Consider the following 57,517-nt stretch of genomic DNA (forward strand, 5'->3'; position numbering starts at 1 on the left):
GTAACGATAAAGCGGGTGAAAAGCCCGCTCGCCGGAAGACCAAGGGTTCCTGTCCAACGTTAATCGGGGCAGGGTGAGTCGACCCCTAAGGCGAGGCCGAAAGGCGTAGTCGATGGGAAACAGGTTAATATTCCTGTACTTGGTGTTACTGCGAAGGGGGGACGGAGAAGGCTATGTCAGCCGGGCGACGGTTGTCCCGGTTTAAGCATGTAGGCGGAGGTTCCAGGTAAATCCGGTACCTTATTAACGCTGAGGTGTGATGACGAGGCACTACGGTGCTGAAGTGATAAATGCCCTGCTTCCAGGAAAAGCCTCTAAGCATCAGGTAACACGAAATCGTACCCCAAACCGACACAGGTGGTCAGGTAGAGAATACCAAGGCGCTTGAGAGAACTCGGGTGAAGGAACTAGGCAAAATGGTGCCGTAACTTCGGGAGAAGGCACGCTGATGTGTAGGTGAAGTCCCTGCGGACGAAGCTGAAATCAGTCGAAGATACCAGCTGGCTGCAACTGTTTATTAAAAACACAGCACTGTGCAAACACGAAAGTGGACGTATACGGTGTGACGCCTGCCCGGTGCCGGAAGGTTAATTGATGGGGTTAGCGGCAACGCGAAGCTCTTGATCGAAGCCCCGGTAAACGGCGGCCGTAACTATAACGGTCCTAAGGTAGCGAAATTCCTTGTCGGGTAAGTTCCGACCTGCACGAATGGCGTAATGATGGCCAGGCTGTCTCCACCCGAGACTCAGTGAAATTGAACTCGCTGTGAAGATGCAGTGTACCCGCGGCAAGACGGAAAGACCCCGTGAACCTTTACTATAGCTTGACACTGAACACTGGTCCTTGATGTGTAGGATAGGTGGGAGGCTTTGAAGCGTGGACGCCAGTCTGCGTGGAGCCAACCTTGAAATACCACCCTTTAATGGCTGGTGTTCTAACGTAGACCCGTAATCCGGGTTGCGGACAGTGTCTGGTGGGTAGTTTGACTGGGGCGGTCTCCTCCCAAAGAGTAACGGAGGAGCACGAAGGTTGGCTAATCCTGGTCGGACATCAGGAGGTTAGTGCAATGGCATAAGCCAGCTTGACTGCGAGCGTGACGGCGCGAGCAGGTGCGAAAGCAGGTCATAGTGATCCGGTGGTTCTGAATGGAAGGGCCATCGCTCAACGGATAAAAGGTACTCCGGGGATAACAGGCTGATACCGCCCAAGAGTTCATATCGACGGCGGTGTTTGGCACCTCGATGTCGGCTCATCACATCCTGGGGCTGAAGTAGGTCCCAAGGGTATGGCTGTTCGCCATTTAAAGTGGTACGCGAGCTGGGTTTAGAACGTCGTGAGACAGTTCGGTCCCTATCTGCCGTGGGCGCTGGAGAATTGAGGGGGGCTGCTCCTAGTACGAGAGGACCGGAGTGGACGCATCACTGGTGTTCGGGTTGTCATGCCAATGGCACTGCCCGGTAGCTAAATGCGGAAGAGATAAGTGCTGAAAGCATCTAAGCACGAAACTTGCCCCGAGATGAGTTCTCCCTGAGACCTTGAGTCTCCTGAAGGAACGTTGAAGACGACGACGTTGATAGGTCGGGTGTGTAAGCGCAGCGATGCGTTGAGCTAACCGATACTAATGAACCGTGAGGCTTAACCTTACAACGCCGAAGCTGTTTTGGCGAAGAGACAGACACGATTTTCAGCCTGATACAGATTAACAGAATTTGCCTGGCGGCTTTAGCGCGGTGGTCCCACCTGACCCCATGCCGAACTCAGAAGTGAAACGCCGTAGCGCCGATGGTAGTGTGGGGTCTCCCCATGTGAGAGTAGGGAACTGCCAGGCATCAAACAAGTGAAGAGGCCATCCGCAAGGATGGCCTTTTTGCGTTTATACGTCGAAAAACGGTAGGCCGGGTAAGGCGAAGCCGTCACCCGGCAGATCTCAGACTGCACACCACGCCAAAATAAACTCTGCAATCCCCTCCACATTATTCAAATCCAGAACCGGTACTTCCAGCGTCAACGCAGCGTCACTGGCCACAGCAATCACATGTTCATCCAGCGTTAACTCACTTACATCATGCCCGGCACCGTTTCTGAACAGCAGGATCTTCGCAACAGCCTCGTGCTTAAACCCCTCAACCAGCACCAGATCCAGCGTGGAATGATCCATCCGGCTGACAAGATAAGCGAGATCCAGCGGTGCTTCATCCGGAGTTTCTGTCATTAACGCCCAGCGCTGGTTACTCGCCACCATCGTTTGTGCAGCGCCAGCCTTACGCAGCTCATAGCTATCTTTCCCCGGCTTATCGACATCCATGTTATGGTGCGTGTGCTTAATCAATCCGGGACGAATACCTTTAGCGCAAAGTGCAGGTATCAGCTTTTTTAGCAGCGTAGTCTTCCCGGTGCCGCTCCAGGCAGAGATCGCTAATACGGGTATCATTTCTTCTCCTGCATCATCTGCAAATCTTCCGTCGTGTTTACATTCACAAACGCCGATTTCATGTCGCTGAAATCAACGGAATGCCCTCCTGACTGGCGCATAAATACCATGACGCGTCGCTCTCCTGCGGCCAGGTAATCTTCCAGCGCAGATATTAACGAGCGATTAATCAATGCGATCGTCGGATGGTCGCGTTCGCCGTCGTGTACCCAGACGACGGGAGCACCCTCGCACCGCTGCACCAGACGTTCAACCAGACAGGACGGGATGAAGGGCGTATCACATGAACAAAAGAGAAACCACTCTCCGTGCGACTGCTGCATAACGGAAAGCATTCCCGCCAGCGGGCCGGGGTAGTCCACAAGCTTATCCTGATAAACCGGATACCCACTGCGCTGATAAATATCAACATGTCGGTTAGCGCTGATCGCCATCGACGACACCTGATTTGCCAGCGTATCAGCAACATGCTGCCATAAGGGGGTGTTGTTCAGGAGCTGAAGACCTTTATCTTTTCCGCCCATTCGCGTTGCCCTGCCTCCGGCAAGAACGACCCCGATGATTTCCTGGCATTGATTCACGAATATCGCCTCTTTTATTGTGGGATTGACCCTGCTAACGTGTCTCTCTAAATGAAAGGAGCACTACCATGAAATGTAAACGTCTTAATGAAGTCATCGAGCTTCTCCAGCCGGCCTGGCAAAAAGAGCCAGAGCTGAATCTGATGCAATTTTTACAGAAACTGGCGAAAGAGTCAGGTTTTGATGGCGAACTGGCAGACCTTTCTGACGACATCCTGATCTACCACCTCAAAATGCGTGACTCGGCTAAAGATGCTGTTATTCCTGGTATTCAGAAAGATTATGAAGAGGATTTTAAAACCGCATTACTGCGCGCCCGAGGCGTAATTAAAGAGTAAAAGCTTGTAAGCGGAGCCACCGAAATCGCCACAAGATGATATCCTGAATCATTCGTATAATTTCCGGATGATCGGATGAACGACCAGGCTTTTACTTTCCAGACACTACACCCGGATACCATTATGGATGCGCTGTTCGAGCAGGGTATTCGGGTGGATTCCGGGTTAACCCCTTTAAACAGCTACGAAAACCGTGTCTACCAATTTCAGGACGAAGAGCGCCAGCGCTTTGTCGTAAAGTTTTACCGGCCACAGCGCTGGTCCGCAGAACAAATTCAGGAAGAGCATCAGTTTGCCCACGATCTGCTGGATGACGATGTTCCCGTTGCGGCACCGCTCAAATTTAATAACCAAACGCTGCTGACCCATCAGGGTTTTTACTACGCGGTATTTCCGAGCCTGGGCGGAAGACAGTTTGAGGCAGATAATATCGATCAGATGGAATGGGTTGCCCGTTATCTGGGGCGCATTCATCAGACGGGACGTAAAAAATCGTTTGTTGCCCGACCGACGATTGGTGTTCAGGAATATCTTATTGAGCCGCGAGAGGTATTCGAAACATCGGCGCTGATCCCAAAGGCGCTTAAGGATAATTTCCTCACGGCGACCGATAAGCTTATTGATGCTGTAAAAGCCTGCTGGCGGGATGATATTACCGCTCTACGCCTGCACGGTGACTGCCACGCCGGGAATATTCTCTGGCGCGACGGCCCGCTATTTGTCGATCTTGATGACGCTCGTATGGGACCTGCGGTGCAGGATCTGTGGATGCTGCTCAACGGTGATAAAGCCGAGCAGCGCATGCAGCTTGAGACCATAATTGAAGCTTATGAAGAATTTAGCCCCTTTAATTCAGACGAAATTGCCCTGATAGAGCCTTTACGTGCGATGCGATTTGTTTATTATCTCGCGTGGTTAATCAGGCGTTGGGAAGACCCGGCTTTTCCCCGAAATTTCCCCTGGCTTACCGGGGAGGATTACTGGCGCAACCAGATATCCACATTTACCGAGCAGGTTAAGGTTCTACAGGAACCCCCTCTGCAATTAACGCCGATGTATTAATTGGACACACCCAGGAGAGAGTTAATCATGAAAAAAATTTGGCTGGCGCTGGCTGGTATGATTCTGGCATTTAGCGCAACTGCTGCGCAGTTTACCGACGGCAAGCAGTACATTACGCTGGACAAGCCTGTAGCTGGCGAGCCTCAGGTGCTGGAGTTCTTCTCCTTCTACTGCCCGCACTGCTACGAGTTTGAGCAGGTACTTCATGTTTCTGACAACGTGAAGAAAAAGCTGCCGGAAGGCACCAAAATGACGAAATACCACGTTGAGTTCCTTGGCCCATTGGGTAAAGATCTGACTCAGGCATGGGCGGTTGCGATTGCGCTGGGTGTGGAAGATAAGATCACCGCGCCTATGTTTGAAGCCGTACAGAAAACCCAGACCGTACAAACTACGGCAGATATCCGTAAAGTGTTTGTTGATGCCGGTGTGAAAGGTGAAGACTACGACGCTGCCTGGAACAGTTTTGTGGTGAAATCTCTCGTGGCACAGCAGGAAAAAGCTGCCGCTGACTTCCAGTTGCAGGGCGTGCCGGCGATGTATGTTAACGGTAAATACCAGGTAAATATGCGTGGTATGGACACCACCAGTATGGATATCTTCGTACAACAGTACGCTGATACCGTGAAACACCTGGTTGAGATGAAGTAACAAACATAAAGAAAACGCCGGTCATTGACCGGCGTTTTTGTATGAAGATTTTAACTCCGCTATCTGTTCGTCTTTCTCTTTCCAGAGTGTATTGAGCCAAAGCTGGAAACGACGTTTGAAGTTTTTATCGTTAACGTAATCACCGTGCAGTTCCGTATCGATGGGCAACAGATCAACGCGGACTACGATACGCGTCAGCTTGCCGCTGAGCATATCGTAGAACGGCGTCCTGTCGTTTTCCGGATAGCAGAGCGTTACGTTCAACAATTTATCAAACTGCTCACCCAGCACGTTGAGGGCCATTGCGATACCCGCTGCCTTTGGCGGCAACAGGTGCTGATACGGAGAGCGAGTCTGCTGGCGCTTCTCTTCGGTAAAGCGCGAACCTTCGACGAAATTAACTATGGTGGTGGGATGCGCGCGAAACTTCTCGCAAGAACGGCGCGTAGTTTCCACGTCCATACCGCGGCGTTCCGGATGACGAATCAGATAGCTGCGTGAATAGCGTTTCATAAACGGCATATCCAGCGCCCAGCAGGCCAGACCAATGAAAGGCACCCATGCCAGTTGCTGTTTCAGAAAGTATTTGTTCATCGGAATATGTTTGCGAAACAGCACGCACAATACAACGATGTCGGCCCAGCTGTGATGATTGCAGATCAGCAGATACCAGTTCTTTTTATTCAGCTTCTCAAGGCCCTGAACGTCCCACTTTAACCAGGGGTTCAGATACAACAGGATCGCCAGCCCTTCACACCAGCAGTACATCATAAAATTACAAAAAGCAGACACTGCACGCCATACCGGAGGGACGGGCAGCAGGAGCTTAATTATTCCGGCAACGATGATTGGCACAGAACAGGCGATGGTAACCAGAATAGTTAAAATGACGCTTAGCAATAAGGTTATCGCAGCGAGTATTTTCGACATAATGAATTTTTTCAGATAGTTAGCTGTAATTAAGCAGCCGGCTATCCGGTGCTGGGCGCCGATCTTATCAGATATTGGCCCAGACCAGGGCGCTTTCGCACGAAGAGGCTGCGGCTTTTCCTGCCATGCAGCGAAATTTTCTATATAGACAGGGTGCTTACGTCTTATATCCACATAGACTAAATAACCATCATCGGGGTGGGATCTTAAGTGATCTAATTTCAACTAATTGATTTTATTTGATAAATAAGTTTTCAGTATCAGTTTTATAGAACTGTTATTCACCTGTATTAAAAATATGCACAAACTTATCCACAGTTTGTTTTTGCGAGCGATCTTCACGATCGCAAAATCTTTTTCTGTATAAAGCGCTAAAACCTGATGTTTTCATCCTTCTGTGGCATCCTTTACCCATAAATTAATTAAAGGCACGGACATTATGGTTCAGATCCCAGAAAACCCACTTATACTCGTCGATGGCTCTTCTTACCTTTATCGGGCGTATCATGCGTTTCCTCCTCTGACCAACAGCGCAGGGGAACCTACCGGCGCAATGTACGGCGTGCTGAATATGCTGCGCAGCCTGATTCTGCACTACCACCCAACCCATGCGGCAGTGGTGTTTGATGCGAAGGGGAAAACCTTCCGCGATGAATTATTTGAGCATTACAAATCTCACCGTCCTCCCATGCCTGACGATCTGCGTGCGCAGATTGAACCGCTGCACGCTATGGTCAAAGCGATGGGGCTGCCTTTGCTGGCTGTCTCGGGCGTTGAGGCTGACGACGTTATTGGCACCCTGGCGCGCGAAGCTGAAAAGGCTGGCCGCCCGGTGCTGATCAGTACCGGTGATAAAGACATGGCGCAGCTGGTAACACCTGGGATCACGCTGATTAATACCATGACCAACACCATTCTTGGCCCGGAAGAAGTGGTTGCCAAATATGGCGTGCCGCCAGAACTCATTATTGATTTCCTCGCCCTGATGGGGGATTCCTCGGATAACATCCCTGGCGTGCCGGGCGTGGGCGAAAAAACAGCTCAGGCGCTGCTGCAAGGGTTAGGTGGGTTGGATACGCTGTACGCTGAGTCCGACAAAATTGCCGGACTTACCTTCCGTGGTGCAAAAACCATGGCCGGAAAGCTCGCCGATAACAAAGAGGTGGCTTACCTCTCTTATCAGTTAGCCACCATCAAAACCGACGTCGAGCTGGAGCTTACCTGCGACCAGCTTGAAGTGCAGGAACCCGCCGCAGAAGAACTGCTTGGCCTGTTCAGAAAATACGAATTTAAACGCTGGACCACGGATGTCGAAGCCGGGAAATGGCTTCAGGCGAAAGGGGCAAAAGCTGCGGCGAAGCCGAAAGAAACTATCGTTGTCGATGCCGAAGAGCAGGCAGAAGAAGAAGCGGCAGCGCTCTCATTCGATAACTATGAAACCATCCTTGAAGAGTCGCAGCTCGTCGCCTGGATTGAAAAGCTGAAAAAAGCACCGGTATTTGCGTTCGATACCGAAACGGACAGTCTCGATAACATATCTGCCAATATGGTAGGTCTGTCATTCGCGACGGAGCCGGGTATGGCAGCCTATGTTCCGGTAGCGCATGACTATCTGGATGCGCCGGAGCAGATCTCGCGCGAGCGCGCCTTAGAACTGCTGAAGCCGATTCTGGAAGACGAGAAAGCGCTGAAGGTCGGGCAAAACCTGAAGTACGACCGCGGTATTCTGCAAAACTACGGCATTGAACTGCGTGGTATCGCTTTTGACACCATGCTGGAATCTTACATTCTGGACAGCGTGGCGGGCCGCCATGATATGGATTCCTTATCCGATCGTTGGCTGAAACACAAAACCATCACCTTTGAAGAAATTGCCGGTAAGGGCAAAAATCAGCTGACCTTTAACCAGATCGCGCTGGAAGAAGCAGGCCGCTACGCCGCGGAAGACGCTGACGTCACGCTACAGCTGCATCTCAAAATGTGGCCGAAATTGCAGAAGCACGAAGGGCCGCTGAATGTTTTCCAGAACATTGAGATGCCGCTGGTGCCTGTGCTGTCCCGCATTGAGCGTAACGGCGTCAAAATCGACCAAACGGTGCTGCATAATCACTCTGGCGAGCTGGCGCAGCGCCTGACCGAGCTTGAACAGAAAGCGCATGAACTTGCTGGAGAGGCATTTAACCTGTCGTCACCGAAACAGCTGCAAACCATCCTGTTTGAAAAGCAGGGTATTAAACCGCTGAAGAAAACGCCGGGCGGCGCGCCTTCAACCTCTGAAGAGGTGCTGGAAGAGCTGGCGCTGGACTATCCGCTGCCAAAAGTTATCCTGCAGTACCGTGGTCTGGCCAAGCTGAAATCGACCTATACCGACAAACTGCCGTTGATGATCAACCCGAAAACGGGCCGCGTACACACCTCCTATCACCAGGCTGTAGCGGCGACCGGGCGGCTTTCGTCAACCGATCCTAACCTGCAAAACATTCCGGTGCGTAATGAAGAGGGCCGCCGTATACGCCAGGCTTTCATTGCGCCAGAGGATTATCTGATTGTCTCCGCAGACTACTCGCAAATCGAACTGCGTATTATGGCGCACCTGTCGCGTGACAAAGGCCTGCTGACGGCATTTGCCGAAGGGAAGGATATCCACCGGGCGACAGCTGCCGAAGTGTTTGGCCTGCCGCTGGACAGCGTGACAAACGAACAGCGTCGTAGCGCTAAAGCGATTAACTTTGGCCTTATTTACGGCATGAGCGCATTTGGCCTTTCACGCCAGCTCAACATTCCGCGTAAAGAGTCGCAGAAGTATATGGATCTCTACTTTGAGCGCTATCCGGGCGTGCTGGAATATATGGAGCGTACCCGCGCGCAGGCGAAAGAGAAAGGCTACGTTGAAACGCTGGATGGCCGTCGTCTTTACCTTCCGGACATCAAATCCAGCAACGCCGCGCGCCGTGCTGGCGCTGAACGTGCTGCTATCAATGCCCCGATGCAGGGCACTGCGGCAGACATCATCAAACGCGCGATGATCGCCGTTGATGCCTGGCTGGAAAAAGAGAAACCGCGCGTGAAAATGATCATGCAGGTACACGATGAACTGGTATTTGAAGTCCATAAAGACGACCTGGAAGAGGTCTCTCAGAAGATCCATGAACTGATGGAAAACAGCATGAAGCTGGACGTTCCGTTGCTGGTGGAAGTGGGTAGCGGCGAAAACTGGGATCAGGCTCACTAAGCGTTATCGGGATAACGCGCTTTTTATGTAAGTAAGCAACATAAGTACGCGCGTTTTGTGACGATCATTAGAATTCCCTATGTAAAGAATGAAAAAAAACTACAAAAAGTGCTTTTTCAAGAGACAAAAAAAGAGTAGAGTTAACGACGTAGGGTACAGAGGTAAGATGTTCTATCTTTCAGACCTTTTACTTCACGTAATCGGATTTGGCTGAATATTTTAGCCGCCCCAGTCAGTAATGACTGGGGCGTTTTTTATTGCGGGAAGGAAAGTTTCGGGCGAAAAAAACGCGGTCATCGCCGCGCCTGTTGTTACTCTGCTTCCGCTTCTGTCGCCGGTTCCAGATCGTTAAACCAGCTGTCTAGCTTCTGTCGCAGTTTGTCCACACCCTGCTTTTTCAGCGAGGAGAACGGTTCAACCTGTACATCACCGTTGAATGCCAGCACCGCTTCACGCACCTTGTTCACCTGCGCCTTGCGCGCGCCGCTCGCCAGCTTATCCGCTTTTGTCAGCAGCACCAGCACCGCAATATCGCTTGCCACCGCCCAGTCAATCATCTGCTGGTCGAGATCTTTTAGCGGGTGTCGAATATCCATCAGCACCACCAGACCTTTCAGACACATGCGTTTTTCCAGGTATTCACCCAGTGCACGCTGCCATTTGATCTTCATCTCTTCCGGTACCTGCGCGTAACCGTAGCCCGGTAAATCGACCAGGCGTTTGCCTTCAGCCACTTCAAACAGGTTAATCAGCTGAGTACGGCCAGGTGTTTTTGAGGTACGCGCCAGGTTTTTCTGATTGGTCAGCGTATTCAGGGCGCTGGATTTTCCCGCATTGGAGCGCCCAGCAAATGCCACTTCAATCCCTGTGTCTGAGGGCAGGTGGCGAATATCGGGCGCACTGGTGACAAAATGCGTCTGTTGGTAGTTCCAGGTAGTCACGTGGTCGTCTCCAAAAATCGTAATCTGCGGGGGATTATACCTGAATGCGGGCAAAAGGCTTTTCCCTTCGTCATTGACGTGTAAGTGAAAGCCCTACGGAATGTAAGAGATCTGCCCTTAAGCTTATGAGAAATTTAAGAGAAATCGCAGGCGCTAAAAAACTAAAAATATTAAAATTCAAAGAGTTATTAATGAGTAATTATCTGAAAATCCGGTTTAGTACCTTTTCGTTGCTTGTTAGTTTAAGAGAACAAGGTAAAGTGTGCGTCAAGGCGAGGATGCCAGCAGGAAAACGACTTAAGGATAAGGGTCAGGAGCGCCAGGAGGCGAAGACTCAGGATTGTCAGGACGACCGGCGCCTGGAGGCGTTTTTAACAGGAAACGGAACCGTATCACGGACGGTAGTAGCCAAGGGATAAACAGGGTTTGTTGAAGGCAAACAGGGAATGTCTGACCCGTTAAGGGTTGTGAGTCAGGAAAAAAGGCGACAGATTGCTCTGTCGCCTTTTTTCTTTGCTTGCTTTCTGCTAGATTTCGCCGCAATTCTATACTGAAGAAAACGACTTAAAGATAAAACATCATGAAAAAACCGACCTCCGCTGCGGGCGCGAAACGCCCTGCAAAAGCACGCCGCAAAACGCGCGAAGAACTGAATCAGGAAGCGCGCGATCGCAAACGCGATAAAAAGCATCGTGGCCATACTGCGGGTAGCCGTGCTAACGGTGGCGGTGCCGCAGGCGCTTCTGCAAAAGGCAAACAGCAGAAAGATCCTCGTATCGGCAGTAAAACTCCCATTCCACTGGGCGTGACAGACACGCCGGTCACTAAGCAGCACAAACCAAAGAGCGAGAAACCTATGCTTTCACCGCAGGCTGAGCTGGATATGCTGGAGAACGATGAGCGCCTGGATGCGCTGCTGGAACGTCTTGAAGAGGGTGAAACCCTGACCGCTGAAGAGCAGTCCTGGGTAGATGCCAAACTGGATCGCATTGATGAACTGATGCAGAAGCTGGGTCTGTCCTACGATGATGAAGAAGACGAAGAGGAAGACGAAAAGCAGGAAGATATGATGCGTCTGCTGAAAGGTGGAAACTAACATTTGCACCCGGCAGGTACACTCGTCCTGCTTATAACCCTTCCGGTTATATGTTATCTGGTGTGGTTATTCGTTAAACTACGGCGGTTGTCGCGGCGACAGAAGTGGCTGCGCACCCGAATGATGGCCCGCAACGGGACCAGAACGGGCCGCCGTATACGAACGCGACACCAACGGAAGGAGTGAGCATGTCTGTACCATCTATCGACTGGGATTTGGCCCTGATCCAGAAATATAACTATTCCGGGCCGCGTTATACCTCATACCCCACCGCGCTGGAGTTTTCTGACGCTTACGGCGAGGCGGATTTTCAGCATGCTGTGGCGCGCTATCCCGAGCGCCCGCTGTCGCTCTACGTCCATATTCCGTTCTGCCACAAGCTCTGCTACTTCTGCGGCTGCAATAAAATCGTTACCCGCCAGCAGCACAAAGCCGATCAATACCTCGATGCGCTTGAACAGGAAATTCTGCACCGCGCACCGCTGTTTAAAGGCCGTCACGTCAGCCAGCTTCACTGGGGCGGCGGTACGCCAACTTATCTGAACAAAGCGCAGATCAGCCGCCTGATGGCGCTTCTGCGCGGCAATTTCAGTTTTAACCACGACGCTGAAATTTCGATCGAGGTCGATCCGCGTGAAATCGAGCTGGATGTGCTGGATCATTTACGCGCCGAAGGCTTCAACCGCCTGAGTATGGGCGTACAGGACTTCAACAAAGAAGTACAGCGCCTGGTCAACCGCGAGCAGGATGAAGCGTTTATCTTTGCCTTACTCAACCATGCGCGTGAAATCGGCTTTACCTCAACGAATATAGACCTGATTTACGGCCTGCCGAAGCAGACGCCGGAGAGCTTCGCCTACACGCTTAAACGCGTGGCTGAGCTCAACCCGGACCGTCTGAGCGTCTTTAACTATGCGCACCTGCCGACGCTGTTCGCCGCGCAGCGCAAAATCAAAGATGCGGATCTGCCTTCCGCCCAGCAGAAGCTGGACATTTTGCAGGAGACCATCGCCTCGCTGACCGAAACCGGCTATCAGTTTATCGGGATGGATCACTTTGCCCGCCCTGACGACGAACTGGCGATTGCCCAGCGCGAAGGTGTTCTCCACCGTAACTTCCAGGGATACACCACCCAGGGAGATACCGATCTGCTCGGAATGGGTGTCTCCGCTATCAGCATGATTGGCGACTGCTACGCCCAGAACCAAAAAGAGCTGAAGCTGTATTACCAGCAAGTTGATGAAACGGGCAACGCGCTGTGGCGCGGCATTGCGTTAACGCGCGACGACTGCATCCGTCGTGATGTGATTAAGGCGCTTATCTGCAACTTCCGTCTCGAATTCCGCGAGGTGGAGTCGCAATGGGATCTGCAATTCAGCGATTACTTTGCCGAAGACCTGAAGCTTCTTGCGCCGCTGGCGAAAGACGGGCTGGTGGATGTGTCGGAGAGCGCGGTGGTCGTCACGCCGAAGGGGCGTCTGTTGATTCGTAATATCTGCATGTGCTTCGATGCCTATCTGCGCCAGAAAGCACGTTTACAGCAGTTCTCGCGCGTGATTTAAGTTGCAATGCCGGGAGGCGCTTCGCTTACCCGGCCTACAACTCGCATTTATGTAGGCCGGGTAAGGCGAAGCGCCACCCGGCTTTTCATCAACAGCTCGTTAGCTAAACAGCCCAACCAGTGCCGCACACAATACCGCCGCAACGGCAGTTTGTGGCGTGTGGCTTTCTGCTGCACCGCTCGAAAGCAAGGTCACTAATGATTCCAGCATGATGCATCCCTCCAGTTTCCGGGCACGATCATACAAAACTCATCGGAACAGTAAAGCGCAAAATAACGGAACTTTACGCTCAATTAGTAACCTTTACACAGCGGAGTAAGATCACTCCATTCCCAGCTCTTTCAGCTTGCGCGTCAGGGTGTTTCGACCCCATCCCAACAGGCGAGCCGCTTCCTGTTTGTGGCCCTGGGTATGACGAAGCGCGGTGGTCAACAGCGTGCGCTCCATTTCAGGCTGTGCTTCAGAGAGCAAGTTTTGATGACCGGAACGCAGCGCGCGATCTGCCCACTGCGCCAGCAGCGTTGCCCAGCTGTCCGGCAACGTATGTCCTGCGGTGCTCTCGGGCACGGTGGCTTCAAACAGTTCTGCCGGTAAATCCTGAATCAGCACTTCCTGGCCGGCGGCCATCACCGTCAGCCAGCGACAGGTGTTTTCCAGCTGACGCACGTTGCCCGGCCACGCCAGACGGGTGAGGGCGGCATCCGTTTCCGGATGAAGCTGCTTGGCTTCCACGCCCAGCTCGCGGGCCGCCACCTGCAGGAAATGGCGCGCCAGACGCGGGATATCTTCCCGACGCTCGCGCAGCGGCGGCAGGTGGACGCGGATCACGTTCAGACGATGGAATAAATCCTCACGGAATTTCCCCTCCTGTACGCGCAGCTCCAGGTTCTGGTGCGTCGCGGCGATAATGCGTACGTCCACCTTCACCGGCGCATACCCGCCCACGCGGTAAAACTGTCCATCTGCCAGCACGCGCAACAGTCGGGTCTGTACATCCAGCGGCATATCGCCGATTTCATCCAGGAAAAGCGTGCCGCCGTCAGCCTGTTCAAAGCGTCCCTGACGAATGGTATTGGCTCCGGTAAATGCCCCTTTTTCGTGGCCGAAGAGTTCAGACTCAATTAAATCCTTAGGGATCGCTGCCATGTTCAGGGCGATAAAGGGGGCTTTCGCCCGCGGGCTGTGGCGATGCAGGGCGTGTGCGACCAACTCTTTACCGGTCCCTGATTCACCGTTAATCAAGACGCTGATAGACGAACGCGACAGACGCCCGATGATGCGAAACACGTCCTGCATGGCCGGCGCTTCACCGATGATGTCCGTCGTTGGTCCAAAGTCGGGGGCATTGCGGGGCTGCTGTTGCTCCTGATAGTGGCTGATAGCGCGCTCAACCAGCGCAACGGCTTCGTCGATATCAAACGGTTTTGGCAGGTAATCAAACGCCCCCTGCTGGTATGCGCTGACGGCGGCATCCAGGTCGGAGTGGGCGGTCATTATGATGACCGGAAGCATGGGGTGGCGCTGTTTGATCTGCTTTAAGAGCGCCAGTCCGTCCATTCCCGGCATGCGAATATCCGAGAGCAGCACGTCCGGCGTTTTGGTGGTAAGCGCATCGAGCACCTCGCTGCCGCTCTCAAACGTCGTGCAGCTTAATCCCGCTCCCGTGAGCGCGCGTTCAAGCACCCAACGGATGGAGCTATCGTCATCGACTACCCAGACTATCCCTCGTTGCATAAACGTCACCTTTATTTTTTAATCGGCAGGAAAACCGAAAACTCGGTATGTCCCGGCCAACTGGTAAATTCAATTTTGCCGGAGTGTTGATCAATCAAATTACGGGCTATGGATAACCCCAGCCCGGTGCCGCCTTCGCGACCGCTGACCATCGGGTAGAACAGGGTGTCCTGGAGATGCGGCGGGATCCCCGGCCCGTTATCTTCCACATCAATACGTGCCGCCAGACGATAACGCACACCGTGCAGCGTCAGCTGGAACGCGGTGCGGGTACGCAGAATAATTTCGCCCCCCTCCGGGCCCAGCGCCTGCAACGCGTTACGCACAATGTTCAACAGCACCTGTTCAATCTGGTCCGGATCGTGCGCCAGCTCCGGCAGGCTTGGGTCATAGTCACGCACCAGCGTGACGTTATCCGGCAGCTCCATCGAGACGAGTTTCACCACCCGCTCCGCGACCTTGTGAATGCTTTCTGAAACGTGCATCCCTGGCTGCTGCGGCCCGAGCAGGCGATCGACCAGATTACGCAGACGGTCCGCCTGCTCAATAATGACGTTGGTATACTCCGCCAGGGCAGGGTCAGGCAGCGCTTTGGTCAGAAGCTGTGCCGCACCGCGTAAGCCGCCCAGCGGGTTTTTGATCTCATGGGCCAGCCCGCGCACCAGGTCGCGCGCCGCAATCTGCTGCGCATGCTGAAGCTGCTCCTGGCTGAGACGACGCTGGTTATCCATCGGCGCCATTTCCAGCAGAATCATGCCATCTGGCAGGCGCTGTGCGGTGAGGGACAAAATATGCGAGCGTCCGTCAATCACCAGCGTCACTTCGTTATCGGTGAAGCCCTGACCCGCCTGCAAACTCTCCTGCATCAGGCCAATATTCAGCGAGAAATAGCTCAGCAGTTCTGGCAGCGGCGTGCCAAACAGTTTACGGGCGCTTTGGGCGAGCAGCTGCTGCGCCGCCGGGTTGGCGTAATGCACCGCCAGCTCGTCGTCGACCAGCAAAATACTGTTAATTAAAGAATTGAGGATCTGCCCAGCATCGGGCAGCGTGCCAGTTGCCATTCAGCAGTCTCCTGGAGTCGTTGCACTATTTTAGTGCAGTATAGCGTTTTAGAGGTAAAAAGCGCGTGAGATCAGGTTGTTGGTGGAGAAAAAAGCCCATCCGAAGATGGGCTAAAGTTTCCACGGCAACGACTCCCGACGCGTATGCGCCGGGTAAAACAAATCAATTAAACGCTGTAGTACAGTTCGAACTCAACCGGGTGCGGCGTCATGCGAACGCGGTCATTTTCTTCGGTACGCAGCGCGATGTAAGCGTCGATAGCTTCATCGGTGAACACGCCGCCAGCGGTCAGGAACTCGCGGTCTGCGTCCAGCGCCTGGAGGGCTTCTTCCAGAGAGCCGGCAACCTGTGGGATCTCTTTCGCTTCTTCTGGCGGCAGGTCGTACAGGTTTTTGTCCATGGCTTCGCCCGGGTGGATCTTGTTCTTGATACCGTCCAGACCGGCCATCAGCAGTGCTGCGAAGCAAAGGTATGGGTTAGCCGCCGGGTCCGGGAAGCGCACTTCGATACGACGCGCTTTCGGAGACGCCACCACAGGGATACGGATAGACGCAGAACGGTTACGGGCAGAGTACGCCAGCATTACCGGTGCTTCGTAGCCAGGGACCAGACGCTTGTAGGAGTTAGTGGTTGGGTTCGCCAGGGCGTTGATCGCTTTAGCGTGTTTGATAACACCACCGATGTAGTGCAGCGCCTGCTCGGACAGACCCGCGTACTTGTCGCCAGAGAACAGGTTAGTACCGTTCCTGGACAGGGACATGTGGCAGTGCATGCCGGAACCGTTGTCGCCAAACATTGGTTTTGGCATGAAGGTCGCGGTTTTACCGAAACGGTGCGCAACGTTGTGCACAACGTATTTGTAGATCTGAATTTCGTCCGCTTTTTTGGTCATGGTGTTGAAGCGGGTGGCGATTTCGTTCTGGCCAGCCGTTGCCACTTCATGGTGGTGCGCTTCAACAACCAGGCCCATCTCTTCCATGATCAGACACATGGTAGAACGGATGTCCTGTGAAGAATCGACCGGAGGAACCGGGAAGTAACCGCCTTTCACGCCCGGACGGTGACCTTTGTTACCACCTTCATACTTGGTGGAAGAGTTCCATGCGCCTTCGATGTCATCGATAGCGACGTGGGAACCAGAAATGGAAGCACCAAAACGGATGTCGTCGAACAGGAAGAACTCTGGCTCTGGCCCGAACAGAACGGTGTCTGCAATACCGGTAGAACGCAGGTACTCTTCAGCGCGTTTTGCGATGGAGCGTGGGTCACGGTCATAGCCTTGCAGCGTGCCAGGTTCCAGGATATCGCAGCGGATGATCAGCGTAGGTTCTTCGTAGAACGGGTCAATGAGCGCAGTGGTTGCATCTGGCATCAGAACCATGTCGGATTCGTTAATGCCTTTCCAGCCGCCAATGGAGGAGCCGTCAAACATTTTGCCTTCTTCAAAGAATTCGGCGTTCACCTGATGAGCAGGGATCGTGACGTGCTGTTCTTTACCTTTGGTATCGGTGAAGCGCAGATCAACAAACTTCACTTCATGTTCGTTCAGCATCGTCAAAACGTGTTCAGCGGACATACTTAACTCTCCAGATTGGTCATTGTCGTCGTGGTAACGAGGTCTTCAAATCGGCTGGGCTGCCATATTTTTACTGTATTTCTGTAAAGCGAAATCTGTGCCAACTTTTAAAACACCCCAAAAAGGCGTTATCATGCGCACCATAGTGCAGAAGGGCTGCACCACATTGGATTCGTTGCACCATTATAGTGCCTCAGTGTGAACATTGAGCACCATATTGGTGCAATTTACGTTAAAGTGCCCTTTTACCGCTCCGTGAAAGCGATCACAAAGCATCTCTGCAATACTTGTTTGCGGGGGATGTTTGTGATCCTGTTTTGTAGTGCGATTAATCCGTGTACAATAACGCGCTATTTCTAAATGCCTGAGGCAAAGTTGTGATCGAAAAATTGCGTAATATCGCCATCATCGCGCACGTCGACCATGGTAAAACTACCCTGGTTGACAAGCTGCTACAGCAGTCCGGTACGTTTGATGCTCGTGCCGAAACTCAAGAGCGTGTGATGGACTCCAACGATTTGGAGAAAGAGCGTGGGATTACCATCCTCGCCAAAAACACCGCTATCAAATGGAATGACTACCGTATCAACATCGTTGATACCCCAGGGCACGCCGACTTCGGTGGTGAAGTTGAGCGCGTGATGTCCATGGTGGATTCCGTGCTGCTGGTGGTTGACGCATTTGATGGCCCTATGCCGCAAACGCGCTTCGTGACCAAAAAAGCATTTGCCCACGGCCTGAAACCTATCGTTGTGATCAACAAGGTTGACCGTCCTGGCGCGCGTCCTGACTGGGTTGTTGACCAGGTCTTCGACCTGTTCGTTAACCTCGACGCGACTGACGAACAGCTGGACTTCCCTATCGTTTATGCGTCTGCGCTGAACGGTATCGCCGGTCTGGATCACGAAGACATGGCGGAAGACATGACTCCGCTGTACCAGACGATTGTTGACCGCGTTCCTGCGCCAAACGTTGACCTGGAAGGCACCCTGCAAATGCAGATCTCCCAGCTCGACTACAACAACTATGTTGGCGTAATCGGCATTGGTCGTATCAAGCGCGGTAAAGTGAAGCCTAACCAGCAGGTCACTATCATCGATAGCGAAGGCAAAACCCGTAACGGTAAAGTCGGTAAAGTTCTGACTCACCTGGGTCTTGAGCGTATCGAGAGCGACATCGCTGAAGCGGGCGACATCATCGCTATTACCGGTCTGGGTGAACTGAACATCTCCGACACCATCTGCGATCCGCAGAACGTCGAAGCGCTGCCAGCCCTGTCCGTTGATGAACCAACCGTATCCATGTTCTTCAACGTCAACACCTCTCCGTTCTGTGGTAAAGAAGGTAAGTTCGTTACCTCTCGTCAGATCCTTGACCGCCTGAACAAAGAGCTGGTGCATAACGTTGCGCTGCGCGTTGAAGAAACCGAAGACGCTGATGCATTCCGCGTTTCCGGTCGTGGTGAGCTGCACCTGTCTGTTCTGATTGAGAACATGCGTCGTGAAGGTTTCGAGATGGCGGTATCCCGTCCGAAAGTTATCTTCCGCGAAATCGATGGCCGTAAACAAGAGCCGTTCGAAAACGTAACGCTGGACGTTGAAGAGCAGCACCAGGGTTCTGTCATGCAGGCACTGGGTGAGCGTAAAGGCGACCTGAAAAACATGAATCCAGATGGCAAAGGCCGCGTACGTCTCGACTACGTGATCCCAAGCCGTGGCCTGATCGGCTTCCGTTCTGAGTTCATGACCATGACCTCCGGTACGGGTCTGCTGTACTCCACCTTCAGCCACTATGACGACATCCGTCCTGGCGAAGTGGGCCAGCGTAACAACGGCGTACTGATCTCCAACGGTCAGGGTAAAGCGGTTGCGTTTGCGCTGTTCGGTCTGCAGGATCGCGGTAAGCTGTTCCTGGGTCACGGTGCTGAAGTTTACGAAGGCCAGATCATCGGTATTCACAGCCGTTCTAACGACCTGACGGTAAACTGCCTGACCGGTAAGAAACTGACCAACATGCGTGCGTCCGGTACTGACGAAGCGACGGTTCTGGTTCCACCGATCAAGATGACGCTGGAGCAGGCTCTGGAATTCATCGATGATGACGAACTGGTAGAAGTGACGCCTCAGTCAATTCGTATCCGTAAACGTCACCTGACCGAGAACGATCGTAAACGTGCTATGCGCGGTGCGAAAGAAGAGTAATTCGGTTATGCCGTAGGCCGGGTAAAGCGTAAGCGCCACCTGGCAACGAAAAGCCGCTGAGCGATCAGCGGCTTTTTTATTAGAACGAATAACGTAACCCTAAACGGATCCGGTACTGCTCGCGGTTGTAATCATTCCATCGGTCCAGCCACTGTAGCTCAAGATACGGCAGCCAGTTTCTGTCGATTTTATAGCTGAACTTGTTGGTAATTTCCCAGTGATGATCTTTGCCATTTTTGCTGTGGTAATCATTCACCCGCTGGAAAAAGTGCGGCTCAAAGGTGTAGAAAAACGCATCCGTCACTTTGAAATTCCAGTAGTTGGCGAATTCGTGCGTGTCGTTTTTATCCATCTGTCCGTTATAGTCCGGCGTATCGTAATTGTTATGGTTATAGCGATAGCGGAACGTCAGATTAAACCAGTCCGTAAATTTATAGTTAGTATCTAAATAGAGTGCTCCACCCGATCCTGCGCTGCTGTCGTTAATTAACCCGCCGGGCTGGAAGGTGAGTTTGTCGGTCGGTTTGAAGAGCGGATACCAACCCTCGATTTCGTTATAGCTGTGCTTCAGTTCGTCCCATTTCCCCACGTTATAAGCGTTGGTGAACATCAGCCCCGCGCCCATATCGAAGTTATAGCCCGCACGCAGGATCACCTCGTGCAGCTCAGAGGCCGTATTGTACGCTTCGCGCGTTTCGACATAGGCCCCGGCAAAAACCGGGCAGGACACAGACGACACGATCAGTACGGTGATGATTCTATTCATAATTTGTCCATGTATCAGGTACAGAAAGGCCTCCCTCCTGATTAACAGGAAGGACATATTGGCCGGATTTATAGTTATAAAGTGACTGCTGACGCTTTATTGTTGGTGGTTATCTCAGGGGTATTTGCTGTCTGTTTTTTCCGTTTTCCAATCTCCTCGATAATAAAGGCGAAGCGCGCTTCGTTGAGTTTATAAAACAGCCCCATGGTCACGGCAGCAACGATCGCCAGGCCGCACGGCCAGAGGAAAATCAGCTGACGCAAACCCAGCAGCGTGCCCGCGCTCTGCACGGCATGGGGAACGTAGCCAATCTGGGTCAGCATGATGCCGGGCAGAAAACCGGCGAGCGCCGCGGAGATTTTGCGCGAGAAGGTATAGCCGGTATACACCGACCCTTCGGCGCGAATCCCGGTTTTCCACTCGCCGTAATCAACCGTATCCGGCACCAGCGCCCAGTTCAGGCTGTTCACAAACGCCGTGCCGAAGAAGGCCATGCAGGAAAAGAGCACGAACAGCAGGGAGCTGGTTCCCCAGAAGAAATTCAGCACGTCGCCCACCGCCCACAGCGCCAGCCCGCCCAGATAGACCGGTTTCTTGCCAAAGCGTTTTACCGCGCCAGGCACCAGAAACACGCCAATCAGAATGCAGCCCATACTGAAAAAGCCCATCCACGACAGGAGATGCAGATCGTTCAGCACGTACTGGGTGTAGTAGACCTGAATCGCCAGCTTGATGTTAAACGCGGCGAGGGTACAGAGGTTGGCGATGCACAGCACCAGCAGCGGCGGATTGCGGAAAATTGCGCAGAATGATTTCAGAATGCCGGGCTTATGGTGATCGGGCGTAAGCTCGACGTAGCGCTCTTTCACCCCGCTGTAGCACCACCACATGCAGAACAGCCCCCCGGTGACGAACACCAGCGCGGCCACCAGATAGCCGAGTGAGGGCTGGCTGACGAACAGCGCCTGAATCGGCATAAAGCCGACGGTGCAGAGCAACAGTCCTACCGTTGCGCCGCCCTGACGCCACGCCGCAAGCTGCGCGCGCTCGTTCGGGTTTTTGGTGATGGCCGGAACCATTGCACCGTAGGCGCAGTTCATCAGGCTGTAGCAGAGGCCAAACATCATGAAGAGCACGGTGGCGAGGGCCGTTTTCACCGTCAGGCTAAAGTCGTTGGCCATAAACTGCGCCGTGGCCACCAGCGCCACCGGGACGGAGGCGTAGAGAATGAATGGCCGGAATTTCCCCCGCGCGCCGATATTACGCCGGGAGTCCAGCAGCACCCCGGTCAGCATGTCGGTAAACGCGGTAAAGAACTTGGCGACCAGAAAAATGATGCCGCCGTAGAACGCGGGCATGCCCAGCTCGTCCGTGTAAAACTTCAGCAGATACAGCGTGCCAATACACAGCATCAGGTTCGAGCCAAAATCGCCCATCCCGTAGGCGCACTTCTCTCGCAGGCTCAATTTCAGGGTTAACGGATCAGTATTGTGTGTCATGGTCGATCCTCAAAGCGCCCCGCAGGGCGCTCAATCACGTCATTTATGCCGTACGTTTGCGCAGCTCAATTTCTTCCACGATGCGCACATACATCTTCTCGTTGAGGTTGTAGAAGCAGCCCATCGCCACGATGGTGATGACCGCCAGCAGGCTCGGGTAGATAAATATCAGCTGCCGCAGCCCTTCAACCGTGCCGGCGGATTGCACCACGTTGGGCACATAGCCAATCTGCGTAAGCATGATCCCCGGGAAGAAGCCCGCCAGCGCCTGCGATACCTTGCGGAAGAAGGTAAAGCCGGTATAGACCGTCCCCTCGGAGCGTACGCCGGTGCGCCACTCGCCGTACTCCACGGTATCGGAGACCAGCGCCCAGTTCAGGCTGTTCACGAACGCGGAACCGAAGAACGCCAGACAGGAGAACGCCACAAAGCTCACCGAGCCGCCGCCGAAGAAGTAGTTAAGCAGATCGCCTGCCACCCAAATTGCCAGCCCGCTGATATAGACCTTTTTCTTACCAAAGCGCCGCACCGCGCCAGGCATCATAAAGACGCCGATAAAAATACAGCCCATGCTGAAGAAGCCCATGTACGACAGCAGGATCGGGTCGTTCAGCACGTACTGCGTGTAGTAGACCTGAATGGCGAGTTTGACGTTAAAGGCACCCAGCGTGCACAGGTTAGCGATGCACAGGATAAACAGCGGACGGTTCCCGGCGATGGCGCGAAACGACTGCAACAGCCCCGGTTTCTGCGCCGGGTTAGCAGGTTGCGTCTCAACGTAACGCTCGGTTACGCCCTTATAGCACCACCACATAAAGAACAACCCGAACAGCGAGAAGAGGGTGGCGGCAAAGATGTAGCCAAGCTGGTCATTGCCCTCAATGAGGTTCATCACCGGGACAAAGCCCACGGTACAGAGCAGCAGGCCGAGCGTGGCGCCGCCCTGACGCCAGGCCGCTAGCGAGGCTCGCTCGTCCGGGTTTTTGGTAATGGCGGGCACCATCGCGCCGTAAGAGCAGTTCATCATGCTGAAGAACAAGCCGTACAGCATGAACAGCACCGTTGCCATCACCGTTTTGCCGGTCATCTCAAACGGTGTGCCGACGAAGTTGGCAATCGCCAGCAGCGTCACAGGGAAGGCTGCATACAGCACGAACGGGCGGAATTTCCCTTTCGGGCCAATCTTGCGCCGGGAGTCGAGCATGATCCCGGTGCCCATATCGGTGAAGGCGGTAAAAAACTTCGCAATCAGGAAGATAATCCCCCCGTAGGTACCGGGCAGTCCCAACACGTCGGTGTAGAACTTCAGCAGATACAGCGTGCCGATATCCAGCAGGATGTTAGAGCCGAGATCGCCCATCCCGTAGGCGAGTTTTTCTTTAAACGGCAGGCGCAGGGTTGCCGGGTCAGAAGTATGTTGACTCATTATTGTTCTCCGTCTGCCCGCAGGTTTCCCCGCGGGCGAGCCTTATCAGATATGACGTAAGGTGCTAAACAGATCTGCCCATTCGCTTTGCTGGCGATAGAAGACCGGCGGTTTGCCGAGCGGGGCATCAACGGTCACGTCACCGCCCCGGCAGATTTCCCCCGTCCACGCATTGACCCAGCTGTCCTGCGGCAGATAGAGCGACCAGTCGCGGCGTCCCTCTTCATGAACCGGGGCCACCAGCAAATCGCGGCCAAACAGGTACTGGTATTTCAGCGTGTAGGCGCGCGCGTCGTCCTCGTAGTGCAGGAACAGCGGACGCATCACCGGCAGGCCGCTTTTCGCGTTCTGCGCAACCGCCGCTTTGATGTACGGCTTCAGAGTGGTGAACACGGTGGTCATGCGCGCGAAGTGCGCGATTGTTTCGGCGTCGCCGTCGAACTGCCAGTTGTCGCCAGGGCGATTGCCCTCGTGGGTACGCATCATCGGCGTAAAGGCGCTGAAGTCGCACCAGCGCAGCAGCAGCTCTTTGCTGCGCTTCATCTCGAACAGCGTCGTATAGCCGCCAATGTCGCTGTGGTGCAACCCGTGCCCGGTCATCGCCAGAGACAGCGCCGCCGGTACGACGGACGCCAGACCGTCGTCCAGGCTCCAGTCGACGTTCTGATCCCCCGCCCACATCATCACCGAGTGCTTCTGGCTGCCGGTGTAGCCCGCGCGCATGAAGAACAGGATCTCCCCGAGCTTGCCGGTCTCCTCCAGTGCTTCGTAGTTACATTTCGCCCACAGGGCAGGCCAGGCGTTATGCATGATCTCCGCGCTAACGCCGTTGTGCAGGAAGGTATCGGTCGGCAGATATTCCCCGAAATCGGCCATCCAGCCGCCGCAGCCCAGTTCGATCAGGTTCTTTTTTATGACCTCTTTGTACCAGCCGTAGGCTGCCGGGTTGGTCAGGTCGATAACGCCCGCGTAGAATTCGCCGAACTCAACGTGGTAATCCTCGCCGTTGGCGTTTTTGGTCAGATAGCCGCGTTTCGCCGCCTCTTCGCAGAGATCTTTATCGCTGGCGACGTACGGGTTGATATAGGAGAGGAACTGCACGCCTTCCTGTTTCCACTGCGCAATCCGCTCATCAAGCTGCGGATAGAGCGCGCTGTTCCACTTCCAGTTCCACATCACGCGTTTGCCGAAGGAGGTCATCCGGATGCCGGACCAGTCCTGCGCCCAGATGCCGTTCACCTTCACGCCGCCCTCGCGCATGGCGTCGAGCTTCTGCTGACACACCTCGGTGCCACCCTGAATACCCAGCGTCACGCCGTCGTAAACCCAGTCCGGCAGTTCAGGCTGACGCCCCAGCAGGCCGGTCAGTTTTTCCAGCAGATCGACGTAGGTTTCTGCGCATTCGAAGCGCAGCGTGGCGTTATCTTCCCAGAACGCCAGCTCGTGGAAGTCCGGCGCGCTGAAGTCGAAGTTCATATAACAGCTGTTATCCACGTGGCAGTAGTACTTCTGGGTGCTCACGAAGGTAGGCTGCGGGAAGAAGGTCCAGTAGTAATCGCCGCCCGCGTTCTCTTTGCAGTCGGCCTGCCAGGTGACGTAGGTCTGCTTATTGCGGCCCACGCCCTGCTCGCTGGTCCACAGCGGAAACGGCTTGCCGCGCAGATCGAAATACGAGAACTGCTCGCCGCAGCCGTAAATATGATCGTCAGGCTGAGCTGCCAGCCGCAGCCAGATGCGGTTATGGCTGGCGGCGTCATTTTTCAGCTTCAGCTCCAGACGGCCTTCAGCATCTACGCCCACCAGCAGTGTCGCGCTCACCGCGTCGCCGCGGGTAAAGCGGATTGCCCAGCCCGCGCTTTGCTGCGTAACGGTCGCGTTCGTCAGGGCAATCTTTTCGTTGAGCTTGTCTTTGATGCTGAAGTTGCCGCGAAACATCTCGATATCCGCCTCACCTGCGCCGATCCACAGGCAAGGGGCATCCGCAGAGTGGGATAAAATCAGACGGTCCTGCCAGCGCAGGGTAAAACCACTTTCGTTATTTTTCAGGTCAATATTGTGTAGGGTACGCATAAAAACTCCGTCTTTATTATTTGGCCAGGCTATCCAGTAATCCGGCGGCTACGGCAGGCGCTAAGCCCGGCGCCAGCGGCAGGCGGGGGATCACCAGGCAGTGCAGCAGATGGTAAATATCCTGCTTGCCGTCCCAGACTTTGGTGGTCACTTCGTTATTGGTGTCCAGCTCCTGCCACCATGAACCGTTTTCGTAATCCATCAGGTACTTGATGCAGTAATCCCACCACTTCTGATACCAGGCTTCGTACTGCGCCTCACCGGTGACGGTGTAGAGCGCGTAAGCCGTACCCATCGCTTCGACGATTGGCCAGCGCACGCGTTCGCGGACGATTGGCTTGCCGTCCCAGCCCACGGAGTAGACAAAGCCATCGGCCCCGTCGGGTGCCCAGGCGTCCCGGATGGTGGCGTGGAACAGGCCTTTCGCATCTTCCAGCAGCCATTCCGGCGGGGTTTCAAAGCGCGCTTCCAGGGCGGCGCGCAGGTGCAGCATCAGGCGACCCCACTCAATCCAGTGCCCCGGCGTGCCGCCGTAGGCGCGGAAGCGGTGGGCGGGGTTATCGATGTTGTAGTCGCGGATCGGGTTCCAGTTGGTGTCGAAATGCTCGTTAACGCGGTACTCCCCTTTGCGCGCCACGTCGTGAATAATCACCGAGGCGATGCGCAGGGCGCGGTCGAGCCATTTACGGTCGTGGGTCACGTCATAAACGATCAGGAAGGCTTCCACGGCGTGCATGTTGGCGTTACCGCCGCGGTAATCTTCCGTTTTGCTGAAGGCTTCATCCCAGGACTCCAGGCACATCTGCTCCTGTTCGCTCCAGAAGTAGCGCTCAATCACCTCGATGGCGTCGTCCAGCAACTTGCGTGCCTGCGGATGGCCGGTGGTGACGGCGCTCGCCGCGCCCAGCAGGACGAAGAAATGCTGATAGCCCTGCTTGGACGCATCAATCACGCCTTCATCGTTTACGCAGGCGTACCAGCCACCGTGCTGCTTGTCGCGCAGCGGACCGTTCAGGGCATTAATGCCGTGCTCAACCAGGGCGTACGCACCAGGACGTCCCATGTTCGCCGCCACCGCGTAAACGTGCAGCATGCGGGCGGTGATCCACAGATGGGTGCCCATATCGCTACGCACCTGCCCGTTATTGCCCAGCCAGCCAAAGCCGGTCGGTACGGCGGCGTTTTTACCGAAATCGAGAATGCGGTCGGTCTCTTGTTCGAGCCAGCGGTTATGGCTCAGGGTATTAAACCATTTCATGTTCGGATCCTTTCTTAACGGCGAGCCATCATTTCGTCGACGATCTCACCCAGACGCTGAAGTTTTGGTACGGAAATATCACGCAGCATCAACTCGGTGTCCGGCAGGCCAATCACAGAGGACCAGACGGCGCGACCGGCTAAAAAGCCCGATGCCCCCGCCTGCATCGCCACGCTCACCGCGCGCGGGAATAACTTATCGTCCACGCCGGAGGAGAGGATCACCCACGGCATGGCGATGTTCTCGTTCAGCTTCTGCGAGGCCGTCAATAGCTCGTGCTGCGTGCCCTTACCAAACAGCGGCATTTCCACTTTGTAGAGGTCGGCACCGCTGTCGCCCAGCTCTTTGGCCGCATCGATAATCGCCTGCTCGCGGTCAAACGCGGCGCCGCGGCGCGGTGGACGCACAACCGGCTCGATAATGCTCAACAGACCGTTATCGTGGCACAGCGTATTGAACGCTTTCACCATCTCCAGGCGCTGCTGCGGATCTTCATCGCTGCGCCACAGCACCAGCAGCTTCAGCGCCTTGCCGCCGTCGCGTTTGACCGCCTGCGCGTCAATGCTCTTATCGATCACCACGCTGTCGACCGGAATACCGTTCCCCGGAATAAACTCGTCGGCTGCCACAATCATCGCGCAGCTTTTGGCCACGGCCCGCTGCTCGACAATCTGGCGATAGCAGAACTGCTGGTCGACGAGAATGGCAGAGGCGTACGGCGACAGAATTTTTGCCGCGTTGACTTTAAAATCCGTCAGGTGCTGGTCGGTTACCGGTACCGGCGCGCCTGCCGCCGCAAACATCAGGCGCATCGCTTCGCGCTGATCCACGGCCAGCATCGCAAAACCGCCGGAAGGTCGGGTGATATCTTTCAGGGTGTACATCGTCATTCCTCAGTCCTTTCGTATCAGTGTGATTTTTTCAGCCCGGCAGATGCGCGAACCTGTTCAAGAATGGCTGTCCAGTCTTCGCGCCCGCGCCCGGCGGCGCGTGCCTGGTTGTAAACTTCTCGTGAAGCCGCGCCCAGCGGCATTGGGACATGCAGCTGGTTGGCCACGTCGAGGGCGATCCCCAGATCCTTATGCGCAAGGTCGATCATGAAGGCGGGTGAAAGATCCCCTTTCAGCACCTTGTTCGGCCATGACGTGGTGAAGTGGCCTTTGCCCGCAGGTGTGCCGCTCATCACCTTGAGCGCCACGTCAAAGGAGAGGCCAAGCGCTTCGCACAGTACGGCGGCCTCGGCGGAAAGGGCGTTCAGGGCGATGCTCATGTAGTTATTGATGAGCTTCACGCGGATGCCCATTCCCGGCCCGCCGGCGTTAATCAGTTCATTACCCATCGCCATTAAGACGGGGGTGGCGCGCTCAACCTGCTCTGCCGTGCCGCCTGCCAGCAGGAGTAGCGTACCGGCGATGGCATGATCAGAGGTGCGCCCGACGGGCACGTCCATCAGGCTGAAGCCTTGCTCTGCCATGTCGCGGATCAGCGCGTCGGTTTGCAGCGGGTGAATGGTGGACATATCAATGACCAGCGCGTCGCGGGATAATCCTTCGCACACGCCGTGCTCGCCGAACAGCACGCTGCGCACCAGGTCGCCGTTTGGCAGCATAGTGATCACGAATTCGGCATCCGTTGCTGCCTGTGCGGGCGTTGCCGCCGCCCGGGCGCCGCTCTCTACCAGCACCTGAACCGCCTGCGGGTTCACATCAAAAACGTTAAGCTGGTGGCCCTGTTTCAACAGATTCTTCGCCATGGGCGCGCCCATCTGTCCTAAGCCGATAAATGCGATTGCTGACATGCCTCTCTCCTGTCACATCGTGTCAATTTTTGCGCGTTTGTGGTGTCTGTTTTTGATCGTATTTGTAATTTATAGTCAAAAAATTGACACGGGTCACTTTTTAAACATTTGGTGAAATTAAAATGAAGGCATCAGAAATCGCAGAAGGAATCACCATGACTCGCATCGTTTGTGTCGGCATTACCGTGCTGGATCGCATCTGGTATCTCGATGATTTACCAAAAGAAGGTGGGAAATATGTCGCAAAAGACTACACGGAAGTGGGCGGCGGCCCGGCGGCAACGGCGGCAGTGGCAGCCGCGAAACTGGGCGCGGAAGTGGATTTTATTGGTCGGGTGGGGGACGACGATACCGGCAGACGGTTGCTTGCGGAGCTGGAATCCCTGGGGGTGAACACTCGCTATACGCGCGTAGTTAAGGGGGCCCGATCGTCGCAATCGGCGGTGCTGGTGGATGCAGGTGGGGAAAGAGTGATTGCCAACTACCCCAGCCCCGATCTGCCCGCCGAGGCAGGCTGGCTGCATGAAATCGACTTCTCTCAGTGGGACATTGTCTTAGCCGACGTGCGCTGGCATGACGGGGCAAAACAGGCATTTACCCTGGCCCGTCAGCAGGGCGTTCCGACGTTGCTGGATGCGGATGTTACCCCGCAGGATATCGCGGAGCTGATCGCCTTAAGCGATCACGCGGCCTTCTCTGCGCCTGGGCTGCGGCGTTTAACGCAGTTGGATGAAACAGAAGACGCATTAAAAAAAGCACAAACGCTCACAAATGGACATGTGTATGTCACTCAGGGGCGAGACGGCTGTTTCTGGCTGGAAAACGGCGCGCTATGTCATCAGCCTGGTTTTGAAGTGAACGTCATTGATACCACCGGCGCGGGCGACGTGTTCCACGGTGCGCTGGCGGTCAGCCTGGGGCAGAAATTGCCCGCCGCAGACGCCGTGCGTTTTGCCAGCGCCGTCGCAGCACTGAAATGCACAAAGCCCGGCGGGCGCGCGGGTATACCCGACTGTGATCAAACCCGCTCTTTTTTGTCACTTTTTGTATAAAATGCGGGGCGTGATGGTTTTCAGAGGACAGCCCATGAGCCTTACCGAACTGACCGGCAACCCGCGTCACGATCAGCTGCTGACGCTGATTGCCGATCGCGGCTATATGAACATTGATGAACTGGCGCAGCTGCTGGATGTGTCGACGCAAACCGTGCGCCGGGATATCCGCAAGCTTAGCGAGCAGGGGCTGATCACCCGTCATCACGGCGGTGCGGGCAGGGCATCCAGCGTGGTCAATACGGCGTTCGAACAGCGTGAAGTTTCGCTTACCGAAGAGAAACGGGCGATTGCCGAAGCGATTGCGGACTATATCCCGGATGGCTCGACCATCTTTATCACTATCGGGACGACCGTGGAGCACGTTGCCCGGGCACTGCTTAACCATAATCATCTGCGCATCATCACCAACAGCCTGCGGGTGGCGCACATTCTTTATAATAATCCGCGTTTTGAGGTGATGGTACCTGGCGGTACGCTGCGCCCGCATAACGGCGGCATTATCGGGCCTGCGGCAACGGCGTTTGTGTCTGGCTTCCGGGCGGACTACCTCGTGACCAGCGTGGGGGCGATAGAGCACGACGGCGCGATGATGGAATTTGACGTTAACGAAGCCAGCGTGGTGAAAACCATGATTGCCCACTCCCGCCACATTTTACTGGCGGCCGATCATACGAAATACCACGCCTCCGCGGCGGTTGAAATTGGCAACGTGGCGCAGGCGACGGCACTGTTCACCGATGAGCTGCCCGGCCCGGCGCTGCAAAGTCACCTAAAATCCAGCAAGGTTGAGGTTGTCGAAGTGAATTCCGGAGAAGAGCAGCAGGCTGGCTGATCGTCTTATGGCCCGATATTGCGATTCGGGCCTTTCCTTTCTCTAAGCTGAATCTGGCGCATAGCTAAACTTTCTCTTTCCCGCTACAGTTACTTTTCCACGGCGAAAGGAGATAAACATGCTTTATATCTTTGACTTAGGAAATGTAATCGTCGATATCGATTTTAACCGGGTGCTGGGCGCATGGAGCGATTTTAGCCGTGTTCCGCTGGCGACGTTAAAGCAGAATTTCGCGATGGGTGAGACTTTCCATTTGCACGAGCGCGGTGAGATCAGCGACGAAGCGTTCGCAGAGCGTTTCTGTCAGGAAATGGGTCTCTCGTTAAGTTACGAGCAATTTTCCCATGGCTGGCAGGCTATATTTGTCGCGATCCGCCCCGAAGTGATCGACATCATGCACAAGCTGCGCGAGCAGGGGCATCGCGTTGTCGTGCTGTCTAATACCAACCGCCTGCATACCACCTTCTGGCCGGATGAATACCCGGAAATTCACGCGGCGGCAGATAAAGTGTATCTCTCCCAGGAGATGGGAATGCGTAAACCTGAGGCGCGCATCTATCAGGCGGTATTGCAGGAAGAAGGATTCACGGCAGCGGATGCGGTCTTTTTTGACGACAACGTCGATAATATAGAAGGGGCTAATCAGTTAGGTATCACCTCCATTCTGGTGACCGGAAAAGAGACGATACCGAACTACTTTGCGAAGCAGTTATGCTAAAAACCGTTCATCAAAAAGCCAATCACCACACGCGCCCGCTGAGGGCGTGGCTGAAACTCCTCTGGCATCGCATTGATGAGGACAACATGACCACGCTGGCGGGCAATCTCGCTTACGTGTCCTTGCTCTCGCTGGTTCCGCTGGTGGCGGTGATTTTTGCGCTTTTTTCGGCGTTTCCGATGTTTGCCGATGTGAGCATGCAGCTTCGCCATTTTGTTTTCGCAAACTTTATTCCTGCCACCGGCGATGTGATCCAGAACTACATTGAACAGTTTGTCGCTAACTCCAGCAAGATGACGGCGGTGGGGGCGTGTGGGCTTATTGTTACCGCGCTGCTGCTGATGTACTCCATCGACAGTGCGCTCAACACTATCTGGCGGAGCAAAAAAGTCCGCCCAAAGGTCTATTCCTTTGCCGTCTACTGGATGATTTTAACCCTCGGCCCCTTGCTGGCGGGGGCGAGCCTGGCGATCAGCTCCTACCTTCTTTCGCTGCGCTGGGCGAGCGATTTAAACAGCGTGATCGATAACGTGCTGCGCATCTTCCCGCTGATTTTATCGTGGCTTTCGTTCTGGCTGCTTTATAGCGTGGTGCCAACTACGCGCGTACCCAACCGGGATGCGGTGGTGGGTGCGCTGGTCGCGGCGTTGCTCTTTGAGTTGGGCAAGAAAGGATTCGCGCTTTATATCACCATGTTCCCCTCTTATCAGCTGATTTACGGCGTACTGGCGGTGATCCCCATTTTGTTTGTCTGGGTCTACTGGACGTGGTGCATCGTCTTGCTTGGCGCCGAAATAACTGTCACTCTCGGGGTCTACCGCGAACTTAAAAAAGCAGCAGAAGCTGAAAAACAACAAGAAGCAGACCAACCATGATTGCATTGATTCAGCGCGTAACCCGTGCCAGCGTCACCGTGGCGGATGAGGTGACGGGTGAAATCGGCCCAGGACTTTTGGTGCTCCTGGGTGTCGAAAAGGATGACGACGAACAAAAAGCCAACCGCTTGTGTGAGCGCGTGCTGGGCTACCGCATTTTCAGCGATGCGGAAGGCAAGATGAACCTGAACGTTCAGCAGGCGGGCGGCAGCGTGCTGGTGGTGTCCCAGTTTACGCTGGCTGCGGATACCGAACGCGGCATGCGGCCGAGTTTTTCGAAGGGCGCGGCACCGGATCGCGCAGAAGCCCTTTACGAGTACTTTGTTGAGCGCTGTCGCCAACAGGACATAAATACACAAACCGGACGATTCGCTGCGGATATGCAGGTTTCGCTGGTGAACGATGGCCCCGTCACATTCTGGCTCCAGGTATGAGCCAACTGGCGGCCTGGCCGCGGGTAACAAGAGAGAGTACAGCTATGTATCACCTTCGAGTACCGCAAACGGAAGAAGAGTTAGAGGTTTATTACCATTTCCGCTGGGAAATGCTGCGCAAGCCACTGCATCAACCGAAAGGGTCTGAACGCGACGCCTGGGACGCGATGGCGCACCACCAGATGGTGGTTGATGAAGAGGGCCATCTGGTTGCCGTGGGGCGTCTGTATATCAATGCCGACAACGAAGCTTCAATCCGCTTTATGGCCGTTCACCCCTCCGTGCAGGACAAAGGCCTCGGAACGCTGATGGCTATGACGCTGGAATCCGTCGCCCGTCAGGAAGGGGTCAAGCGCGTCACCTGTAGCGCCCGTGAAGATGCCGTTGAGTTCTTTGCCAAGCTTGGTTTCGTGAATCAGGGGGAAATCACCGCCCCGCAAACTACGCCGATTCGTCACTTTTTGATGATCAAACCCATCGCCACCCTGGACGATATACTCCATCGTGCCGACTGGTGCGGGCAGCTCCAGCAGGCGTGGTATCAGCACATTCCGCTCAGTGAAAAAATGGGCGTGCGTATTCAGCAATATACCGGGCAAAAATTTATTACCACCATGCCGGAAACCGGCAACCAGAACCCACACCATACCCTGTTTGCCGGTAGCCTGTTTTCACTCGCCACGCTCACCGGCTGGGGACTGATCTGGCTGATGCTGCGCGAACGTCATCTCGGCGGCACCATTATTCTGGCCGATGCCCATATCCGCTACAGCGCGCCGATCAGCGGCAAGCCGAGCGCGGTAGCTGACCTGGGTGCACTGGGCGGCGATCTCGACCGTCTGGCGCGTGGGCGTAAAGCACGCGTACAAATGCAGGTTGAGCTGTTCGGCGATGAAACGCCAGGCGCGGTGTTTGAAGGCACCTATATCGTTCTGCCTGCGAAGCCGTATGGCGCGTATGAAGAGGGCGGGAACGAGGAGGAGTAGTCTCCTTCTCACTCTCGTCCGGCATGGTTAATGCGCCAGGCAATATCTCGCATAACTTCTCGCGCTGACTGGCTAATTCCACCCAACTGGAAGAAGCCGTGAATTACACCCCGCCATCGTTGAGCGGTACACTTCACGCCTTGCTCCGTGAGGCGCTGATAAAGCGCCTCGCCTTCGTCGCGTAACGGATCATACTCAGCGGTAACAATATGGACCTTCGGCAGACCGCTAAAGTCGTTGCGCCACAGTGGGCTGACTTCAGGATGCTGACGGTAAGCTTTATCCAGATACATTTCATAGCCGCTCAAAAGGGTATCGCGAGTAATTACGTAGTCCATGCCATTGAGGGTATAGCTTTCAAAACTGGCCGTAGCGTCGAGCATGGGGTAGATAAGAATGAGCTGTGCGGGATCCCAGAGACCTTTGGCCTTAAGCCGCAATGACGTTACCAGCGCAAGATGCCCTCCCGCACTGTCTCCACAAAGTGTAATCCGGTTTTTATCCACACCTAATTGTTCTGCATTTTGCCAGACAAGATCTGCCGCTCTCTCTGCATCGTCATGCGCAGCGGGGAAGGTATGCTCGGGTGCGAGTCTGTACTGAACCGCAATGACCCGACAGTTACCGTAAAACGCCAGTTGGCGAAGCTGATTATCATGGGTTTCAAACCCACCGCTGACAAAACAACCGCCATGATAGTAGAGGGCACAAGGTAACGTTTCAGGGGCATTGACAGGCGAAAATAGCCGAAAGGTCATCTCCTCAAGAACAAGCGTTTCAACCTGGACACGAGTTTCTGTCTCCCCGGCCAGAGCTGTGCTGGCAACATACCCGGCTCTCCGTTCATCTATATTCTGCTTTCGCGAGGAAGGCCGCCCTGCTGCAATAAAATCTTGTACAAGCTTATCAATTCCCTTTTCCAGCGCCATGGTTACGTCCTCATGCTGTATTTATATACAGCTTTATAGCCTGGTTTACGAAAGATGAAAACAGAGGAATTTGAAGATATAAATGTCCTGGAAAGCGGCTCGCAAAATCAGTGACTGCCTTAACAATGTTCTTTAACCATGTCTTAATTATGGATATATTGCCTGAAAATTAACCGTAGATGATATACTAAGGTGATATATGAGTCTTTTGGCGGACCTTACTATGGGCAGAATACTGATCGATTTGTCTGATGACGTGATTCAACGACTGGATAACCTGAAGCAGTTGCGCAACCGGCCGCGCGCCGAACTGCTGCGGGAAGCCATAGAACTGTATCTCGACCAGCAGAATTCATCGGTTATCCGCGAAGCGCTTGGCCTGTGGGGAAATCAGCAGGAAGATGGGCTTGAGTACGAACGCAAGCTGCGTGAGGAGTGGTAATGATGGAGCACATGGCTGTGTTTGACACCAATATCCTCATCGATCTTTTTAATAACCACGTTGAGGCTGCGGATGCGATCGATCGCACAGCTTCGCATCGTGCCATTAGCCTCATCACATGGATGGAAGTAATGGTGGGCGCTCGCAGGCACGGTCAAGAAGCAAAAACGGCAGCCGTGATGGAGGCCTTTGAAATTATTGATATAACAAGGGAAATTGCTGAAAGAAGCGTATTACTTCGCGAACAGCACGGGATGAAGCTTCCTGACGCCATTATTCTGGCTACTGCTCAGAGCAGAAGCTGTCCGTTAATTTCGCGCAATACGAAAGACTTTTCGGGTATTGCTGGGGTCGTTTCACCTTACCACCTGTAGGCCGGGCAAGCGTGCGCCGCCCGGCATTCTCACAGGAGATTACTCCCCTTCCCCCGGGAACAGGAACGGGTTGATCGAGCTACGGGCAAAGCCCTCCTGCTCCATCTTCGCGTCCAGGATCAGCGAGGCGAGATCGTCGGCTACCGCTTCGACTTTCGGGTCTTTTTCCTGATACAGAATCTTCAGGTAGGTCCCGCAGTCGCCGCAGCTTTCGGCTTTCACCGCCGCGTCTTCGTTTTCCAGCGACCAATAGTTCAGATCGCGGGTCTGTTCGCAGTTGCTGCACTTGATGCGCACCACGTGCCACTCGGTTTCACACAGGTTGCAGTGCAAGTAGCGCAGCCCCTGCGTCGTACCAATCTGTACCATGCTGGAGACCGGCATTGAGCCGCACACCGGGCAAAACTGGCGCGCTTCGCCATATTCAGCGCGGGCTTTACCCGGGATCAGGCTCGCCATTTGCGCCCAGTAGAGCGACAGCGCAGCCCAGATGAACGGCGCTTTATCGCTGCTCACCAGCGAGAAGTCGGAGGCAAACAGCGCGCTCGCCATCTCTTCCAGCTCTTGCTCTGAGGCTTTTTCCAGGTTCTCAATGACCGCCAGCGCCGTGCCGCTCATTTCGGGCTTCAGCTCGGCAATCAGCGAATGCAGCAGCTTATGCCAGTGCTTGTCGCGCGGCAGAACGTGAATGTCCAGCGGCGGCTTGCCCTGCGCGTTGGCTTCTTTGATGCGTGCGGTCAGATCCATTTGCAGCGGGTGGTCGTATAGCACCACTTCCTGCGCATGGGCGACCAGCGCGGCAAAACGCAGAAAATCGCCCAGCGGGTTGTTCTCTGCCAGCTCGCGCAGACGCTCTGCGCGGCGGTTGTAGAGGTTCTTGAGTCTGGGGAACAACAACGGCGGAATATTATCCGCCGTGCGTTTCTCGCTCGACCCCAGCTCATCTTGCGGGATTATGCGAATACTCATTCAGATGACTTTTCCTGTTTCTGGCGGACTTCACGGTACCAGCGCGGGTGATGTTTCTTCGCCCACGTACTGGTTACCCATCCTTCCACCATCGCGGTAATGGTGCCTTTCACCCAAAGGGCGGCGTAGATATGCACCATGATAACCACAATTAACGCCACTGCGGCAAATGAATGCAGCATCAGCGCAAATCGGATCACCGGGATTGAGAAAGCAGGCGCAAAGTACGGACGCCAGATGATCACGCCGCTCACCAGCAACAGGACCAGGAAGATAATCGCCGCCCAGAATACGCATTTCTGGCCGAAGTTATAACGCCCGGTATCACCCACTTCCTCGTTGACGACGATCTTACGAATATTCTTCGCCCAAAAGATATCATCCCGATTGATTAGGTTATGGTGCCAGTAGCGGAAAAACATGATGATAAACGAGGCAAACATCACCACACCCACGAACGGGTGCAGGATGCGCGCCAGCTGCGGCGTGCCCAGTATCTGCATCAGCCAGTTGAAGGAGGGGAAGAAGAACCCCAGCCCGCTTATCGCCGCCAGCATGAAGCAGAAGGCGGTGACCCAGTGGTTGATGCGTTCCGGCGCGGTGTAGCGCACGATGGTGTCACGTTTTCTCATTTGCGCACCTCGTCTTTCTCTTCATGCAGGTTATCGTCTTCCTCTTCCGCGCGGTTCGGACCAACGCCGACGTAGTGGAAGATGCTCGCTGCAAAGGTGGCCGCAAAACCGACCGCGGCCAGCGGTTTCCAGATACCTTTCCAGAACTTCACGGTGGCGCTGATTTCCGGGTTCTCCGGCAGGCCATGGTACAGATTCGGCTTGTCGGCGTGGTGCAGCACGTACATCACGTGCGTACCGCCAACCCCGGCCGGATCGTACAGGCCCGCGTTATCGTAACCACGGGTTTTCAGCTCGCCCACGCGCTCTGCCGCCAGCGTTTTCATATCCTCTTTAGAGCCAAAGTGGATAGCGCCGGTTGGGCAGGTCTTCACGCAGGCTGGCTCCTGACCGACATTTACGCGGTCAACGCACAGCGTACATTTGTAGACGCGGTTGTCTTCCGGGTTCATGCGCGGCACGTCGAACGGACAGCCCGCGATGCAGTAGCCGCAGCCAATACACTGCTCAGACTGGAAGTCGACGATGCCGTTGGCATACTGAATGATAGCCCCTTCTGACGGACACGCCTTCAGGCAGCCCGGATCCGCACAGTGCATACAGCCGTCTTTGCGGATAAGCCATTCCAGTTTGTCGTTCTGTTCCACTTCCGAGAAACGCATTACCGTCCAGGACTTGGCGGTCAGGTCCGCCGGGTTGTCGTACACCCCGACGTTGTGACCCACTTCGTCACGGATGTCGTTCCACTCTGAACAAGCCACCTGACAGGCTTTACAGCCGATACAGGTGGTCACGTCGATAAGCTTCGCCACTTCCTGCTGGTGGTCCCGCGCCTGAGGCGCGGGCGTGAAACCGTTAGTCGCGGAACGACGGATAATGTCTTGAGATTGATAAGCCATAAGTCGTCTCCGTTACACCTTTTCCACGTTCACGAGGAAGGCCTTAAACTCCGGCGTCTGCGTGTTCGCATCACCGACGAACGGCGTCAGGGTATTCGCAATGAACCCTTTCTTCGCCACGCCCTCATAACCCCAGTGAATTGGGATGCCGATGGTATCCACCTGCTGACCATGAACGTTCAGCGTGCGAATACGCTTGGTCACCACCGCCTTGGCTTTGATGTAGCCGCGGTTAGAGGAGACCTTCACGGTATCGCCATGGGCGATGCCGAGCTTGTCCGCCAGCTTCTCGCCGATCTCCACAAACTGTTCCGGCTGCGCGATGGCGTTAAGCAGCGCGTGCTTGGTCCAGTAGTGGAAGTGCTCGGTCAGACGGTAGGTGGTGCCGACATACGGGAACTTGTCCTTTTTACCCAGCGCTTCAAAATCGCCCTTGAAGATACGGGCTGCCGGGTTAGAGACCACGTTCGGGTGCAGCGGGTTAGTACCCAGCGGCGTCTCAAACGGCTCATAGTGTTCCGGGAACGGACCTTCCGCCATCTTATCGATAGCAAACAGGCGCCCCATCCCTTCAGGCTGCATGATAAACGGCCCGACATCGCTGCCTGGTGCGGCAGTGCTGTAGTCCGGAATATCCACGCCGCCCCATTTCGCGCCGTCCCACTTGAGTAGCTGACGCTTCGGATCCCACGGGTTGCCCTGCGGGTCAGCAGAGGCACGGTTATAGAGGATGCGGCGGTTAAGCGGCCATGCCCATGCCCAGCCCAGCGTATTACCGAGGCCCGACGGGTCGGCGTTATCGCGGTTGGCCATCTGGTTGCCTTTCGGCGTCCAGCTACCGGCAAAGATCCAGCAGCCGCTTGACGTCGTACCGTCGTCACGCAGGTGTGCGAAGGTGCTGAGCTGATCGCCTTTCTTCGCCAGCACGGTGCCGGTCGCCGGGTCGATAACGTCCGCCAGCGCCTTACCGTTGCTCTCCATGGCCACTTCTTCCGGCGCAGGGTTTTCCGGCGTCGAATAGTTCCAGGTCATGTTCAGCACCGGCTCAGGCGTTGCGCCGCCTTCAGCCGCGTACATTTTACGCAGGCGTAAGAAGATACCGGCCAGGATCTCGCCGTCGTTCAGGGCGATGCCCGGGGCGTCCGCGCCTTTCCAGTGCCACTGCAACCAGCGGCCAGAGTTGACGATAGAGCCGTTCTCTTCCGCGAAGCAGGTGGACGGCAGACGGAACACTTCGGTCTGAATCTTCGACGGGTCGACATCGTTCGACTCACCGTGGTTCTGCCAGAACGTCGAGGTTTCGGTATTGAGCGGGTCAATTGTCACCAGGTACTTCAGTTTCGACAGAGACTCGACAACCTTGTTCTTGTTCGGGAACGACGCCACCGGGTTAAAGCCCTGGCAGATATAGCCGTTGACCTGGCCCTGGTGCATCATTTCGAAGTACTGGAGGACGTCGTACCCTTTGTCCCACTTCGGCAGCCAGTCAAAGCCCCAGCTGTTTTCCGCCGTCGCCTTGTCGCCGTAGAAGGCTTTCATCAGCGAGACGAAGAACTTCGGATAGTTGCCCCAGTAGTTTACCTGGCCTTCGAGCAGCGGTTTTGGCGTGCTGGCCGTCAGATAGGTTTGCAGGTCGGTCTGTTTCTCGCTCGGCAGGTTCATGTAACCCGTCAGGCTCTGAGACAGCAGGCCAAGGTCGGTCAGACCCTGGATGTTGGAGTGACCGCGCAGGGCGTTAACGCCGCCGCCTGCCATCCCCATGTTGCCGAGCAGCAACTGAACCATCGCCATGGTGCGGATGTTCTGCGCGCCGATGGAGTGCTGCGTCCAGCCGAGTGCATACAGGAACGACGCGGTCTTATCTTTGGCGCTGGTTTCGGCGATAAGCTCGCACACCTTCAGGAAGTCCGCCTTCGGCGTCCCACAGATGTTTTCGACAACCTCTGGCGTATAGCGGGACACGTGCTCTTTCAGCAGGTTCCACACGCAGCGCGGGTGTTGCAGGGTGGTGTCGCGCTTCGCAAAGCCGTTTTCGTCCAGCTCGTAGTTCCAGCTGGTTTTGTCGTACCTGCGTTTTTCGGCGTCATAACCGCTGAACAGGCCATCTTCGAAGTGGTAATCCTCACGCACGATCAGGCTGGCGTTGGTATAGGCTTCGGTGTACTCGCGGTTATATTTTTCGTTGGTCATCAGGTACAGCAATACGCCTGACAGGAAAGTGATGTCAGTACCTGAACGAATAGGGGTGTAGAAATCCGCCACTGACGCTGTACGCGTAAAGCGGGGATCGATCACAATCAGCTTCGCGCCGTTGTGGATTTTGGCTTCCATCGCCCAGCGGAACCCGACAGGGTGCGCTTCAGCGGCGTTACCGCCCATCACCACAATAAGGTTGGCGTTCTTGATGTCGACCCAGTGGTTGGTCATCGCACCGCGACCAAATGTTGGAGCAAGACTTGCTACCGTTGGTCCGTGTCAGACACGCGCCTGGTTGTCGACCGCGAGCATGCCGAGTGCGCGCGTAAATTTCTGGGTTAAATAGCCGGTTTCGTTACTGGACGCTGATGCACACAGCATGCCGGTGGAGAGCCAACGGTTAACGGTGGTGCCTTCGGCATTCTTCGCGATAAAGTTGGCATCGCGGTCTTCTTTCATCAGCTTAGCGATGCGATCGAACGCTTCTTCCCAGCTGATTTGCTGCCATTTGTCAGAGCCGGGAGCGCGATACTCAGGAAACTTCAGGCGGCTTTCGGAGTGGATAAAATCTACCAGACCGGCCCCTTTCGGACAGAGTGCACCACGGTTTACCGGGTGATCCGGATCGCCTTCGATGTGGAAAATAGATGCTTTGGCGTTTTTCGCACCGTCGCCGAGGCTATACATTAACAGCCCACAGCCGACGGAGCAGTACGTACAGGTGTTACGGGTTTCGCGGGTGCGCAGCAGTTTATACTGCCGTGTTTCCGCCAGCGCTACGCCGGGCGCAAAGCCCAGTGCCGCCGCCGTGGTGCCTGCCATACCGCCAGCGCAGATCTTAAAGAACTGCCTTCTGCTGACCTGCATGGGTCACTCCTTGGTTCATTACGACATTGCTATGTAGTTTTACTTTGCGGTTGAGAATTAACCGCAAAGGAGAAAAATTTGCGTTAATCCCTCATTTCTCCGAGGGATAAGCCCAGAATACCACAATGTCGGTACGCCTGTTCCAACGGCGTTAAAACAAAGTGAACGTATTATCACGGCATTGATTATAAAGTGTGATATCAATCACATTTCTCTCTGCGGATGTTAAGGGTGTGTAGCAGATGACCGGTTGCACCCCTCCGAATTGAGTAGGAGAATGGATGCTGAAAAGTTGATCCATACTATGCGTAAGGTCCGCTGTTTGTGGTGCAATAGCAGGCTCACTTCCGTGGTTGTTCAGGAATACCGTCGTGTTTAAACAAAACCGTGCTACCCACGCGTCGCCACTGCCTGCGGGCATTGTGGAACTGTCGGTACACAGACCGCCTCACATTTCACATGCCACGTCGGATTTTCTGGCGGAAGAGGTCCCCGTTGCCCTGGTTTACAACGGGATTTCGCATGTGGTGATGATGGCCTCGCCGAAAGATCTCGAGCTGTTCGCCATCGGTTTCTCCCTCTCGGAAGGCATCATTGCGCATCCGCAGGAGATCTACGGCATGGACGTCGTACCGGCCTGTAACGGTCTCGAAGTGCAAATCGAACTCTCCAGCCGCCGCTTTATGGGGCTGAAAGAGCGCCGCCGGGCGCTGGCCGGACGTACCGGCTGCGGCGTGTGCGGTGTTGAACAGCTTAACGATATCGGCAAACCCATTATCCCCCTGCCGTTCACCCAGACGTTCAATCTGGCGCATCTTGATCGGGCGCTTGTGCACCTGAATGACGTTCAGCCCATCGGCCAGCTCAGCGGTTGTACGCATGCGGCGGCGTGGGTATTGCCGTCGGGGAGCATTGCAGGCGGGCATGAAGATGTTGGCCGCCACGTCGCGCTGGATAAGCTGCTGGGCCGTCGCGCTCGGGAAAACAACGTCTGGCAGCAAGGGGCCGCGCTCGTTTCCAGCCGCGCCAGCTACGAGATGGTGCAAAAATCCGCCATGTGCGGCGTGGAAATTTTGTTTGCGGTGTCAGCGGCAACCACGCTGGCGGTTGAAGTGGCGGAGCGCTGCAACCTGACGCTGGTGGGGTTCTGCAAGCCAGGCAGGGCGACAATTTACACCCATCCGCAGCGATTAATTGTTAATCAGTAATTTTGAATGAGTATAGCAAATCCTTCCGCTTTTAGTTGTTCATGATGAGGTCTAGTATTTATCTCATCAAGGCACGGTGCCTTATTTAAACAACTTAACGAAAGGGTTTATCTCATGAAAAGCATCAAAACTTTTGTCGCAGTAATCGCTCTTGCTACATCTTTCGGTTCTTTCGCTGCGCAGACTGTGACCGCATCCGCCTCTACGCTGGACGGTGCTGAAGCTAAAATCGCCGCACAGGCTCAGGAAGCGGGCGCGTCATCCTACAAAATTACTCAGGCATTCACCGGTAACCGCGTACACATGACCGCTGAACTGAACAAATAATTTCGCAGTACCGTCGAAAGAGCGCCCCTGGGGCGCTTTTTTAGTTTATGCCCGCCAGACGCAGTAGCGCCGTCACCACCGCCGCCGCGACGATCACCACAATTAACGGCATTTTGCGCCAGGCCAAAAACACCGCGAACCCCACCCCCAGCACGCGCGCCATCCCGGCAAAATGGTCCCCTTCATAAAACGTTGTCGCCAGCGCGACGGAGAACAACAAAACGGTAGCCGCATCTGAAAGCAGCGCCTGCGACCGTTCAGAAAGCGCCAGCCGGCTGCCGAGTTTTGCCCCGCCGAGACGCATCAGATAGGTTCCGGCAGAAAGAATGGCGATGCCGAGAATAAAGACCGTCATGTTTTCCATTATTTTTTCCTCGCGGCAAGGCCGAGCAAAGAGAGCAACACCGGCAGGCCAACCGGCGCAAACGGTACGGCGGCCAGCGACAACACCGCGCCGCTACAGGCGCGGATCAGCGTGGTACGGTTTTTAAATGCCGGCACCACTAACGCCAGCAGGATCGCCGGGAACACCGCGTCCAGCCCGATGGTTTCCGGGTCTGGCAGTAGCTTGCCGACCATCGCCCCCAGCACCGCGCCCAGCGGCCAGATGATTGCCACGCCTAACCCGCACAGCCAGTAGGCCGCTTTACGCTGCTCGGCGGTTTTTTGCGACAGGCCAAACACCACGCTTTCATCGTTCATGATATGACAGCCCAGAAAGCTTAGGCCGCGCTTGCCCACCAGGTCACGCACCGTCACGCCGAACGGCACATGGCGCGCGTTTACCAGTAAACCGGCTGCGGCCGCCGCCAGCGGATTGCCGCCGCTCGCTACGATGCCGATAAACATAAACTCGGATGCGCCTGCCAGCACCGTGAGGGAGAGGACAAATGGCACCCACAGCGGGAAGCCGTAGGCCATCGCCAGCGAGCCGTAGGACATGCCGACCACGCCCACCGCGAGGCAGACCAGGACGATCGCTTTTATCGTGTCGCCTTTCAGGCAAGAGAGGTGATTCTTCATACCATTTTAGCCATATCGAACGTATTTCCATTATAATGAACGCATCAAAAACGTTTTACAAGGCGAACGATTCGTTCGTTATAGAGAGAATGAGGCCGTTATTATGACGCAGCCAATCAGCGTAATCGCCAGAAGCCTGGTGCGAGAACGCCTGCGAACCGGACTTTCGCTGGCGGAGATCGCCCGCCGTGCCGGGATCGCCAAATCCACGCTTTCACAACTGGAGTCTGGCAACGGCAACCCTAGCCTGGAAACGCTCTGGTCGCTTTGCGTGGCGCTGGATATTCCGTTTGCCCGGTTACTGGAGCCACAGCAGCCCGTCACGCAGGTGATCCGCCGCGGCGAGGGCACAAAAGTTGTCGCCGGGCAGGCGAACTACGAGGCGATTTTGCTCGCGGCGTGTCCGCCGGGGGCGCGTCGTGATATCTACCTGCTGCTGACTCAGCCGGGGGCAGACCGTATTTCCCAGCCGCATCCGCCAGGGTCGGTTGAGCATATTATCGTGACCCAGGGGCGGGCGATGGTCGGCCTGATCGACGCGGCGGAAGAGCTCGGCCCGGGGGATTACATTTGCTATCCCGCTGACCAGCCGCATATCTTTAAGGCGCTGGAGCCAGATACGCACGCGCTGCTGGTGGCGGAACAAAACTAACGAAGATACGGAAAATCATGTCGCTTAAAGCCATTGCCAAAGAACTAGGGCTGTCTGTTACCACCGTCAGCCGCGCCCTCAACGGGTATGACGACGTTTCTGCTGAGACGCGCGCCCGCGTGGAAGCGGAGGCCCAGCGCCGTGGCTACCGACCAAATACCTTTGCCCGTCGCCTGAAGATGGGCAAAATCGACGCCGTCGGGTTGGTGTTTCCGGTGCATCCTGTTCCGCTCAATAACAGCGTTTTTATGGACATGGTCGGCGAAATTAGCCACGAACTGGCGCGACATGAGATTGACCTGCTGCTCATCGCTGACGACGATCTGGCGGACAAACACAGCTATATGCGCATGGTGCAGAGCCGACGCGTGGATGCGCTGATAGTGGCGCATACGCTGGATCACGATCCGCGTCTTGAGCAGCTTCAGGCCGCCGGGTTCCCGTTCCTGGCGCTCGGCCGCAGCCAGCTGCCGCAGCCGTACGCGTGGTTCGATTTTGACAACTATGCCGGTACGTATCAGGCCACCCGCTGGCTGATCGAGAAAGGCCATCAGCGCATTGCGCTGCTGGGCGAAAGCAACAACCAGGCATTCATCACCCAGCGTCGCCAGGGCTTCCTGGACGCGCTGCGGGAAGCCGGTCTTTCCAGCGAATGGCTGCGCGCCTTGCCCCCTTCGCGCCGCGTGGGGTATGCCACCACGCAAGAACTTCTCTCCCTGCCGCAGCCGCCCACGGCCATCATTACCGACTGCAACACTCACGGCGACGGCGCAGCGATGGCTCTGGCGCAGATGGGGCGCTTAACCGGTGAAAATGCCGTCTCGCTGGTGGTCTATGACGGTTTACCGCAGGACAGCATTGTCGATATCGACGTCGCGGCGGTGATCCAGTCTACCCGTCAGGGTGTCGGGAAACAGATTGCCGATATGGTGCGCCAGCTGATTAACGGCGACGACATTGATACGCTTCAGGTGCTCTGGCAGCCGGAATTTTCCCCAGGCCAGACGGCCTGATTACACCAAAAACTCAAAACTCGATCACAGATCCGAAACGTTGTGGTTTATATCCGAAACGTTTCGGATCAACACTCAGGACATCCCGATGACAGGAGATGTCCGATGCAAGATGCCATTTTTCGACTTGAAAGCAATACGGTTGACGTGGTGCTAAAAACCCACCCGTTCGCCGAAATTCTCTACTGGGGGCCGCACCTTCAGCACTTCTCGCCGCAGGATGTCCTGAGTATTGCGCGCCCGGTTGCTAACGGCAGGCTGGACGTCGACTCCCCCGTCACGCTGATGGCAGAGCTGGGGCACGGCCTGTTTGGTTCGCCCGGCATCGATGGGCATCGTCAGGGGCTGGACGGATCGCCTGTCTTCACCACCACAGGCGTACAACAGCAGGGGCAAACCCTGACGGTAACGGCGGAAGATAAACAGGCGGGCCTGCGCCTGACCAGTGAATTAACGCTGGATGCCAGCGGCGTACTGGTGGTGCGCCATGGGTTAACCAACCTGAAAACGCAGGCGTGGCAGGTGGATCGCTTTGCCGTGACGCTCCCGATTGCCGAGCGCGCGCAGGAGGTGATGGCCTTCCACGGACGCTGGATCAGGGAGTTTCAGCCGCACCGCGTGATGCTTGAACATGACAGCTTTGTGATTGAAAACCGCCGGGGTAAAACCTCCCACGAACATTTCCCGGCGCTGATCGCCGGTACGCCATCGTTCAGCGAAATGCAGGGTGACGTCTGGGGTGTGCATCTGGGCTGGAGCGGCAACCACCGCCTGCGCGCAGAGGTGAAAACCGATGGCCGCCGCTATATGCAGGCCGAAGCGCTCTACCTGCCGGGTGAAATGGCGATTGAAGAGGGGGAAACGCTCTGGACGCCGCGCCTGTATGCCAGCCACTCCCCGCACGGGCTGAATGGCATGAGCCAGCAGTTCCACCGCTACCTGCGCGATAACGTTATCCGCTTCCCGGAAGATAAACCGCGCCCGGTGCATCTCAACACCTGGGAGGGGATCTACTTCGACCACGATCCGGACTACATCATGCGCATGGCCGACGAGGCCGCAGCGCTGGGCGTGGAGCGCTTTATCATTGACGACGGCTGGTTCAAAGGCCGCAACGACGACCACGCCGCGCTGGGCGACTGGTATCTGGACGAGAAAAAATACCCGAACGGCCTTAAGCCGGTGATCGATCACGTTAAACAGCTCGGCATGGAGTTTGGTATCTGGGTTGAGCCGGAGATGATTAACCCGGATTCCGATCTGTACCGCGCGCACCCTGACTGGGTGCTGGCGCTGCCGGGCTACGCCCAGGCGACCGGGCGACATCAGCTGGTCCTCAATCTCAATATTCCGCAGGCCTTTGAATATCTGGTCGAACGCATGAGCTGGCTGCTGGGCGAACACGCGGTCGACTACGTGAAATGGGATATGAACCGCGAGCTGGTGCAGCCAGGGCACAAGGGCAAAGCCGCCGCCGACGCCCAGACGCGCCAGTTTTATCGCCTGCTGGACGTGCTGGGCGAGCGCTTCCCGCACATTGAGTTTGAATCCTGCTCCTCCGGCGGCGGGCGAATCGATTATGAAGTGCTGACCCGCTGCCACCGCTTCTGGGCGTCCGACAATAACGACGCGCTGGAGCGCAACACTATCCAGCGCGGCATGAGCTACTTCTTCCCGCCGGAGGTGATGGGGGCGCATATCGGTCATCATAAATGTCACGCTACCTTCCGCCAGCACAGCATTCAGTTCCGCGGGCTGACGGCGCTGTTTGGTCACATGGGGCTGGAGCTGGATCCGCTCACCGTCGACGCGCAGGAGCGTGAAGGCTATCGACATTACGCCGCGCTGTATAAGCGGTGGCGCGAGGTCATTCATCACGGCACCCAGTGGCGCGTGGATATGCCGGACACCACCACCCTGGCGCAGGGTATAGTGAGCGAAGACAAGACGCAGGGGCTGTTTTTGGTCAGCCAGCTCGCGATGCCGGATTACACCCTGATGATGCCGCTGCGCATGCCGGGGTTAGACGCCAGCGCGCAGTACCGCATCACGCTGATCGATCATCCGAACATTCAGATTACGGGCGAGGGCGGGCACACCATGCGCAAGCTGCCAGCATGGATGGAAACGCCACAAACTGTGAGCGGTGAGTGGCTGATGCAGGCGGGCATTGCGCTGCCGATTCTGGATCCGGAAACCGCCATTCTGATTGGTGTGAAACGCGTGTAAGGGTGACGGGCCGGGCAACCGGCCCTCCGTTGAGGATAAAAATAATGAACACAACAACCTGTTCCCACAAAGACAACCCTAACTTCTGGATCTTCGGGCTGTTCTTCTTTCTCTACTTCTTCATCATGGCCACCTGCTTTCCGTTCCTGCCGATCTGGCTGTCGGACATCATTGGCCTGAACAAAACCCATACTGGGATTGTTTTCTCCTGCATCTCGCTGTCGGCCATTGCCTTCCAGCCGGTGCTGGGCGTCATTTCGGACAAGCTGGGGCTGAAAAAACACCTGCTGTGGATAATCTCGGTGCTGCTGTTTTTGTTCGCGCCGTTTTTCCTGTACGTCTTTGCACCACTGCTGAAAGCCAATATCTGGCTGGGCGCGCTGAGCGGCGGGGTGTATATCGGCTTTGTTTTTTCAGCCGGATCCGGGGCGATTGAGGCCTACATTGAACGCGTGAGCCGCAACAGCTTTTTTGAGTACGGTAAGGCGCGCATGTTCGGCTGTCTCGGCTGGGGGCTGTGCGCCTCAACGGGCGGCATCCTGTTCGGCATCGATCCGTCGTATGTTTTCTGGATGGGATCGGCGGCGGCGCTGTTGCTGATGCTGCTGCTGATGGTCGCGAAACCGAAGCCCAACCAGACGGCGCAGGTGATGAATGCCCTGGGCGCCAATCAGCCGCAGATCACCGCTAAAACCGTCTTCAACCTGTTCCGCCAGCGCAGAATGTGGATGTTCATCCTGTACGTGATTGGCGTGGCCTGCGTATATGACGTCTTCGACCAGCAGTTTGCTACCTTCTTCAAAACCTTCTTCGCCACGCCGCAGGAGGGGACCCGCGCCTTTGGTTTCGCCACCACAGCGGGGGAAATCTGTAACGCGATCATCATGTTCTGCTCGCCGTGGATCATTAACCGCATCGGTGCGAAAAACACGCTGCTGATTGCCGGGGTGATCATGGCGACGCGCATTATCGGATCGTCGTTTGCCACAACCGCCGTGGAGGTGATTGCCCTGAAGATGCTGCACGCGCTGGAAGTCCCGTTCCTGCTGGTGGGGGCATTCAAGTACATCACCGGGGTGTTTGATACGCGCCTGTCGGCCACCATCTACCTGATTGGCTTCCAGTTTGCCAAACAGTCGGCGGCGATCTTCCTCTCCGCCTTTGCCGGAAATATGTATGACCGGGTCGGCTTCCAGGAGACGTACCTGATGCTGGGCTGCTTCGTGCTGGCGATTACGGTGGTGTCGGCATTTACGCTGAGTGGCAGGCGGGAGATAGCTGCTACCGCAGGGGCAGCAGCGTTAACACATCAGTCCAGGTAAAACACCTCGTTCAGCTCCGCACTCACCGGGCTGTTGTCCGGATTAGACGGCATAACGTCAGCCATATGTTTCCACCAGCGCTGGCAGACGTCGGTGTTTGCCACCGCGTTCCAGCGCTCCTCCGATTCAATCTCCACTGTCGCAAACAGCAGGTTGCGGGCTTTGTCGAGGTAAATGGCGTAGTGGTGCGCGCCGTGGGCTTTCAGTACCGCTTCCAGCTCAGGCCAGATCGGGTTGTGGCGGCGCGCATACTCCTCGTGCGCATCCGGGTTTACCTGCATCACAAACGCTTTGCGGATCATAATGCCTCCAGGTATAGCTCGCGGACCTCATCGCGGCTGGCGGTACGTGGGTTGCACGGCGCGCACGGGTCAGCGAGCGCTTTATCCAGCCAGCCTTCAATATCGGCTTTGGTCACGCCAAGCTGGCTAAATCCGGACGGAATGCCGACGCGGGCACTTAGATCGCGAATCGCCTGAATGGCGGACATGCTGGCCGCTTCGTCGCTCATGCCGCGCGTGTCAACGCCCATCGCCTGCGCCACACGGGCGAATCGGGCGACCGCGTTCGGGCGGTTAAAGTTTTCGATGATCGGCAGCAGGATGGCGTTGCAGACGCCGTGCGGCAGGTTGTGCGTCGCGCCCGGCTGGTGCGCCAGAGCATGCACCAGCCCCAGCCCGGCGCTGTTAAACGCCATGCCCGCCAGATACTGCCCAAAGGCCATCTGCTCGCGCGCTTCCAGGTTGTGACCGTCGTCGACCGCTTTCGGCAGCCAGAGGTTGATCAGACGAATGGCTTCCAGCGCGTTGGCATCGGTCAGTGGGTGTGCGCCCACGGAGACGTAAGCTTCAATGGCGTGGGTTAGCGCGTCCATGCCGGTTGCGGCGGTCACGGAGGCCGGAATATCGAGCATCACGCTGGCATCGTCCACGGCGATATCCGGGATGATGTTCGGGTCGATGATCACCTCTTTCACCTGACGCGCGGCGTCGATGATCACCGCGTTGCTGGTCATCTCCGCTGCCGTGCCTGCGGTGGTGTTGATCGCCACCAGCGGCACGCCCGCGTTTTTCACCTTGCCGACGCCGGAGTAATCGGTTGACGGACCGGGGTTGGCGGTGAGGATTTTGATCGCCTTGGCGGTATCAATCGGGCTGCCGCCGCCGAAGGCAATCACGTAATCACACTCCGCGTCCTGATATGCCGCATAGCCTTTCTGCACCAGCGCTTCCGTTGGGTTTGGGAATACTTCATCGAACAGGTGATACGACATCTGATGGGCGTCGAGCGCGGAAAACAAACTGTCGAGCAGGCCCAGCTTCACCAACTGGCCGTCGGTGACAATCAGCGCTTTTCCCCACTGTTTGTTTGCCACCAGATTGACCATATCGCCGATCGCGCCCGCGCCGTGCAGGCTGATTTTGGGGAGTGCCAACATAAAGCTCATGATAATTCTCCTTAATATGCTTTTGAGGTAATCCGTTCCCCTCACCCTAACCCTCTCCCCGGAGGGGAGAGGGGACTGCTCGGTGCGGCTTTTCACCCTCTCCCCTCAGGGGAGAGGGCAGGGGTGAGGGGCAATTTAATTCCGTCTTCGCTGCATCATCCGGCGGGTAATAATCGGCAGCGAAATCACCACGATTAGCATCGCGCCGATAATCACCGACATCACAATGCCGGGCACGTTGAGCAGGCTCAGGCCGAAGGTCACCAGCCCCATCAGGAAGGCGGCGATAATCACGCCCACCATGCTGCCGGACCCACCGAGAATATTGACGCCGCCGAGCACCGCCATCGTCACCACCGCCAGCTCCCAGCCCATCGCGATGGTCGGGCGGGTGCTGCCCAGACGCGAGGTAAGCAGCACCGACGCCAGGCCGGACATCAGCCCAACCAGTGCGAAGAGGATCAGGTTGTGGCGCTTCACGTTGATGCCGGAGTACCACGCGCCGGTCGGGTTGTTGCCGATGGCGTAGGTGCGGCGGCCAAAGTTGGTGCGGTGCAGCACAAAGGCAAACAGAGCGGCCAGCACGATAAACAGCGCGAATTCAAACGACAGCGCGCCCCAGACGTAGCCCTGGCCGAACCAGGCGAAGCTCTCAGGGTAGCTGTTCAGCGCCTGGTCCCCGAGCAGAATGTAGGTGATCCCGCGGTACAGGCTCATCGTGCCGATGGTGATGACGATGGACGACAGGTTAAAGCGCGTCACCAGAATGCCGTTGAACAGCCCGCACAGTAGCCCGACGCCTAATCCGACGCAGACCAGCAGCGGCGTATCGACGCCCGCCGCCGCGCAAAAGCCCATCACCGTGGAGCTGAGCGCGATGGTGGAGGCTACCGACAGGTCAATTTCCCTGGCGATAATCAGCATCGCCATCGGCAACACGATGATCGCTTTTTCGGTGAAGTTGAACGTCGCGTCGGAGAGGTTCCAGATATTGAGAAAGTAGGGTGAGGCGAGCGCGTTCACCAAGAACACCGCCAGCGTCACCGCCAGCAGGAACCCCTCCCAGCACAGCAGACGCTGGAAGATGCCCGGCGCAGAAGTGGGTTTGATTGCTTCAGATGTCATCATTTTGCTCATGATTTCACCGCCAGTTTCTGACGTGCCAGCGCCGCATCGCGCAGTATCAATCGGCCTTTACGTTTATTGCCGCGCTCGTTCAGCAGCACCGCTATCACAATTACCGTGCCGGAAATCGCCATCTGCCAGAACGGGGAGACGCCGATCACCGGCAGGGCGTTGTTAATCACCCCGAGGAACAGTGCGCCAAACAGACAGCCGAGCACGCGCCCGGTGCCGCCCATGGTGCTGATCCCCCCAATCACACAGGCTGCCACCACCTGCAATTCAAAACCGTTAGCGACGTCAACATACGCAACGGCAAAGCGCGATATCCACAGGTAGCCGCAGAACCCGGCCAGCAGACCGGAAAGGCAGAAACTAATGAACTGCATTTTTCCGGCGTTGATCCCGGTGTAGTACGCTGCCGTGGCATTACCGCCTGCGGTGTAGAGCGCTCGTCCGGTGCGGCTGTAGCGCAGGAAGTAGCCCACCAGCAGCAGCGCGGCGATGGCGCACCAGCTCAGCACCGGCAAGCCCAGCACTGACGCACGTGGCAGGCCGAGGAAATCTGTACCCATCTGGTTTGAGTTCACCCAGCCGCCGCCGGAGAGCAAAAAGATCATTCCGCGGTAGATGCTCATGGTGCCGAGCGTTACCACAATCGCCGGAATGCCCAGCTTCCACACCAGCAGGCCGTTTATCGCGCCCATCAGCAGCCCAAGCACGCTGGCAAGGATCAGCAGCGCCCAGACGGGCACGTCCGGGTAATGGAAATTAATCAGGGCGACAATCATCCCGGTCAGGGCCAGATTGGCCGCCATCGACAGGTCGATGCCTTTCGTGAGCAGCACCATCATCTGCCCGAGCGCGAGGACGATCAGAATGGCGGTGTCGTTAAACATCTCCACCAGGTTGCCCGGCGCGATAAACGATGGCACGCGGCTGCCAATGGCGACGATCATCAGGATAATCACCGCGCCCAGCAGGGCTTCGCGGTGTTTTAAGAGTGAGCTAAGCATTATGCCGCCTCCTGTTTTGCACCGCTGGCGGCGCTGACGATGGTTTCCGCCGTCGCGTCTCCCGCCTGGTACTCGGCCACCATCAGCCCCTCGTGCATGACGATAATGCGATCCGCCATGCCCATCACTTCCGGCAGTTCGGACGAGACCATAATTACCGCCAGCCCCTGACTGACCAGCTCGGACATAAACTGATGCACGGCTGCTTTTGAGCCGATATCGATGCCTTTTGTCGGCTCATCGAGGATAATCACGTCAGGGTGCGTCGCCAGCCATTTGCCGATCACGACCTTTTGCTGGTTGCCGCCAGAGAGGGTCTCCACCGCCTGCTTCCAGCTGAAGGCTTTCACTTGCAGGCGTTTGGCGTACTCGTCCGCCAGCTTCCATTCACGGTCGTCATGCAGCACACCGTTCGGATTGAGCTTGCTGAGCTGAGGCAGGCTGATGTTCTGGGCAATCGGCAGGGCGATAATCGCCCCCTGTTTCTGTCTTTCTTCCGGCACGCAGACGATACCGGCTTTGATCGCATCCGCAGGCTGGCGGAAGCGCCGGGGCTGTCCGTTGAGGATAATTTCCCCGGACGATGGCCGCGTGACGCCGGAAAGCGCCTGCATCAGCTCGGTACGCCCGGCCCCCACCAGCCCGTAAAAGCCGAGGATTTCCCCTTTACGCAGGGAGAACGAGATATGCGCAAACTCGGTCGGATGGCAGAGGTTTTTCACCTCCAGCACCGTCTCGCCTTTTTCGCAGTCGATTTTAGGGAAAGTTTGGGTAATGGCGCGCCCGACCATCATCGACACCATCCGCTCCTCGGTGATCTCATTTATTGCACCTGCACCGACGAACGCGCCGTCGCGCAAAATAGTGTAGTGATCGGCCAGCTCAAAAATCTCGTCGAACTTGTGGGAGATAAACAGGATGGCTTTGCCCTCCTGCTTTAAGCGCTCCACAATCTGGTAAAACTCGAGGATTTCATGCTGCGACAGCGCCGCCGTCGGTTCATCGAGGATCACCACCTGCGCCTCAAACGACAGCGCGCGGGCAATCGCCACCATGTGACGCTGGGCGATGCTCAGGGTTTTCAGCGTCGCGCGCGGGTCGATTTGCACTTCCAGCCGCGTGAGGATCGCCTGCGCCCGGCGGTGCATTTCCGGCCAGTCGAGCTTTTTCAGGAAGCCTTTGTGAAGGTACTGACCGACAAAGATATTCTCGGTGACCGAGAGTTCATCAAACAGCACGGTTTCCTGGTGGATGGCGGTGATGCCCATTTTATGCGCCGACTCCGGCGTCGGGAGATGAACGGGGATCGCTTTATAGAGAATTTCGCCCTCGTCGGGCTGGTAAATGCCGGTCATCACTTTGACCAGCGTCGACTTGCCCGCGCCGTTTTCGCCTATCAGGGCGGTCACTTTGCCGGGCCACAGCGCAAGCTGCACGTTCTCAAGAGCACGCACGCCGGGGAACACCTTGGTGATGCCAGAAAGCTGTAGCAATGGGGTCATGATAGTTCTCCTGGACAGAGGAATTTGTAGGGCGGGTAAGCGGCAGCTCCACCCGCCTTTTGCCGGATGGCGCTACGCTTATCCGGCCTACAAATTGCATCAAAAGATTTTCGAGAACTTATCAATATTGCTGGCATCGTAGACGAACGGCTCGGCCATCGCGCCGTTGCCGTCAGCATCCAGCTTCACTTTGCCCAGTCTGCCCATGCTGGCCTCACCTTTCGTGGCCGTGCCTTTCACCAGGTCATCCGCCAGGTAGGTTGCCGCATAGCCGAGGTCGATCGGGTTCCAGATGGCAAAGCTCTTGCTCGCGCCGGACTTCACCGCGCCCGCCATCTCGGACGGCAGGCCTAAACCGGTGACGTACACTTTGCCAATCTTGCCCTGGTCCTTCACCGCCTGCGCAGCGGCCACGATGCCCACGGACGATGGCGAAACAATCACTTTCAGTTCGGGGTAGGTTTTCAGCAAGCCGACCGCTTCGCGGTAGCTTTTGTCAGAGAGATCGTCTCCGTAGGCCACGGTCACCAGATTGACGGACGGGTACTTCGGCAGCACCTTTTTCATCTCCGCAATCCAGGTATTCTGGTTGGTGGAGGTTGGCGTGGCGCTCAGCACCGCCACGTCGCCCTTCTCCACGTTCAGCGCTTTCAGCGCGTCGGCGGCGAGCTTCACGTTGGTTTCGCCAATCAGGGCATTATTGGACGGGTTGAGGTGGATCTGGCGTCCGGCTTTCGCCACCCCGGAGTCCCACGACACAACCTTAATGCCGCGCTGCATCGCTTTTTTCAGCACCGGCACGACGGCGTCCGGATCGTTCGCAGAAATCGCGATCGCATCCACGCCCTGGGCGATCAACCCGTTCAGCACCTCGATCTGCGCTTCCGCCGTGGTGGTGGTCGGGCCGGTATAAATCACTTTCACATCGCCTAACTCTTTGGCCGCCTCCTGCGCGCCGACGTTCGCTGCCTCGAAGAATCCATTTCCTAAGGACTTCGCCACCAGGGCGATTTTCACTTCTGCTAAAGCGGAACCGGACAACGCCAGAGCGGCAACGGTGAGGATCAAGCTTGCTTTTATTTTCATTGCTTTTACTCCACTGACTTGAGTTAGTTGTAGGGATTGCAGGTGGTTTTCGCCCCGTCTCAATGAGCGGGGCGCGATGTTGTTATTGGTACAGATCTAACGCCGACTGCATGGGGGTGACGCCAAAGCGTTTGCCCAGGGCGATCAGCTCTTCCCGGGTGATGGTCTGCTTCATGCCGCCCATGGAATAGACCTTCACCAGCACTTCCGCGGATTTCTCGGCGGTGTCGATCAGGCCGAAGGTTTCATCCAGCGTCGGGCCGCTGCCGAAGACGCCGTGGAACGGCCACAGCACCAGTGAGTGCTTCTGCATGTCCGTTGCGGTTGCCTGACCGATTTCGTCGGTGCCCGGCACCATCCACGGCAGAATGCCGACGCCGTCCGGGAACACCACCAGACACTCGGTACTGCCTTCCCACAGTTTGCGGGTGAAGAAATCAGAATTATTTTCCAGCACGTAGGTCAGGGCGATCAGGTTGGTGGCGTGGCAGTGCATGATCACGCGGTCCTTGCCATTGGTCGCCTTGATGCGCTCGCAGTGGGAGAGGAAGTGCGCCGGCAGTTCAGAGGTAGGCACCGCGTCGTCCGTTAGCCCCCAGAGAATGTGGTAGCCCGCACCGTCGCTGTCCACCTTCACCACGCCGAGGTTGGCCTGCGGGTCGAGCTGGACGTTGCGGAAGAACTTCCCGGAACCGGTGACGATAAACGGCGTGTTGGCGAGCAGCGGCATCGGCTGGCTCAGGGCGATATAGCGCGGCTTCTGGTGGAAATCGGCGGCAAATGGCTCGATATCCGCGTCGTCCAGGCGTAGCGTCAGGTTGCCGCCGTTGCGCTCATCCCAGCCTTTGAGCCAGGCGTCAGAGGTGGCTTTGATCATGCCCTGGACGAACCAGGAGGTGGTGATGGTCTGCATAGTTTTCATTTCCAGTTATCGCGGTGAGGTTGAACCCCTCACCCTAACCCTCTCCCCAAAGGGGAGAGGGGATGGTTTGCTCCCTCTCCCCTTTGGGGAGAGGGCAGGGGTGAGGGGGCAGTTACCCGCGCTGACTCAACACGTCTTCCTCATATGCCCGCACGTTGTCCAGCCACTGGCTGCCCGCAGGCGCATCGTGACGCTGGCAGTACATCTCCCACACCGCCTGCCACGGCAGGGATTTCTGCTCTTCCAGCAGCGCCAGGCGCGCGGTGTAGTCGCCGTTTTCTTCCAGCTGTTTCAGGGCGGCGACAGGCTCCAGCAGCGCGCGCAGCAGGGCTTTCTTCATGTTGCGAGTGCCGATAACCCACGCCGCGATGCGGTTGATGGAGGCGTCGAAGAAGTCGAGGCCAATGTGTACGCGTTCAAAGAGGTCGTGGCGGATGATTTCGCTGGCAATGGCCTGGGTTTCGTCATCCAGCAGCACCACGTGGTCGCTGTCCCAGCGAACCGGGCGGCTGACGTGCAGCAGCAGACGCGGCACGTAGAGCATGGCGGCGGAAATTTTGTCGGAGATCACCTCGGTTGGGTGGAAGTGGCCGGCATCCAGGCACAGCGCGGTCTGGCGGCTGGTGGCGTAACCCATGTAGAACTCGTTTGAGCCCACGGTGTAGCTCTCTGCGCCAATGCCGAACAGCTTGCTTTCGACGGCGTCGATGTGGTGCGCCGGGTCCAGTTTTTCGCTGATAGCTTCATCCAGCGCGGCCAGCAGACGCTGACGCGGGGCCAGTCGGTCTACGGTGATGTCCTTCATGCCGTCCGGGATCCAGATATTCATTACCGATGGCGTGCCAAGCTGCTCGCCGAAATACGCCGAGACGCGGCGGCTGGCTTTGACATGGTCGATCCAGAACTGGCGGATTTCGTCGTTGGCGTGCGCAAGGGTAAACCCGTCCGCGCTCAGCGGGTGCGAGAAGCAGGACGGGTTAAAATCCAGACCCAGCCGGTTGGCCTTCGCCCACTCCACCCAGTTCTTAAAGTGTTCCGGTTTGATTTCGTTACGCGCGACCGGCTCGTCGGATTCGAGATAAATGGCGTGCAGGTTCAGGCGCTTTGGCCCGGGGATCAGGCTCAGCGCCAGCTCCAGATCCGCACGCAGTTCGGTGGCGTTGCGCGCTTTGCCCGGGTAGTTACCCGTGGCCTGAATACCCCCCGTCAGGGAACCGCCCGGGTTCTCGAAACCGGCGACGTCATCACCCTGCCAGCAGTGCATGGAGACGGGCAGACGGTCGAGCTGGCGCAGCGCCTCTTCGACATCCACGCCGACGGCGGCGAAACGCTGTTTAGCCAGGTCCCAGGCTTGTTCAAGTTGAGTGGTCATGCGCAAAGCTCCTTAGTCAGTCGTTTTTGCTGAAACTGCGCCCGGTAGCGGGCAATTTCATGGCAGGGATGGGGGGTGAAGGTGGTCAGGCTGTTATTCGCCGTCACCACCGAACGGAAATCGTCGACGTTTGAAAGTTCGTCCAGGGTCATCAGCTGAATGCCGATATTGCCGAGCGTGGAGGCTTCAATCGGACCTGCCACCACGGTAATGCCGCAGGCATCCGCGCAGAGCTGGTTCAGCAGCTGGTTCTGGCAGCCGCCGCCCACGATATGCAGTTGTGTGAACGGTTTGCCGCGAAGGTCAGCCAGCTCGCTCAGGATGTCGGCATACAGCAGGGCGAGGCTGTCAAAAATGCAGCGTGCCAGCTCGGCGGGGCGGGAAGGTACCGGCTGCCCCGCTTCAAAACAGGCGGCCTGGATTTCGGCGCTCATGTGCACCGGGTTGATAAAGCGATCGTCGTTCGGGTTGATCAGGAAGGTGCAGGCCTTCAGCGTTTCGGTTTCTGCGATAAGCGCGGGCAGGTCGGTGATGTTCTGCTCTTTCAGCACCCGCTGGAGCAGCCACAGCCCCATAATGTTCTTCAGTACCCGGTAGCGGCCTTCGGCACCGCCTTCGTTGGTGATGTTCGCCGCCATCGCGGCATCGCTGGTGTACGGGGTTTTGCTCTCGAAGCCCATCAGCGACCAGGTGCCGGAAGAGAGATAGGCCGCATCTTTGTCGGCGAGCGGCGAGGCAATGACCGCGCTCGCGGTGTCGTGACTGGCGACGGCGACAACAGGGATTTCATTCCCCTGCGGGCAAAGCCAGTGACCGATTACATTGCCCGGATGGGTTGGCACGCCGAACCAGGA

53 protein-coding genes and 2 rRNA genes (2 of these 55 cut by a window edge) are annotated in these 57,517 nt (G+C 56.2%); 24 read left to right on the forward strand and 31 right to left on the reverse strand.

All coding sequences use genetic code 11. The features are described from left to right. Positions 1-1,643 (forward strand): 23S ribosomal RNA (locus SK51_RS25830) (it extends 883 nt beyond the left edge of the window). Between the two features lie 69 nt (positions 1,644-1,712). Continuing rightward, positions 1,713-1,828, forward strand: a 5S ribosomal RNA gene (gene rrf, locus SK51_RS04335). A gap of 99 nt (positions 1,829-1,927) precedes the next feature. On the opposite strand, the gene mobB is transcribed toward rrf, so the two are convergent. Further along, positions 1,928-2,431 carry a molybdopterin-guanine dinucleotide biosynthesis protein MobB gene (gene mobB / locus SK51_RS04340; protein WP_022649861.1) on the reverse strand — a complete coding sequence of 168 codons (504 nt, stop codon included), beginning with the start codon at positions 2,429-2,431 and terminating at the stop codon, positions 1,928-1,930. After that, the gene (gene mobA / locus SK51_RS04345; RefSeq protein WP_022649860.1) at positions 2,428-3,012 is read right to left on the reverse strand and encodes a molybdenum cofactor guanylyltransferase MobA; all 585 of its coding nucleotides are present in this window, start codon (positions 3,010-3,012) and stop codon (positions 2,428-2,430) included. The genes mobB and mobA overlap by 4 nt, the downstream gene beginning before the upstream one ends. Before the next feature lie 68 nt (positions 3,013-3,080). Here mobA and SK51_RS04350 point away from each other — a divergent pair, with 68 nt between their 5' ends. From SK51_RS04350 to dsbA, 3 genes are all read left to right on the forward strand, one after another. Then, complete coding sequence (locus SK51_RS04350) at positions 3,081-3,350, forward strand: YihD family protein (protein WP_003861904.1); 270 nt, start codon at positions 3,081-3,083, stop codon at positions 3,348-3,350. Positions 3,351-3,425: 75 nt separating this feature from the next. Next, positions 3,426-4,412 carry a serine/threonine protein kinase gene (locus SK51_RS04355; RefSeq protein ID WP_022649859.1) on the forward strand — a complete coding sequence of 329 codons (987 nt, stop codon included), beginning with the start codon at positions 3,426-3,428 and terminating at the stop codon, positions 4,410-4,412. Positions 4,413-4,439: 27 nt separating this feature from the next. Then, a complete protein-coding gene (dsbA, locus tag SK51_RS04360) occupies positions 4,440-5,063 on the forward strand; it encodes a thiol:disulfide interchange protein DsbA (protein ID WP_022649858.1) in 624 nt (207 codons plus the stop codon). Between the two features lie 21 nt (positions 5,064-5,084). Here the strand turns inward: dsbA and SK51_RS04365 are convergent, their stop codons facing one another. Further along, positions 5,085-5,993 (reverse strand): acyltransferase, encoded by a 909-nt coding sequence (locus SK51_RS04365; RefSeq protein ID WP_022649857.1) that lies wholly within the window; start codon positions 5,991-5,993, stop codon positions 5,085-5,087. Positions 5,994-6,432: 439 nt separating this feature from the next. Here SK51_RS04365 and polA point away from each other — a divergent pair, with 439 nt between their 5' ends. Next, positions 6,433-9,225, forward strand: a complete 2,793-nt coding sequence (gene polA, locus SK51_RS04370) for a DNA polymerase I (protein WP_032676787.1) — start codon at positions 6,433-6,435, stop codon at positions 9,223-9,225. 166 nt (positions 9,226-9,391) lie between these two features. Beyond that, positions 9,392-9,439 carry a small protein SpfP gene (locus SK51_RS25835; protein WP_071892919.1) on the forward strand — a complete coding sequence of 16 codons (48 nt, stop codon included), beginning with the start codon at positions 9,392-9,394 and terminating at the stop codon, positions 9,437-9,439. A gap of 97 nt (positions 9,440-9,536) precedes the next feature. Here SK51_RS25835 and yihA read toward each other — a convergent pair whose 3' ends face one another. Then, positions 9,537-10,166: a ribosome biogenesis GTP-binding protein YihA/YsxC gene (yihA, locus tag SK51_RS04375; RefSeq protein WP_003861913.1), complete on the reverse strand. Its 630-nt coding sequence runs from the start codon at positions 10,164-10,166 to the stop codon at positions 9,537-9,539. A gap of 580 nt (positions 10,167-10,746) precedes the next feature. On the opposite strand from yihA, the gene yihI reads away from it, so the two are divergent. Both yihI and hemN read left to right on the forward strand, forming a co-directional pair. Next, positions 10,747-11,262, forward strand: a complete 516-nt coding sequence (gene yihI, locus SK51_RS04385; protein ID WP_022649854.1) for a Der GTPase-activating protein YihI — start codon at positions 10,747-10,749, stop codon at positions 11,260-11,262. A 188-nt stretch (positions 11,263-11,450) separates the two neighbouring features. Beyond that, on the forward strand, positions 11,451-12,824 hold the full coding sequence (hemN, locus tag SK51_RS04390; RefSeq protein ID WP_023305116.1) for an oxygen-independent coproporphyrinogen III oxidase: 1,374 nt from the start codon (positions 11,451-11,453) through the stop codon (positions 12,822-12,824). 99 nt (positions 12,825-12,923) lie between these two features. On the opposite strand, the gene SK51_RS25140 is transcribed toward hemN, so the two are convergent. The 4 genes from SK51_RS25140 to glnA all read right to left on the reverse strand — a co-directional run bounded on the left by SK51_RS25140 (position 12,924) and on the right by glnA (position 17,196). Then, positions 12,924-13,034 (reverse strand): YshB family small membrane protein, encoded by a 111-nt coding sequence (locus SK51_RS25140; RefSeq protein WP_017382667.1) that lies wholly within the window; start codon positions 13,032-13,034, stop codon positions 12,924-12,926. 111 nt (positions 13,035-13,145) lie between these two features. Then, positions 13,146-14,558 carry a nitrogen regulation protein NR(I) gene (gene glnG / locus SK51_RS04400; protein ID WP_022649852.1) on the reverse strand — a complete coding sequence of 471 codons (1,413 nt, stop codon included), beginning with the start codon at positions 14,556-14,558 and terminating at the stop codon, positions 13,146-13,148. 11 nt (positions 14,559-14,569) lie between these two features. Further along, entirely contained in the window at positions 14,570-15,619 is a 1,050-nt protein-coding gene (gene glnL, locus SK51_RS04405; protein WP_003861923.1) for a nitrogen regulation protein NR(II), read from the reverse strand. A gap of 167 nt (positions 15,620-15,786) precedes the next feature. Then, complete coding sequence (gene glnA / locus SK51_RS04410) at positions 15,787-17,196, reverse strand: glutamate--ammonia ligase (protein WP_023298930.1); 1,410 nt, start codon at positions 17,194-17,196, stop codon at positions 15,787-15,789. 377 nt (positions 17,197-17,573) lie between these two features. Here glnA and typA point away from each other — a divergent pair, with 377 nt between their 5' ends. Then, positions 17,574-19,397 (forward strand): ribosome-dependent GTPase TypA, encoded by a 1,824-nt coding sequence (typA, locus tag SK51_RS04415; protein WP_022649851.1) that lies wholly within the window; start codon positions 17,574-17,576, stop codon positions 19,395-19,397. Between the two features lie 79 nt (positions 19,398-19,476). Here typA and ompL read toward each other — a convergent pair whose 3' ends face one another. From ompL to yihU, 7 genes are all read right to left on the reverse strand, one after another. Beyond that, on the reverse strand, positions 19,477-20,163 hold the full coding sequence (ompL, locus tag SK51_RS04420; RefSeq protein ID WP_032626918.1) for a porin OmpL: 687 nt from the start codon (positions 20,161-20,163) through the stop codon (positions 19,477-19,479). Positions 20,164-20,237: 74 nt separating this feature from the next. Further along, the gene (locus tag SK51_RS04425; protein ID WP_022649849.1) at positions 20,238-21,662 is read right to left on the reverse strand and encodes an MFS transporter; all 1,425 of its coding nucleotides are present in this window, start codon (positions 21,660-21,662) and stop codon (positions 20,238-20,240) included. A gap of 43 nt (positions 21,663-21,705) precedes the next feature. After that, positions 21,706-23,088 (reverse strand): MFS transporter, encoded by a 1,383-nt coding sequence (locus SK51_RS04430; RefSeq protein WP_022649848.1) that lies wholly within the window; start codon positions 23,086-23,088, stop codon positions 21,706-21,708. Positions 23,089-23,133: 45 nt separating this feature from the next. Next, a complete protein-coding gene (locus tag SK51_RS04435) occupies positions 23,134-25,158 on the reverse strand; it encodes an alpha-glucosidase (protein ID WP_023305114.1) in 2,025 nt (674 codons plus the stop codon). 16 nt (positions 25,159-25,174) lie between these two features. Beyond that, positions 25,175-26,416: a sulfoquinovose isomerase gene (gene yihS / locus SK51_RS04440; protein ID WP_022649846.1), complete on the reverse strand. Its 1,242-nt coding sequence runs from the start codon at positions 26,414-26,416 to the stop codon at positions 25,175-25,177. Positions 26,417-26,430: 14 nt separating this feature from the next. Next, positions 26,431-27,306, reverse strand: a complete 876-nt coding sequence (gene yihT, locus SK51_RS04445; RefSeq protein ID WP_023305113.1) for a sulfofructosephosphate aldolase — start codon at positions 27,304-27,306, stop codon at positions 26,431-26,433. A gap of 17 nt (positions 27,307-27,323) precedes the next feature. After that, complete coding sequence (gene yihU / locus SK51_RS04450) at positions 27,324-28,214, reverse strand: sulfolactaldehyde 3-reductase (RefSeq protein ID WP_023305112.1); 891 nt, start codon at positions 28,212-28,214, stop codon at positions 27,324-27,326. A gap of 155 nt (positions 28,215-28,369) precedes the next feature. Here yihU and SK51_RS04455 point away from each other — a divergent pair, with 155 nt between their 5' ends. The 6 genes from SK51_RS04455 (at position 28,370) to fabY (ending at position 33,114) form a co-directional block, all read left to right on the forward strand. After that, on the forward strand, positions 28,370-29,266 hold the full coding sequence (locus tag SK51_RS04455; protein WP_023305111.1) for a sugar kinase: 897 nt from the start codon (positions 28,370-28,372) through the stop codon (positions 29,264-29,266). Positions 29,267-29,300: 34 nt separating this feature from the next. Continuing rightward, on the forward strand, positions 29,301-30,101 hold the full coding sequence (locus SK51_RS04460) for a DeoR/GlpR family DNA-binding transcription regulator (protein ID WP_023305110.1): 801 nt from the start codon (positions 29,301-29,303) through the stop codon (positions 30,099-30,101). A gap of 118 nt (positions 30,102-30,219) precedes the next feature. Next, entirely contained in the window at positions 30,220-30,819 is a 600-nt protein-coding gene (gene yihX / locus SK51_RS04465; protein ID WP_023305109.1) for a glucose-1-phosphatase, read from the forward strand. Next, complete coding sequence (locus SK51_RS04470) at positions 30,813-31,694, forward strand: virulence factor BrkB family protein (protein ID WP_023298923.1); 882 nt, start codon at positions 30,813-30,815, stop codon at positions 31,692-31,694. The genes yihX and SK51_RS04470 overlap by 7 nt, the downstream gene beginning before the upstream one ends. Next, positions 31,691-32,128, forward strand: a complete 438-nt coding sequence (gene dtd / locus SK51_RS04475) for a D-aminoacyl-tRNA deacylase (protein ID WP_023305108.1) — start codon at positions 31,691-31,693, stop codon at positions 32,126-32,128. The genes SK51_RS04470 and dtd overlap by 4 nt, the downstream gene beginning before the upstream one ends. Positions 32,129-32,172: 44 nt before the next feature. Continuing rightward, positions 32,173-33,114, forward strand: coding sequence for a fatty acid biosynthesis protein FabY (fabY, locus tag SK51_RS04480; RefSeq protein WP_023305107.1), 942 nt, complete (start codon positions 32,173-32,175; stop codon positions 33,112-33,114). 8 nt (positions 33,115-33,122) lie between these two features. Here fabY and SK51_RS04485 read toward each other — a convergent pair whose 3' ends face one another. Then, a complete protein-coding gene (locus SK51_RS04485) occupies positions 33,123-34,043 on the reverse strand; it encodes an alpha/beta hydrolase (protein WP_023305106.1) in 921 nt (306 codons plus the stop codon). Between the two features lie 199 nt (positions 34,044-34,242). Here SK51_RS04485 and SK51_RS04490 point away from each other — a divergent pair, with 199 nt between their 5' ends. Together SK51_RS04490 and SK51_RS04495 are read left to right on the forward strand one after the other, a co-directional pair. Beyond that, the gene (locus SK51_RS04490; RefSeq protein ID WP_023298920.1) at positions 34,243-34,485 is read left to right on the forward strand and encodes a ribbon-helix-helix protein, CopG family; all 243 of its coding nucleotides are present in this window, start codon (positions 34,243-34,245) and stop codon (positions 34,483-34,485) included. A gap of 2 nt (positions 34,486-34,487) precedes the next feature. Beyond that, a complete protein-coding gene (locus SK51_RS04495; protein WP_080346796.1) occupies positions 34,488-34,859 on the forward strand; it encodes a type II toxin-antitoxin system VapC family toxin in 372 nt (123 codons plus the stop codon). 39 nt (positions 34,860-34,898) lie between these two features. Here SK51_RS04495 and fdhE read toward each other — a convergent pair whose 3' ends face one another. The 4 genes from fdhE to fdnG are packed head-to-tail and all read right to left on the reverse strand — an operon-like array spanning position 34,899 to position 40,422. After that, positions 34,899-35,828, reverse strand: a complete 930-nt coding sequence (fdhE, locus tag SK51_RS04500) for a formate dehydrogenase accessory protein FdhE (RefSeq protein WP_023305104.1) — start codon at positions 35,826-35,828, stop codon at positions 34,899-34,901. Then, entirely contained in the window at positions 35,825-36,460 is a 636-nt protein-coding gene (gene fdoI, locus SK51_RS04505) for a formate dehydrogenase cytochrome b556 subunit (protein WP_006808711.1), read from the reverse strand. The genes fdhE and fdoI overlap by 4 nt, the downstream gene beginning before the upstream one ends. After that, on the reverse strand, positions 36,457-37,359 hold the full coding sequence (gene fdxH / locus SK51_RS04510; RefSeq protein WP_003861960.1) for a formate dehydrogenase subunit beta: 903 nt from the start codon (positions 37,357-37,359) through the stop codon (positions 36,457-36,459). Before fdxH ends, fdoI begins: the two co-directional genes overlap by 4 nt. Before the next feature lie 12 nt (positions 37,360-37,371). Beyond that, positions 37,372-40,422: a formate dehydrogenase-N subunit alpha gene (gene fdnG, locus SK51_RS04515; protein WP_100248971.1), complete on the reverse strand. Its 3,051-nt coding sequence runs from the start codon at positions 40,420-40,422 to the stop codon at positions 37,372-37,374. Between the two features lie 371 nt (positions 40,423-40,793). Between fdnG and fdhD the strand changes: the two genes are divergently transcribed. Both fdhD and SK51_RS04530 read left to right on the forward strand, forming a co-directional pair. After that, positions 40,794-41,630, forward strand: coding sequence for a formate dehydrogenase accessory sulfurtransferase FdhD (gene fdhD / locus SK51_RS04525; protein WP_023305102.1), 837 nt, complete (start codon positions 40,794-40,796; stop codon positions 41,628-41,630). Between the two features lie 114 nt (positions 41,631-41,744). Beyond that, positions 41,745-41,957 (forward strand): YdgH/BhsA/McbA family protein, encoded by a 213-nt coding sequence (locus SK51_RS04530; RefSeq protein ID WP_003861966.1) that lies wholly within the window; start codon positions 41,745-41,747, stop codon positions 41,955-41,957. 40 nt (positions 41,958-41,997) lie between these two features. On the opposite strand, the gene SK51_RS04535 is transcribed toward SK51_RS04530, so the two are convergent. Next, positions 41,998-42,321: an AzlD domain-containing protein gene (locus SK51_RS04535; protein WP_022649832.1), complete on the reverse strand. Its 324-nt coding sequence runs from the start codon at positions 42,319-42,321 to the stop codon at positions 41,998-42,000. Next, positions 42,321-42,980 (reverse strand): AzlC family ABC transporter permease, encoded by a 660-nt coding sequence (locus tag SK51_RS04540; RefSeq protein ID WP_003861971.1) that lies wholly within the window; start codon positions 42,978-42,980, stop codon positions 42,321-42,323. The genes SK51_RS04535 and SK51_RS04540 overlap by 1 nt, the downstream gene beginning before the upstream one ends. 103 nt (positions 42,981-43,083) lie before the next feature. Here SK51_RS04540 and SK51_RS04545 point away from each other — a divergent pair, with 103 nt between their 5' ends. The 4 genes from SK51_RS04545 (at position 43,084) to SK51_RS04560 (ending at position 48,196) form a co-directional block, all read left to right on the forward strand. Further along, on the forward strand, positions 43,084-43,632 hold the full coding sequence (locus SK51_RS04545; protein ID WP_023305101.1) for a helix-turn-helix domain-containing protein: 549 nt from the start codon (positions 43,084-43,086) through the stop codon (positions 43,630-43,632). 17 nt (positions 43,633-43,649) lie between these two features. Next, the gene (locus SK51_RS04550; protein ID WP_023305100.1) at positions 43,650-44,645 is read left to right on the forward strand and encodes a LacI family DNA-binding transcriptional regulator; all 996 of its coding nucleotides are present in this window, start codon (positions 43,650-43,652) and stop codon (positions 44,643-44,645) included. 105 nt (positions 44,646-44,750) lie between these two features. Further along, positions 44,751-46,874, forward strand: a complete 2,124-nt coding sequence (locus tag SK51_RS04555; RefSeq protein ID WP_023305099.1) for an alpha-galactosidase — start codon at positions 44,751-44,753, stop codon at positions 46,872-46,874. A 44-nt stretch (positions 46,875-46,918) separates the two neighbouring features. Beyond that, positions 46,919-48,196 carry an MFS transporter gene (locus SK51_RS04560; RefSeq protein WP_023305098.1) on the forward strand — a complete coding sequence of 426 codons (1,278 nt, stop codon included), beginning with the start codon at positions 46,919-46,921 and terminating at the stop codon, positions 48,194-48,196. Here the strand turns inward: SK51_RS04560 and rhaM are convergent. From rhaM to rhaB, 9 genes are all read right to left on the reverse strand, one after another. Continuing rightward, complete coding sequence (gene rhaM / locus SK51_RS04565) at positions 48,184-48,498, reverse strand: L-rhamnose mutarotase (RefSeq protein ID WP_022649824.1); 315 nt, start codon at positions 48,496-48,498, stop codon at positions 48,184-48,186. The genes SK51_RS04560 and rhaM overlap by 13 nt on opposite strands. Then, a complete protein-coding gene (gene fucO / locus SK51_RS04570) occupies positions 48,495-49,643 on the reverse strand; it encodes a lactaldehyde reductase (protein ID WP_023305097.1) in 1,149 nt (382 codons plus the stop codon). The genes rhaM and fucO overlap by 4 nt, the downstream gene beginning before the upstream one ends. Before the next feature lie 135 nt (positions 49,644-49,778). After that, entirely contained in the window at positions 49,779-50,780 is a 1,002-nt protein-coding gene (locus tag SK51_RS04575) for an ABC transporter permease (RefSeq protein WP_032622004.1), read from the reverse strand. Beyond that, complete coding sequence (locus SK51_RS04580; RefSeq protein WP_023305096.1) at positions 50,777-51,781, reverse strand: ABC transporter permease; 1,005 nt, start codon at positions 51,779-51,781, stop codon at positions 50,777-50,779. Before SK51_RS04580 ends, SK51_RS04575 begins: the two co-directional genes overlap by 4 nt. Further along, on the reverse strand, positions 51,781-53,283 hold the full coding sequence (locus SK51_RS04585; RefSeq protein ID WP_023305095.1) for a sugar ABC transporter ATP-binding protein: 1,503 nt from the start codon (positions 53,281-53,283) through the stop codon (positions 51,781-51,783). Before SK51_RS04585 ends, SK51_RS04580 begins: the two co-directional genes overlap by 1 nt. Before the next feature lie 99 nt (positions 53,284-53,382). Further along, positions 53,383-54,369 (reverse strand): rhamnose ABC transporter substrate-binding protein, encoded by a 987-nt coding sequence (gene rhaS, locus SK51_RS04590; RefSeq protein WP_023298909.1) that lies wholly within the window; start codon positions 54,367-54,369, stop codon positions 53,383-53,385. 82 nt (positions 54,370-54,451) lie between these two features. Next, on the reverse strand, positions 54,452-55,282 hold the full coding sequence (rhaD, locus tag SK51_RS04595) for a rhamnulose-1-phosphate aldolase (protein WP_022649818.1): 831 nt from the start codon (positions 55,280-55,282) through the stop codon (positions 54,452-54,454). Positions 55,283-55,403: 121 nt separating this feature from the next. Next, positions 55,404-56,663, reverse strand: a complete 1,260-nt coding sequence (gene rhaA / locus SK51_RS04600) for an L-rhamnose isomerase (protein ID WP_023305094.1) — start codon at positions 56,661-56,663, stop codon at positions 55,404-55,406. Continuing rightward, on the reverse strand, positions 56,660-57,517 hold the 3' portion of the coding sequence (gene rhaB / locus SK51_RS04605) for a rhamnulokinase (RefSeq protein ID WP_032676784.1). Its footprint extends 612 nt past the window's final position; only the last 858 of its 1,470 coding nucleotides appear in the window; its start codon lies beyond the right edge, outside the window — the gene reads right to left on this strand; it ends in the stop codon at positions 56,660-56,662. Before rhaB ends, rhaA begins: the two co-directional genes overlap by 4 nt.

Origin of the sequence: Enterobacter sp. MGH85 (assembly GCF_001037655.1) — a bacterium.
Classification (GTDB): domain Bacteria; phylum Pseudomonadota; class Gammaproteobacteria; order Enterobacterales; family Enterobacteriaceae; genus Enterobacter; species Enterobacter intestinihominis.

Coding starts and splice junctions, on each gene's coding strand:
- mobB (WP_022649861.1), bottom strand. CDS start 2,431: ATGATACCCGTATTAGCGATCTCTGCCTGGAGCGGCACCGGGAAGACT.
- SK51_RS04350 (WP_003861904.1), top strand. CDS start 3,081: ATGAAATGTAAACGTCTTAATGAAGTCATCGAGCTTCTCCAGCCGGCC.
- SK51_RS04355 (WP_022649859.1), top strand. CDS start 3,426: ATGAACGACCAGGCTTTTACTTTCCAGACACTACACCCGGATACCATT.
- dsbA (WP_022649858.1), top strand. CDS start 4,440: ATGAAAAAAATTTGGCTGGCGCTGGCTGGTATGATTCTGGCATTTAGC.
- SK51_RS04365 (WP_022649857.1), bottom strand. CDS start 5,993: ATGTCGAAAATACTCGCTGCGATAACCTTATTGCTAAGCGTCATTTTA.
- polA (WP_032676787.1), top strand. CDS start 6,433: ATGGTTCAGATCCCAGAAAACCCACTTATACTCGTCGATGGCTCTTCT.
- yihI (WP_022649854.1), top strand. CDS start 10,747: ATGAAAAAACCGACCTCCGCTGCGGGCGCGAAACGCCCTGCAAAAGCA.
- hemN (WP_023305116.1), top strand. CDS start 11,451: ATGTCTGTACCATCTATCGACTGGGATTTGGCCCTGATCCAGAAATAT.
- SK51_RS25140 (WP_017382667.1), bottom strand. CDS start 13,034: ATGCTGGAATCATTAGTGACCTTGCTTTCGAGCGGTGCAGCAGAAAGC.
- glnG (WP_022649852.1), bottom strand. CDS start 14,558: ATGCAACGAGGGATAGTCTGGGTAGTCGATGACGATAGCTCCATCCGT.
- glnL (WP_003861923.1), bottom strand. CDS start 15,619: ATGGCAACTGGCACGCTGCCCGATGCTGGGCAGATCCTCAATTCTTTA.
- glnA (WP_023298930.1), bottom strand. CDS start 17,196: ATGTCCGCTGAACACGTTTTGACGATGCTGAACGAACATGAAGTGAAG.
- ompL (WP_032626918.1), bottom strand. CDS start 20,163: ATGAATAGAATCATCACCGTACTGATCGTGTCGTCTGTGTCCTGCCCG.
- SK51_RS04425 (WP_022649849.1), bottom strand. CDS start 21,662: ATGACACACAATACTGATCCGTTAACCCTGAAATTGAGCCTGCGAGAG.
- SK51_RS04430 (WP_022649848.1), bottom strand. CDS start 23,088: ATGAGTCAACATACTTCTGACCCGGCAACCCTGCGCCTGCCGTTTAAA.
- SK51_RS04435 (WP_023305114.1), bottom strand. CDS start 25,158: ATGCGTACCCTACACAATATTGACCTGAAAAATAACGAAAGTGGTTTT.
- yihS (WP_022649846.1), bottom strand. CDS start 26,416: ATGAAATGGTTTAATACCCTGAGCCATAACCGCTGGCTCGAACAAGAG.
- yihT (WP_023305113.1), bottom strand. CDS start 27,306: ATGACGATGTACACCCTGAAAGATATCACCCGACCTTCCGGCGGTTTT.
- yihU (WP_023305112.1), bottom strand. CDS start 28,214: ATGTCAGCAATCGCATTTATCGGCTTAGGACAGATGGGCGCGCCCATG.
- SK51_RS04455 (WP_023305111.1), top strand. CDS start 28,370: ATGACTCGCATCGTTTGTGTCGGCATTACCGTGCTGGATCGCATCTGG.
- SK51_RS04460 (WP_023305110.1), top strand. CDS start 29,301: ATGAGCCTTACCGAACTGACCGGCAACCCGCGTCACGATCAGCTGCTG.
- yihX (WP_023305109.1), top strand. CDS start 30,220: ATGCTTTATATCTTTGACTTAGGAAATGTAATCGTCGATATCGATTTT.
- SK51_RS04470 (WP_023298923.1), top strand. CDS start 30,813: ATGCTAAAAACCGTTCATCAAAAAGCCAATCACCACACGCGCCCGCTG.
- dtd (WP_023305108.1), top strand. CDS start 31,691: ATGATTGCATTGATTCAGCGCGTAACCCGTGCCAGCGTCACCGTGGCG.
- fabY (WP_023305107.1), top strand. CDS start 32,173: ATGTATCACCTTCGAGTACCGCAAACGGAAGAAGAGTTAGAGGTTTAT.
- SK51_RS04485 (WP_023305106.1), bottom strand. CDS start 34,043: ATGGCGCTGGAAAAGGGAATTGATAAGCTTGTACAAGATTTTATTGCA.
- SK51_RS04490 (WP_023298920.1), top strand. CDS start 34,243: ATGAGTCTTTTGGCGGACCTTACTATGGGCAGAATACTGATCGATTTG.
- SK51_RS04495 (WP_080346796.1), top strand. CDS start 34,488: ATGGAGCACATGGCTGTGTTTGACACCAATATCCTCATCGATCTTTTT.
- fdhE (WP_023305104.1), bottom strand. CDS start 35,828: ATGAGTATTCGCATAATCCCGCAAGATGAGCTGGGGTCGAGCGAGAAA.
- fdoI (WP_006808711.1), bottom strand. CDS start 36,460: ATGAGAAAACGTGACACCATCGTGCGCTACACCGCGCCGGAACGCATC.
- fdxH (WP_003861960.1), bottom strand. CDS start 37,359: ATGGCTTATCAATCTCAAGACATTATCCGTCGTTCCGCGACTAACGGT.
- SK51_RS04530 (WP_003861966.1), top strand. CDS start 41,745: ATGAAAAGCATCAAAACTTTTGTCGCAGTAATCGCTCTTGCTACATCT.
- SK51_RS04535 (WP_022649832.1), bottom strand. CDS start 42,321: ATGGAAAACATGACGGTCTTTATTCTCGGCATCGCCATTCTTTCTGCC.
- SK51_RS04540 (WP_003861971.1), bottom strand. CDS start 42,980: ATGAAGAATCACCTCTCTTGCCTGAAAGGCGACACGATAAAAGCGATC.
- SK51_RS04545 (WP_023305101.1), top strand. CDS start 43,084: ATGACGCAGCCAATCAGCGTAATCGCCAGAAGCCTGGTGCGAGAACGC.
- SK51_RS04550 (WP_023305100.1), top strand. CDS start 43,650: ATGTCGCTTAAAGCCATTGCCAAAGAACTAGGGCTGTCTGTTACCACC.
- SK51_RS04555 (WP_023305099.1), top strand. CDS start 44,751: ATGCAAGATGCCATTTTTCGACTTGAAAGCAATACGGTTGACGTGGTG.
- SK51_RS04560 (WP_023305098.1), top strand. CDS start 46,919: ATGAACACAACAACCTGTTCCCACAAAGACAACCCTAACTTCTGGATC.
- rhaM (WP_022649824.1), bottom strand. CDS start 48,498: ATGATCCGCAAAGCGTTTGTGATGCAGGTAAACCCGGATGCGCACGAG.
- fucO (WP_023305097.1), bottom strand. CDS start 49,643: ATGAGCTTTATGTTGGCACTCCCCAAAATCAGCCTGCACGGCGCGGGC.
- SK51_RS04575 (WP_032622004.1), bottom strand. CDS start 50,780: ATGAGCAAAATGATGACATCTGAAGCAATCAAACCCACTTCTGCGCCG.
- SK51_RS04580 (WP_023305096.1), bottom strand. CDS start 51,781: ATGCTTAGCTCACTCTTAAAACACCGCGAAGCCCTGCTGGGCGCGGTG.
- SK51_RS04585 (WP_023305095.1), bottom strand. CDS start 53,283: ATGACCCCATTGCTACAGCTTTCTGGCATCACCAAGGTGTTCCCCGGC.
- rhaS (WP_023298909.1), bottom strand. CDS start 54,369: ATGAAAATAAAAGCAAGCTTGATCCTCACCGTTGCCGCTCTGGCGTTG.
- rhaD (WP_022649818.1), bottom strand. CDS start 55,282: ATGCAGACCATCACCACCTCCTGGTTCGTCCAGGGCATGATCAAAGCC.
- rhaA (WP_023305094.1), bottom strand. CDS start 56,663: ATGACCACTCAACTTGAACAAGCCTGGGACCTGGCTAAACAGCGTTTC.